The sequence below is a fragment of the Streptomyces corallincola genome, assembly GCF_019104725.1.
GTDB classification, from domain to species: domain Bacteria; phylum Actinomycetota; class Actinomycetes; order Streptomycetales; family Streptomycetaceae; genus Streptomyces; species Streptomyces corallincola.
Window position 1 is genome coordinate 114,057 of record NZ_JAHRXF010000009.1, and the last position, 50,002, is coordinate 164,058.

A 50,002-nucleotide genomic window follows, 5' to 3' on the forward strand; every position below is an offset into this window, starting at 1 on the left:
CGTAAATCCTGGACTGCCCGGTGGTCAAGGATGGTTGGAGCGGGCAAGGAAGTTGTCACGCAAGGGTCTTCACCGGGTTGGCGCACCGCCGACAGTCAGTCACGCTCCGTCACGCGTTGGTCCCGGCTGGGTCGCCGCACCGGCCCCGGCAGCACCTCGTACCCCTCCGGCGACTGCCGCACCAGCAGATCGGCATGGGGGCGCGAGGGATCGGCGGCGAAGTGCGCGCGCTCCGCCTCGACCCAGCCGTCCCAGAACTCCCGCTGGGCCGCGCCGTCCCGCTGTCTGCCCCGCGCCCACGCCTCCTCCTCGGGCAACTCCATCCACAGCAGCCGGGCCAGCACCGGCCGCAGCGCCCGCCGTCCGGCGCCGACGCCCTCCACCAGCACCACCGGTGCGGGCCGCAGCGGGCGCGGCGGACCGAACGCGCGGGCCGTCCAGTCGTAGCGGGGGCAGTGGGCGGTCTCCCCGCGGGAGAACGGGCCGAGGACGTCGGCCGCGAGCCGCCCGGTCCAGTCGAAGAGGTGGTCGTGGCTGGCGACGTCGTCCAGCCGCAGCACCGGCGCCCCGTCCAGCGCGGCGGCCAGCCGCACAGCGAACGTGGACTTCCCCGACCCGGCGTGCCCGTCGATCCCGACCAGCCGGACCGGCCCGAGGGAGGGCGGCAGCCCGCGCAGCAGCGCGGCGAGATCGTGCACGGCGGTTCCAGGAGGGTGGCGGGGGGACGTGTCCCCGCAGCCTACCGCTGTACCGCACCAGGCCGGTGTGCGCACGAGGCGTCGGCGCCGTACTCCCGCTGAACGGGCGGGACTTGACGAGGTGGCCGCACTCGACCCCGTCCGACCGGCGCCGGTCCGGCCGCACCCGGCCGGACCGTGCCCCCGCCCTGCCAGGAACGGGAGATTCCGGTCGGTGCGGCCCCCGGCGCCCGTGGCGTCGGCCCGGCGCCGGGGGCCGCCTCGGCCATCGCCTCCGTTTCCACCGGATCACGCCAGTGGAGCAGACCAATATTGGTGGGCGCGCCATGCGCCGAAGTGCTGGCAGGGGCATGCCGTCGGGCTCCATAGTTGGGGCGCACACGTCACCGGACCAGCAACGTCACCGGACCTTCGGGGGTAACCGCGCCCATGAGCAGAGCACAGCAGCCGTCCCGCCGTTCCGTCCTCGCCGCGACCGTGGCCGCCGCCGTCGCCTGCGGGACCGTACCCGCGGCGGCGGCGACCGCCGAGACCGGGAAGCCCGTGCCCCACGAACCCCGCCACCCCCGGCACCCCCGGCACCACGGGCCGTCCCGCCCGATCGAGTACCACGCCTGGACCGAGCACGCCGACTGGCGCTCCGGCACCGCGCAGGGCGTGCGTGCCGTGGACGGCGACCGCCCGGCGGTCGAGATCGCCACGCCCGCCGGACGCACCGACTACACCGACCCGCACACCGGCACCACCGCCACCTGGGAGTACGCCACCTGGACCTCCCCGGTGCACAAGCTCACCGTGCCCGCCACCGAGGTCATCGCCTCCTGGAACGCGCACACCCCGCCCGGCACCTGGCTCCAGACCGAGCTGACCGGCACCTACTCCGACGGCACCGCCGCCCCCTGGTACGTCATGGGCCGCTGGGCCGCCGGTGACGAGGACATCAGGCGCACCTCCGTGGACGGCCAGAGCGACGGCAAGAGCTCGATCTGGACGGACACCTTCGCCATCGACGACGCCGACAGCGGCCTGCGCCTCACGTCGTACCGGCTCCGCCTGACGCTGTACCGCAAGCCCGGCACCACGCTCACCCCGGCCGTGTGGCGGGTCGGCGCGATGGGCTCCGACATCCCCGACCGCTTCACCGTGCCCGCATCCACCCCGCACCCCGCCCGCGAACTGGCCGTCCCGCGCTTCTCGCAGGAGATCCACAAGGGCCAGTACCCGGAGTACGACAACGGCGGCGAGGCGTGGTGCAGCCCCACCTCCTCGACGATGATCATCGAGTACTGGGGCGGCCGTCTCACCCCCGCGCAACTCGCCTGGGTGGACCCCTCCTACGCCGACCCCCAGGTCTGCAACGCGGCCCGGTACACCTACGACGCCCAGTACGAGGGCTGTGGCAACTGGCCGTTCAACGCGGCCTACGCGGCGACCTTCGACGGCCTCCAGGGCGTCGTCACCCGGCTCGCCTCGCTGAACGACCTGGAGAGCCTGGTCGCGGCCGGTATCCCGGTCGTCACCTCCCAGTCGTTCCTGAAGACGGAGCTGACCGGCGCCGGGTACGGCACCTCCGGCCACCTGATGACCGTCATCGGCTTCACCCCGGCCGGTGACGTGATCGCCAACGACCCGGCGTCCCCCGACGACAACGCCGTCCGGCGCGTCTACCAGCGGCGCGAGTGGGAGAACATCTGGCTGCGGACCAAGCGCTACAACGCCACCGGCGCGGTCGCCTCCGGCACCGGCGGGGTCTGCTACCTGTACTTCCCGGCCCGTCCGACGGCCGCCCAGCGCAGGGCGCTCGAAGCGGTGGGCGTGCGCTGATCCGGTGCGGCCGGGGCGGTGCCTGTGAGCAACGTCTCGGCCGCGGAGGCCGTCGCGGATGGCATGGTGGAGGGATGGGTGGGGGATTCATCCCGTTACGTCCGACCTCTGTGAGACACACATGACCGCACAGCCCGCCACCGCCCCCCGCGCCCGCACCGGCGGCCCCCGCGACGACCGCCCCCAGTACCTGGAGCACGTGCTGGGCTGGGTGCTGGTCGCGGTGATCGCCATGCTGGTGACCCAACTGGGCCTGCTCTGACGGGGAGAGTCCGTCCCTCGGCGCGCTCTCGGCGGCACGGCGGTGCTCTGCCATACTGCGCATGTCCCGCCGACCTCCCAGACCAGGGTCGAAAAGTGAACATGCGTCAAGAGAGCGCCGCCGCACTCCCCACGCCGCGCGGCACCGAACGCTCGGCGGCGCGGCGCGCCGAACTGATCGCCATCGGGCGGAAGTTGTTCGCCGACACGTCCTACGACGCCTTGTCGATGGACGACATCGCCCGCCAGGCACACGTCGCCAAGGGCCTGATCTACTACTACTTCCAGTCCAAACGCGGCTATTACCTGGCGATCATCCAGGACTCCGTCGCGGGTCTGGTCTCCTTCGCCGCGAGCGGCCTCGAACTCCCCGCCGTGGACCGCCTGTACCGCACCATCGACGGCTACCTCCGCTACGCCGAGCACCACCACGCCGCCTACCGCGCCATCGTCAGCGGCGGGGTCGGCTTCGACGCCGAGGTGCACGCGATACGCGACGGAGTGCGCGAGGCCGTCGTCGCCACCATCGCCGAGGGCGCCTACGGAGGTGCCGAGATGTCCCCGCTCGCCCGTACCGGCCTGCTGGTCTGGGTGTGCGGCGTGGAGGGCGCCACCCTGGACTGGATATCCCGCCCCGAACTCTCCCGCGACGCCCTGTGCGAGCTGCTGGTCAAGAGCCTCGGCGGCACGCTCCGGGCCATCGGGGAACTGGACCCGGCCTTCCCGGCCCCGCCCCCGGCCCGCCGCGACACCTGACCTGCGGGGGAGTGGACGCCGCAGGGGCGGAGACCGCCGTGGCCCCCGCCCCCCTCGGTGCACATGAAGTGCCCTGCTCTCCAGGTCAGTTGACCGCGTGGATCAGCTCACCGTCGGGTGTGTCGCCGCTCAGCTCCCAGACGAAGGTGCCGCCGAGGCCCTGCGCGTCCTTGTACGCCATCTTGGTGCCGATGGTCGCGGGGGTGTCGTAACTCCACCAGTCGTTGCCGCACTTGGCGTAGGCGGTGCCGCCGACGGTGCCGGTGGCCGGGCACTTGGTCTTCAGCACCTTGTAGTCGTCGATGCCGGGTTCGACGGTGCCGGTGGCCGGTCCGGTCGCGGTGCCGCCGGGGGCGTCCTGCGTGACACCGGTCCAGCCGCGCCCGTAGAAGCCGATGCCGAGCAGCAGCTTCCCGGCCGGGATGCCGAGGCCCTTCAGCTTGGCGATGGTGGACGCCGAGTCGAAGCCCTGCTTCGGGATGCCCTCGTAGGCGTTCAGTGGCGAGTGCGGCGCCGTCGGCCCGGCCGCGTCCCAGGCGCCGAAGTAGTCGTACGTCATCGGGTTGTACCAGTCCACGTACTGTGCGGCGCCCGCGTAGTCGGCGGCCTCGATCTTGCCGCCGTCGGAGGCGTCGGCGGTGATCGCGGCGGTCACCAGCGACGAGCCGAACTTCGCGCGCAGCGCGGCCAGTACGTCACGGAAGGCGTCCCGGCCGCTGGCGTCGCAGGTGTTGCCGCAGGCGTTCGGGTACTCCCAGTCGATGTCGATGCCGTCGAACACCCCTGCCCAGCGCGGGTCGTTGACGAGGTCGTAGCAGGACTGGGCGAACGCGGCCGGGTCCTTGGCCGCCTCGCCGAACCCGTTGGACCAGGTCCAGCCGCCGAAGGACCACAGCACCTTCAGACCGGGGTGCTTCTTCTTCAGCTTGAGGATCTGGTTGAAGTTGCCGCGCAGCGGCTGGTCCCAGGTGTCCGCGACGCCGTCCACGGACTCGTCGGCGGTGTAGGCGCGGTCGGTCGCCGGATAGGCGTCGCCCATCGCGCACTTGCCGCCGGTCACGTTGCCGAACGCGTAGTTGATGTGGGTCAGCTTGTCCGCGGAGCCCGACGTGTCGATGTTCTTCACGTAGTACTTGCGGTCGTAGGTGCCCCATTCGGTGAAGTAGCCGACGACGCGGGAACCGGCCTGTGCCTGTGGGGAGGCGGGGGCGGTCCGGGCGTCGGCGGTGGCCGTGCCCGCGCCGGCCAGCAGTCCGGCGCCGAGGGCGACGGAACAGGCGGCGGCGACGAGCGCCCGCGTACGGGCGCGGGGACGGACGGGAAGACGCATCGGGTTGCTCCTCGTGGGGGGATTGGGGGGAGAACGCGCCGATTGGCATGAACGCGGTAAAGCGTTGGCAAGGACAGTAGGAGGACTAGACCATTACGTCAATGGTTCGGACCATCTCCGCCCCGCCCCCGGCACCCCGCGAACCGTCCTGAAGTAAGCGGTCGTTAACTGGTGACGTGGGGTTCCCGATCGGGCATACTCACGGCACAGCCGCTGGTCAACAGCGTCCGAGACCCGGAAGCGGGACCCGCGGCCCACCCCGGAACGAACAGGCGGAGCCGCCCCACCCGAGGCACGCCCGCCGTTGTGCCCGCACAGTGAGGAGACCGACGCCATGTCCGACCGCGACCGGCCGCCGGTGGAGCGTCAGCTGCCGTCCGAGGAGGCGGGCGACCTGCTCGCGCTCGTCCGTGACATCGCCGAGCGCGAGGTCGCGCCGAGGGCGGCCGAGGAGGAGGAGACCGGCCGCTTCCCGCGCGAGGTGTTCGACGTGCTCTCGCGGGCGGGCCTGCTGGGCCTGCCCTACGACTCCGAGTACGGCGGCGGCGACCAGCCCTACGAGGTCTATCTCCAGGTGCTGGAGGAGCTGGCCGCCGCCCGGCTCACCGTCGGCATCGGCCTGAGCGTGCACACGCTCGCCGCCTACGGGCTCGCCGCCTTCGGCAGCAAGCAGCAGCAGGTCGAGCACCTGCCCGCGATGCTCGGCGGCGGACTCCTCGGCGCCTACTGCCTCTCCGAGCCGTCCTCCGGCTCCGACGCCGCCTCGCTGCGCACCCGCGCGGTCCGCGACGGCGACGACTGGGTGATCACCGGCACCAAGTCCTGGATCACGCACGGCGGCATCGCGGACTTCTACACCGTGATGGCCCGCACCGGCGAGGACGGCCCGCGCGGGATCACCGCCTTCCTGGTGCCCGGTGACGCCGGGGGCCTGAGCGCGGCCACGCCCGAGAAGAAGATGGGCCTCAGGGGCAGCCCCACCGCGCAGATCCACCTCGACGGCGTCCGGGTCTCCGACGCCCGCCGCATCGGCGAGGAGGGCCAGGGCTTCACCATCGCGCTCTCCGCCCTCGACTCCGGCCGCCTCGGCATCGCGGCCTGCGCCATCGGGCTCGCCCAGGCGGCGCTGGACGAAGCCGTCGCCTACGCCACCGAGCGGCGCCAGTTCGGCCACGCCATCGCGGACTTCCAGGGCCTGCGCTTCATGATCGCGGACATGGCCACCCAGATCGAGGCGGGCCGCGCGCTCTACCTGGCCGCCGCCCGGCTGCGGGACGCGGGCCGCCCGTTCGCCCGGCAGGCCGCGATGGCCAAACTGCACTGCACCGACACGGCCATGAAGGTCACCACGGACGCCGTGCAGATCCTCGGCGGGTACGGCTACACCGCCGACTTCCCCACCGAGCGCTACATGCGGGAGGCCAAGGTGCTCCAGATCGTGGAGGGCACCAACCAGATCCAGCGGATGGTCATCGCCCGTCACGTGGCAGGAGCGGAGACTCGCTGAACTGCCCCCGGAGCACCTGCGGTGCCGCCAGCCTGGCCCACTCCGGGTCGTGGCGGCCCGGCAGGGTGCGGCCCCGGTCCGCCCACACACGCATCAGATCGCGGTAGATGGGCGGGTCCGCGGGCGGCGGAACCGATTCCGCGGGGCGGGGCACGAAGACACTGCGCTGACGCTCGGGGGCCGAGTGCAGGGGGGTCATGCCCTCCTGAACGCCCGGGGCCCCCTCCGGGTTACTCCCGGACCGAATCGTCCGTGCGTTCGCGCGCGCGAGCGGCCCGCACGGGGACACGGTGAATCCGCCGCCCGGTGCGGGCCGTTCGTCGTCAAGTGCGTCAGGCACGAGCCGTGCGTGCGACACGTGCCGGAAGAAGTGGTGTGCGGCGGGGCTCAGGCGGCCTGACGGCGCATCACGGGGACCCGCATCGGGCGCGAGCCCGGACCGCCGACGTGCGAGAACGGCTGCGTCCGCCAGTCGAGCCCCTGGGGGAGCGTCAGCAGCAGCGCGGTGTCCTGCTCCTGGGGGGTGAAGGACTCGTCCGCCGGACGGGCCTCGCTCGCGGCGCGGCCGGTACCGGCGCAGACCGTCAGTCCGAACGGGTTCCACGGGCTGGCGCAGAGCGCGTGCTCCGGCAGTTCCTCCTCGTCCGCGAGCAGCGCGATCGGCTGCGCGCAGTCCGGGCAGACCACCCGGTACATCTCGAAGGTGTCGTACGCGTCGAGGCCGTCGCCGTCGAAGGCGTCCGGATCGACGCCCTCCGGCTGCTCGGGCTCGGACTGCCGCCGCGCGGACGCGGAGCGAGCAGGGCGCTTGATGCTGTGCATGGGATTCTCCCCCTAAGGCTGGGCCGTGAGGCACTGCGGCCAGGGCCACAGCAAGCACTTCCCGTCCGCCCTCGGCGGTAACCCCGAGGGCATCACGGAGCGTGCGCCAATCGTGTGGTCTTCGTCACATCGGCCCAATGGGTGCCCGCCGCCGACCCCTTTGTCCCCTGTGCCGCCCGCGCCGCGCCCGTACAAGGCATGACCTGCGGCGCAGACCTGTTCCGGGAGATCGCCCGCCCTGTAGGTTCTGTCGGCATGGAGGAGCTGGACCGACAGATCGTGGATCTGCTCGTCAAGGACGGGCGGATGAGCTACACCGACCTGGGCAGGGCGACGGGCCTGTCCACGTCGGCCGTGCACCAGCGGGTGCGACGGCTCGAACAGCGGGGCGTCATCCGCGGTTACGCCGCCGTCGTGGACCCCGAGGCCGTGGGCCTGCCGCTCACCGCGTTCATCTCGGTCAAACCCTTCGATCCCAGCGCCCCCGACGACATCGCCGACCGGCTCGCCGGGGTCCCCGAGATCGAGGCGTGCCACAGCGTCGCGGGCGACGAGAACTACATCCTCAAGGTTCGCGTCGCCACCCCGCACGAGCTGGAGGAACTCCTCGCCCGGCTGCGCACCCTGGCCGGTGTCTCCACCCGCACCACCGTCGTCCTCTCCACCCCCTACGAGGCACGCCCCCCGAAGATCTGACCGGGCCGCCCCGGTGCCCCGTCTCTCCCCCGCGCGGGGGAGACTGTGGGGCATGAACGCACAGCCCGGCCCGAAGACCGTCCTCCTGCGCCGCGGCGAGGTCCACAGCCCCGCCGACCCCTTCGCCACCGCGATGGTGGTGGAGCGCGGGCAGGTCGCCTGGGTCGGCTCCGAGGGCGCCGCCGACGCCTTCGCCGACGGCGTGGACGAGGTGATCGACCTCGACGGCGCCCTCGTCACCCCCGCCTTCACCGACGCTCATGTGCACACCACCTCCACCGGGCTCGCCCTCACCGGCCTCGACCTCACCCGCGCGGCGGACCTCGACGACGCGCTCGCGCGGGTCCGCGAGTTCGCCGCCGCCCACCCCGGCGACCGGGTGCTGCTCGGGCACGGCTGGGACGCCGCCCGCTGGCCCGGCGGCCGACCGCCGACCCGTGCCGAACTGGACACGGCCACCGGGGGACGCCCGCTGTACCTGTCCCGCGTGGACGTCCACTCCGCCGTCGTCAGCACCGCCCTGCTGGACCTCCTGCCCGAGGTCCCCGACGGCGCCCGCGAGGACGCCCCGCTCACCCGGGACGCCCACCACGCGGCCCGCGCCGCCGCCTTCGCCGCCGTCACCCCGGCCCAGCGCGCCGAGGCCCAGCGGACCGCGCTCGCCCACGCCGCCTCCCTCGGCATCGGCACCGTGCACGAGTGCGGCGGCCCCCGGATCTCCTCCGAGGACGACTTCACCGGCCTGCTGGAGCTCGCCGCCACCCTCCCCGGCCCCCGCGTCGTCGGCTACTGGGCCGAGCAGGACCCCGACCGCGCCCGCGAACTGGGCGCCGTCGGCGCGGCCGGAGACCTCTTCGTGGACGGCGCCCTCGGCTCCCACACCGCCTGCCTGCACGCCCCGTACGCCGACGCCGCCCACACCGGCACCGCCTACCTGGACGCCGACGCGGTCGCCGCCCACGTCGTCGCCTGCACCGAGACGGGGCTCCAGGCCGGGTTCCACGCCATCGGCGACGCCGCCGTGACGACCGTGGTGGAGGGGGTGCGCGCCGCCGCCGAGAAGCTGGGCCTCGCCCGCGTCCGCGCCGCCCGGCACCGCGTCGAACACGCCGAGATGCTCACCCCCGACACCGTCGCCGCCTTCGCGGAACTCGGCCTCACCGCCTCCGTACAGCCCGCCTTCGACGCCCTGTGGGGCGGCGACGACGGCATGTACGCCCAGCGGCTCGGCACCGACCGTGCCCGCACCCTCAACCCGTACGCCGCGCTGCTGCGCGCCGGGGTGCCGCTCGCCTTCGGCTCCGACAGCCCGGTCACCCCGCTCGACCCCTGGGGCACCGTCCGCGCCGCCGCCTTCCACCGCACCCCGGAGCACCGCGTCTCCGTACGCGCCGCGTTCACCGCGCACACCCGCGGCGGCTGGCGTGCCGTCGGCCGCGACGACGCGGGCACCCTGGTGCCCGGCGCACCCGCCGACTACGCGGTCTGGCGGACCGACGAACTGATCGTGCAGGCCCCCGACGACCGGGTCGCCCGCTGGTCCACCGACCCGCGCTCCGGCACCCCCGGCCTGCCCGACCTGACCCCCGGCCGCGACCTCCCCGTCTGCCTGCGCACCGTGGTCGGCGGCCGGACCGTGTTCGTACGGCCGGGCGAGTGATCTGCCGGGGCGGTCCGACGGCCCCCCGGCCCCGATCCGGCGCCGCTTCACCTGCGTATCCTCGGGGCCGTCCGCCGTCCCGGCCGCTTCCGGGCAGTTCAGGGGGCTGTTGACAGTCGGCCGCCGGGGGCCGGTAGGTTCTCCCGCGTCCACCACCGGACGCCCGACCGGGGAGTGCTCGCGCACGCGTCGCGGCGCCGCTGGGTCAGGGGCGGAGTGCCGCACCGGCACCCCGTCGCCGGCAGCCAGCCCAGCGCCCGCGCCGACGGGGGAGCGCTCCGGCCGGTCGGCAGGGTGTGACCCGGATGGGGTCCGGACGCTCAGTAGACAACGGCTTCAGGTCGATCCGCAGCCAGCGGGTACCAGGTCGGCCCGAAGGGCGCCGGGCCCCCATCCGTCGCGGGACAGAGGTGCGCAAAGGCCGCCCTTGCCCCAGTCTTGTGGAACCGACACCCCCGTACGAACGAGCAGTCACGTCAGCGCAGGCCGGGGCCACTATGGTGGACGCCTGCGGACGACCATGAAGGGGCAGCAGTGAACGACGGCGACGGGACCCGCGCGACGGGGGCCCAGGACAGACGATTCGGGCCGCTCGGCACGACCCTGGTGATCATCCCGACCTACAACGAGGCCGAGAACATCAAGGGCATCGTCGGCCGGGTCCGCGAGTCCGTCCCCGAGGCGCACGTCCTGATCGCGGACGACAACAGCCCCGACGGCACCGGCAAGCTCGCCGACGAACTCGCCGCCGCCGACGACCACGTCCAGGTCCTGCACCGCAAGGGCAAGGAGGGGCTCGGCGCCGCCTACCTCGCCGGTTTCCGCTGGGGCATGGAGCACGGCTACGGCGTCCTGGTCGAGATGGACGCCGACGGCTCCCACCAGCCCGAGGAACTGCCCCGGCTGCTCACCGCGCTCAAGGGCGCCGATCTGGTGCTCGGCTCCCGCTGGGTGCCCGGCGGCCGGGTCGTCAACTGGCCCCGGTCCCGCGAGTTCATCTCGCGCGGCGGCAGCCTCTACTCCCGGATCGCCCTCGACCTGCCGCTGCGCGACATCACCGGCGGCTACCGCGCCTTCCGCCGCGAGACCCTGGAGGGCCTCGGCCTCGGTGAGGTCTCCTCGCAGGGCTACTGCTTCCAGGTCGATCTGGCCCGCCGCGCCGTCAAGGCCGGTTACCACGTGGTCGAGGTCCCCATCACCTTCGTGGAGCGCGAACTCGGCGACTCCAAGATGAGCCGGGACATCCTCGTCGAGGCGCTCTGGCGGGTCACCGCCTGGGGCGTCGGGGACCGCGTCTCCAAGGTCACCGGCCGGAACAGGTGACCGCCGCCCGCTGACCGTGCGCTTATCCCGCGCCGATCCGGGGCCAGGCACACTGGGAGCATGACGACTGGTGCTCCCACCTCCTCTTCGACCGTCCGGCCCCGCCGCTCGGCACTGCGCAGGTATCTGCCGCTGGGTGTCGTGGCCTGGCTGGTGCTGGAGGTCTGGCTGCTGATCCTCGTCGCCGGGGCGGTCGGCGGCTTCCTGGTTTTCCTGCTGCTGGTCGCGGGCTTCGTGGCCGGTTCCGTGGTCGTCAAGCGGGCCGGGCGCCGCGCCCTGACGAACCTCAACGAGGCGATCCAGCGCGGAGGTTCACCCTCGGCGGGCAGGAACGGCAGCGGCGGCAACGGTCTGGCCATGCTCGCCGGACTGCTCCTGATGATCCCCGGTCTGATCTCCGACGCGGCCGGGCTGCTGCTCCTGCTCCCGCCCGTGCAGCGGGCCGTGAGCCGGTTCGGCCAGAGCGCCTTCGAGCGCAGGTTGCGCGGTGCGGCCTCCGGCGGGCTCGGTGACGCCTTCCAGCAGGCCAGAATGCACCGCCCCGACGGCAAGGTGGTCCAGGGCGAGGTGATCAGCCGGGACCGGCCCGGCGGCCCGGACGACCCGCACCGCCCCCCGCTGAACCGCTGAGCACCGGTCCGCGTCACCGGACCGCCCCACGGGAGGTACGCCAAAACCGCGGGCGCCGTACGTGATGTCCACGTACGGCGCCCGCGGTTCTCGTGTGCCCGGCGCTAGGCGCTCTTGCGGCTGTCCCGAGGGTGAACGGCGATGTTCATCGCCCCCGAACGGAGTACCGCCAGACGCTCCTCAAGGACCTCTTCGAGTTCCTCGCGGGTGCGTCGTTCCATCAACATGTCCCAATGGGTACGCGCGGGCTTGGCCTTCTTCTCCTCAGGGCCGTCGCCGTCCACCAGGAGTGCCTGCGCGCCGCAGACCTTGCACTCCCACTCCGGCGGGATCTCCGCCTCGACCGAGAAGGGCATCTCGAAGCGATGGCCCTTCTCGCATGCGTACTCCACGGCCTGGCGCGGAGCCAGGTCGATACCGCGGTCGGTCTCGTAGCTGGTCACCACGAGGCGCGTACCGCGAAGAGCTCGCTCACTCATGAATCGTGCCTCCCGGGCTTGTCGCCCACAGGACAGGTGTCGCTGTCGTCGTCATCCGGTCAACGTCCGGTCGGCGGTAAAGATTCCCGTTCCGGACATCGTTCCGGGTCGTGCGTCGCCGTCGTAGCCGCGCTTTCTTGTACCCACCGGCGCCCGGTTTGTCACATCTGCTCAAGAGATGTCACCCAGGGGTTCGGCATCTTTGACGCGCAGTAACGGTACGCCTGGCAGGTCAAACGCGTACACTACCGCCCTTTCGTGTCGAGTGCTAAATCCGCTCCGGGACCGGATTGCCCGCGGCGCCGATCGCGCGGCGCACCGGCACCCGCGCCAGCAGTACGAACCCGATCACGAAGAACGCCACCAGCGAGACGATGGCCGAGCGGTAGCTTCCGCTCACCTGATAGGTGATCCCGAACAGCAGCGGGCCGAGCCAGCTCATCCCGCGGTCGCTCATCTCGTACGCGGAGAAGTACTCGGCCTCCTTGCCGGGCGGCACCAGATGGGAGAACAGCGAGCGGGACAGCGCCTGGCTGCCGCCGAGGACCGTGCCGATGCCGGCGGCCAGCACGAAGAACCAGACCGGGGCGTGCGCGGGCAGGAAATAACCGGCCGCCAGGGTGACCGTCCAGGCGACCAGCGAACCGAGGATCGTCCGCTTGGCGCCGTACACGCGGGCCAGCCGCCCCATCGTCAGGGCGCCCGCCACCGCCAGCACCTGCACCAGCAGCACCGCGCCGATCAGCGTGGACTGGCCGAGGCCCAGCTCCTGCGAGCCGTAGACCGACGCCTGGCTGATCACGGTCTGGATGCCGTCGTTGTAGACGAGGTACGCGAGCAGGAAGGCCAGGGTCAGCGGGTGGCGGCGCATGTCGCGGACGGTCGCGGCCAGTTGCCGGAAGCCGGGCACGGCGGCCCGTTCGGCGCTCGCCCGCCGGTCCCGCAGCCGGGCCAGCGGGATCAGGGCGAACGCGCCCCACCACAGCCCCGCCGACGCCAGGCAGAGCCGGATCGCGGCCGTCTCCGACAGACCGAAGGAGTCGTGGCCCATGTAGAGGGCCAGGTTCACCACCAGCATCAGCGACCCGGCGCCGTAGCCGAACGCCCAGCCGCGCGAGGAGACCCGGTCGCGTTCCTCGGGCGCCGCGATCTGCGGGAGGTAGGAGTTGTAGAGCATCATCCCGACCGCCTGCGCCGCGTTGGCGACGATCAGCAGCGCACCGCCGAGCAGATAGCGGTTCCCGTCCAGGAAGAACATGCCCGTCGTCGCCGCCGCGCCGGTGTACGCGGCAGCCGCCAGCAGCGGCTTCTTCCGCCCGGAGCGGTCCGCCGCCGAACCGACCAGCGGCATCAGCACCACGGCGAGGATGACCGACAGGGAGACCGAGTACGCGAAGAACGAGCCCGCTCGCACCGGTATCCCGAGCGGATGCACATACCCCTCGGCGTCGGCCGCGTGCTCCGCGACCGCGGTGAGGTACGGACCCAGGAACACGGTCAGCACGCTCGTCGAATAGACCGAGCACGCCCAGTCGTAGAAATACCAGCCGCGCTGTTCGCGCCGCAGTGCGACGGCCTCCCCGGCCGTCTCTTCCCGCACGGTGCCGATGCCCACCGGTGTGCTCGCTTCCCCGCCGAAGTGCCGTGCGCCGGGCCCGGCGCGGTCCTGCCCGGGGCTCACGCCCAGCTGCCGCGTTCTTCCATGACCTGGCGCAACGTGTCGATGTGATCGGTCATGATGCCATCGACTCCGAGGTCCAGGAGCCGGTGCATGCGTTGCGGTTCGTTCACGGTCCAGACGTGCACCTGGAGGCCCAGCGCGTGGGCCGCGCGGACGAAGCGGTGATCGACCACCGGCACCCCCGACTGCGACTCCGGCACCTGCGCGGCGACCGCCGAGCGGCGCACCGAGGCGGGCAGCCCCCATGAGCGCAGCCGCAGGCCCAGCACACCGCGGGTACCGAACGAGGTCGCCAGGCGCGGCCCGGCCAGCCGCTGCGCGCGCAGCACCCGCGCCTCCGAGAACGAGCCCAGGCACACCCGGTCCCAGGCGTCCGCCCGCGCCACCAGATCGAGGAACGGCCGCAGCGCGGGCTCCGACTTCACGTCCACGTTCCAGCGGACCCCGGGGAAGGTCTCCAGCAACTCGTCGAACAGCGGCACCGGTTCCCTGCCCCCGACCCGCGCCCGCGCGACCTCGCTCCACGGCAGGTCCGCGATCCGTCCGGCGCCGTCGGTGACCCGGTCCAGGGTCGCGTCGTGGAAGGCGGCCAGCCGCCCGTCGGCCGTCAGGTGCACATCGGTCTCGATGTACCGGTAGCCGGTCTCCACCGCGCGGCGGAACTGCGCCACGGTGTTCTCCAGGCCGTCCGCCGCCCCGCCCCGGTGGGCGAAGGGGATGGGGCCGGGGTGGTCGAGGTAGGGGTGGCGTATCGCGGTGGTCACGGACGCAGTATGGCCCCTCCGGGTTGACCGGCGGCAACGGCCGCGGGGCGCACCGGTGCCGGGCGCGCGGCGAACACGCGCAGGAAGAACTGGGCGAGCGGGCCGATGGCGAGCGCGTACAGCAGGGTGCCCGCGCCCACGTCGCCGCCGAGCGCGAAGCCGATGGTGACGACGGTGACCTCCACGGCGGTCCGGATCAGCCGGACCGAGCGCCCGGTACGGCGGTGCAGCCCGGTCATCAGCCCGTCGCGCGGTCCCGGACCGAAGTCGGCCGCGATGTACAGCCCCGTCGCCACGCCGTTCAGCACCACGCCCGCCACCAGCAGCGGCACCCGCACGGCGAGGGCGTGCTGCTCGGGCAGCACGCGCAGGGTCGCGTCCATCGCCGCGCCGACCACCAGCACGTTGGAGACCGTGCCGAGGCCCGGGCGCTGGCGCAGCGGTATCCACAGCAGCAGGACCAGCGCGCCGACCACGGTCAGCACGACGCCCATGCTCAGGCGCGTGTGCTCGGCCAGCCCCTGGTGCAGCACGTTCCACGGTTCCAGACCGAGCCCGGCCCGTACCAGCAGCGCGGAACTCGCGCCGTACAGGACCAGGCCGACGTAGAGGCGGGTCAGACGGCGGACCGGCGGTCGGTACATGGACATGTGCGTCCCCCCTGGGTGATGGCGGTGGCCCGACACATGACACCCTGGAACGGGTACGGACATCCCGCCCAGGGCCAATTCGGGGAAGGTGGACTGATCGTCATGGCGCAGTGGACCTCGGCGGTGGGGGCCGCACAGCTCGCCCGGCTGCTCACGTCCCAGCAGGACCGCCCGGCCGGGCCCGGCACCCGCCGCCCGCCCGCCTACCGCGCCCTCGCCGACGGCATCAGGCTGCTGGTGCTGGAGGGGCGCGTCCCGGTCGCCGCGCGGCTGCCCGCCGAGCGCGAACTCGCCCTCGCCGTCTCCGTCAGCCGTACCACCGTCGCCGCCGCCTACGAGGCGCTGCGCACCGAGGGCTTCCTCGAATCCCGGCGCGGCGCCGGGTCCTGGACGGCCGTCCCGGCCGGTAATCCGCTGCCCGCGCGCGGACTCGAACCGCTGCCGCCCGAGGCGCTCGGCTCCGTCATCGACCTCGGCTGCGCCTCGCTGCCCGCCCCCGAGCCCTGGCTCACCCACGCCGTGCGGGGCGCCCTGGAGGACCTGCCTCCCTACGCCCACACCCACGGCGACTACCCGGCCGGGCTGCCCGCGCTGCGCGCGATGATCGCGGAGCGGTACACCGCGCGGGGCATCCCGACCATGCCCGAGCAGATCATGGTGACCACCGGTGCGATGGGCGCCATCGACGCCATCTGCCATCTCTTCGCCGGGCGCGGCGAGCGGATCGCCGTCGAGTCCCCGTCCTACGCCAACATCCTCCAGCTGATGCGGGCGGCGGGCGCCCGGCTGGTGCCGGTGGCGATGGGGGAGGGACTGACCGGCTGGGACCTCGACCGCTGGCGTCAGGTGCTGCGGGAGGCCGCGCCCCGGCTGGCCTACGTCGTCGCGGACTTCCACAACCCCACCGGTGCGCTGGCCGACGAGGACCAGCGGCGACGGCTGGTGGACGGGGCGCGCTCCGCGGGGACCGTGCTGGTGGCCGACGAGACGATGAGCGAGCTGTGGCTGGAGGAGGAGGTCGGGCGGGCCATGCCGCGTCCGGTGTCCGCGTTCGACCCCGCCGGTTCGACCGTCATCACCGTCGGGTCGGCCAGCAAGGCGTTCTGGGCGGGGCTGCGGATCGGGTGGGTGCGGGCGGCTCCGGACATCATCCGCAGTCTGGTCGCGGCGCGGGCCTACGCGGATCTCGGTACGCCGGTGCTCGAACAGCTCGCCGTGAACTGGCTGTTCAGCACCGGGGGCTGGGAACGGGCCGTCGAGCTGCGCCGGGAGCAGGCCCGCCGCAACCGCGACGACCTCGTCGCCGCCGTCCGCCGTGAGCTGCCCGGCTGGGAGTTCGAGATCCCCTCCGGCGGGCTCACCCTCTGGGTCCGTGCCGGGGGTCTCTCCGGCTCCCGGCTCGCCGAGGCCGGTGAACGCACCGGCGTCCGCGTCCCCTCCGGTCCCCGCTTCGGCGTGGACGGCGCCTTCGAGGGGTACCTCCGCCTCCCCTTCACCGTCGGCGGCCCCGTCGCCGACGAGGCCGCCACCCGCCTCGCGGCCGCAGCCCGCCTCGTCTCCACCGGCGCGAACGGCCCCACGGAGTCCCCCCGGACGTTCGTGGCGTAGGGGAGTCTCCGCAGCGGCTGAACAGGGGGCAGCGCGGGGTGCGGATGAGGTTTGGGTCCAGCCCGATTTCTTAGGGGCGCGGGGAACTGCGCGACCAGGGACAGCGCGGGGTGCGGATGGGGTCTGGGCCAAGCCCGATTCCCTGGGGGCGCGGGGAACTGCGCGATCAGCAGAAGTGCGGGGCGCCGACGAAGCGAGGGCTCAGCCCGACTCCCCAGGGGCGCGGGGAACGGCGCGACCAGCGGCAGCGCGGGGTGCCGATGAAGCTGGGACGCAGCCCGACTCCTCAGGGGCGCGGGGAACTGCGCGACCGGCCACCCACCGGCCGCGCGTCAGTGTTCCGCGCCCACCCCGTCGGGGGTCTTCGTGAGGGACACCGTCGTGAGGGGGACCGTCTCCGCCGGGGGGATGGTCTCCAGGGAGGGAGTCTCCGTGCGGGGCGGGAGGAGATCGAGGACGGACTGCCGGTCGGCCTCGGAGGTGGCGTCGTCGTAGGGATCGGGGGTCGCGGGCACCTGGAGCCGGTGGACGGGCCCGGCGCCGAGCCGGGCGTACCCCCGGCCGGGCGGCACCTGGTCGAGCGGGGTGGTGTGCGGCGGAGCCCCCAGCACGGACTCGACCTGTGCCGCGGTGGCCGTACCGAGCACGACCCGCGCCCGCGTGTACTGCCGGACCCCCTCGCTCAGCCCCTCCGCGCTCTCGAACTGCTCGGCGACGACGACCGTGACGTTGGCCGCCCGCCCGTGCCGCAGCGGAAGCTGGAGGAGGGACTGCGGGTCGGCCGCGGCGAGCTGGGTGAGGGCGCCCGGCCGGTCGAGGAGAATCCACAGCGGGCGCCGGGTGTCCTCGGGCGGCGGATCACCGCCCTGCCGGGCCCGGTTGACGGCGACGAGCCGCCGCTCGGTCTCCTGCGCCGCCCACTCCAGGCTGGCCAGCGCCCCGGCGCCCCCGCACTCCACGGCGAGGACCCCGTCCCGGCCGGTGAGGCAGGCGTACTCGCCGGTGCCGCCGCCGTCCACGATCAGCACGTCCCCGTGCTGGAGGGCCTGGAGGGCGATGGAGCGCAGCAGCGTGGACGTGCCGCTGCCGGGGTGTCCCATCGCCAGCAGGTGCGGCTCGGTCGAGCGCAGGCCGGTGCGCCACACCACGGGCGGCACGTCGCGCTGCTCGGTGCCGTAGGAGAGGGGGAGGGTGCGCCGTACCTCGCCCGCGTCGGTGAAGCCGAGCACGGTCTCGCCGGGGGAGGTGACGAACCGCTGGGCGGCGATGTCGGTGGGCAGCGGGGCGAGGACGGCGACGGTGAGCCGGTTGCCCTCCTCGTCCCAGCCGAAGTGGTACTCGCGGCCCCGCCCGGCCTTGGCGGCGAGCAGGTGCTCGACGCGGGCGCGGGCACCGGGCTCGCCGTCGGGGAAGTACGCCGGGTAGCGGATCACGAGGTGACCGAGCCGCCCGCCGTCCTCGAACTCGTGGGACTCGAAGACCGTCGCCCAGTCCCCGCCGTGCGCGTAGAGCGGGGCGGGGTCCTCGGCGCCGGTGAAACAGGGCACCAGGGCCTCGTAGAGCGCCTGGAGCCGTTCGGTCTGCGCGGTGTCAGGGCCTTCGGGTGCCGGTGGGGTGCGGTCCCTGCCCTGCCACGCGGCTGCCGCCATCAGGGTGATGGCGGCGAGCAGCGGTCCGTACGGCACCAGTGCCACGACCAGGATCACGGAGGCCGCCAGGAACAGCAGCGGCCCGCGTCGGTCCTTGGGCGTCTCGGCCCACTTGCGCCGTCCGGCCGCGGCCAGCCGGCGCATGCCGCGCGAGAGGGTGATCAGCGGGTGGAGGACGTCGGTGGCGCCGTCGGCCGCCGTCCGGGCCAGCTCCCGGCTCCGGGCGAGCTGCGTCCGGGCGATCTGTGCGCTGTCCTTGCTCAGAATGCGGGGGAGAGGGCGCCGGGCCACTGCTGTCTCCTGTTGGTGCGTGCGGGCGGGAGAGGGAGCGTCAGAACTTGATGCCGCCGAGCAGGCTCGCGAGGCTCTCGCCGCCCGCCTTGATGCTGGGCGCGATGGCGGTGCTGGCCAGGTAGAAGCCGAACAGGGCGGAGACGCACGCGTGCGAGCCCTTGAGCCCGTCCTTGCGGAAGAAGAGGAAGACGACGATGCCGAGCAGGACGACGCCGGACATGGAGAGGATCATTGGGGATCTCCTGGTGTCGAGAGGGGACAGTCACCGTGAGTTCTTCCAGGATCACAGGATGTATCTATACGACAAAAGGTGCAAAAGAGTGAAGGAAGGCTGATTTCACCCGGTCGGCGGAGCCTTCGGAGGGCCTCGGGGCACGGCGTGTGCGCCCGGCGGGACCAGCAGTGATCCTCACCTCGGCCGGTTCGGTCCGCGCGAGGCGCGAGCCAGTACCCTTGCGATTCACCTGAACGGTTGCAAGAGAGGCGGACCGGCGATGACCGAAGCCCCCGACCCCGAGGTCGTGGAGCTGGCGACCAGGATCTTCGACCTGGCCCGGCAGGGCCGGACGGAGGAACTGGTCGCGTACGTGGACGCCGGTGTCCCGGCCGACCTCACCAACGACCGCGGCGACTCCCTCGTGATGCTCGCCGCCTACCACGGCCACGCCGCCGCCGTCCGCGCCCTCCTCGCGCGCGGCGCCGCCGCCGACCGGGTCAACGACCGGGGCCAGACCCCGCTCGCCGGAGCCGTGTTCAAGGGCGAGACCGCCGTCATCGAGGCCCTCCTCGCCGGGGGCGCCGACCCCGCCCAGGGCACCCCCTCGGCGGTGGACACGGCCCGTATGTTCGGCAAGGCCGACCTGCTGGAGCTGTTCGGCGCGCGCTGACGCGCGCCGGTCACCACCGGACACGACGAGCACGACGGGGGAGGCGGTAAGAGGCCGCCGGAAATACGGTCGCGGCAGCTCACACGCCGGGGTCATCATGACGACGTGATTCACGGACACGATGGCCGGGCAGGAGATGCCGCACCGCGCGGGCCGTGAACAGGCCCGTCCGGGCCACCAACGAGAGGCGATGAGAGATGGTCAGCAGCAAGCACAGCAAGCAGGAGACGGCGGGCTCTCCGGCGTTGTGGCACGTGGCCAGGTAGTGCGTGGTCCCCGGTTGCACCGACGCTTGATGTGAGGCTGTTTCCCATGTTCGATCCGGTCATAGCGCCCAGCGGAACCCTCCTGGGCCTGCTCCAGCGCGGCCGAGGCGACGGCACGCTGCACGCGCTCACCGCGCCCCGCGCCGAAGCCCTCGCCGCCCTCAACACGTGCGTGCTGAGCGACCCCCGCCACGACTGGCAGGTGGAGAACCGCTCCCTCTACTACGCCCGGCTCTATCTGGACCTCGGCGGCGCCCTGGACACCCTGGAGGCGCACCTCTTCGACGCCGACGACGTCCTCGACACCGACGAGTCCCGCACCGGGCTCGCCCTGGCCGTCCTCGGGCACCTCGCCTCCTACGGCCGCGACGACGCCCTCGCGCTGCTGCGCCGGTACGCCGCCCACGGCTCCAACTGGTCCTGGGCGCTGGACGAACTGGCCCTGCGCGACGACGACGCGGGCCTGCGCGCCCTCGCCGCACCCGTGCTCGCCCGCTTCCCCGCCGACCCCGACGGGGACGCCGCCCTCGCCGCCACCGTGCGGGACGCCTTCGAACCCCGGCCCTGGCGGCTGTGGGCCGAGGACCCGCGCGAGCAGGTCGGCGCCCGGGTGCGGGCCGCCCAGGAGACCGGCAGCTTCGACCGCTGGCAGCGGCAGATACGCCCCGCCGGACCACGCCCCGGCTGGAGCGTGGACGCCGTCTTCGAGTGGGCCCAGCAGGGCGTGGAGCGCGGCGCCGCCCTGCACGTCCCGGCCGCCCGCTGCCTGGCCGCCGTCGCCGGTCCCGGAGACCGCCCCGAGATCCTGCGGGCCGCCCGGCACGGCACCGACGGCGCCCGCTGCACCGCCCTCAGGTTCCTCTCCGACGGCGACGATCCCGAGGTTCTCGACCTGGTGGAGGCGGCCGTCGCCGACGGCACCGGACTCGTCGTGGACGCCGCCCTCGACGCCTTCGAACGCATGCGGTCCGAGGCCGCGGTCGCCCGCGCCCGCCGCTGGGCGGGCCGCCCCGACGCCCTCGGCGCCGCCGCCGGACGGGTGCTCGCGCTGCGCGGCGGCCCGCAGGACAGCGCCCTGGTGCTCGGCGCGCTCCGCGAGGCCGTACGCGGCGAAGGGCCGGACGCGCCCACGCTGTGGACCCTGGTGGACGGCACCGGACGCCTCGGCATCGCCTGCGCCGCCCCCGTGCTGCGCCACGTCTACCGGGAGACGGCCTCGTCCCATCTGCGCGGCCGGGCCGCCCGCGCACTGGCCGCCACCGACCCCTCCTTCCCCACCGGATTCGCCGTCGAATGCCTCTGGGACTGCGAGGAGACCACCCGCGAACTCGCCGCCCGGCACGCCGAGACCGGCGACAACCGCGTCGTGGAACGCCTCCGCAGACTCGCCGCCGACCCGGCCGAGGAGGACGAGGTGCAGACCGCCGTCCGCAGCCGCTTCGACCCCGACACCAGCACCCTCTGAGACGCCGTACGGGGCCGGAGGCGACGCACGCCCCGGCCCCGTACGACCGACCGCGGTTGAACGCGGCGGGGCGGGAGCCGCGTGCGTCCGGGCGTGCGGGGCAAAGCTCACGGGACGTTCCGCGGCCGTAAAGACGGGCGTCGCCCCGGCCACGTCCGGCACGGCGAGAACACCCGTATGCGTGTCGTCATCGTGACCGAGTCCTTTCCCCCCGATGTGAACGGCGTAGCCCACTGCGCGCTCCAGACCGCCCGGCACCTCGTGGACCGCGGCCACCACCCGCTCGTCGTGGCACCGGCCACCGCGCCCGGCACCCCCGCCGGACCCGCCGAGGCACCCTGCCCCGTCGTCCGCGTCCCCTCCCTGCCGCTCCCCGGCTACCCGCAGGTCCGCGTCGCCCTGCCCAGCAAGCGGCTCGTCGCCGCGCTCACCGAGCACCGCGCCGACGTCGTCCACCTGGCCGGCCCCTTCGTCCTCGGCGTGCGGGGCATGGCCGCCGCCGCCCGGCTCGGCATCCCCGCCGTCGCCGTCTACCAGACCGACCTCGCCGGATACGCCCGCACCTACCTGGGCGCGGGCGAGGCCGCCGCCTGGCGCCGCATCCGCTCCGTGCACGCCGCCGCCGACCGCACCCTGGCCCCCTCCGCCGCCGCCCGGCGCGACCTGGAGGAACACGGCGTGCCCCGCGTGGCGCTCTGGCCGCGCGGCGTGGACACCGCCCGCTTCCACCCCGGCCACCGCGACGAGGCACTGCGCCGCGAACTCGCCCCGGACGGCGAGCTGATCGTCGGCTACGTCGGACGGCTCGCCCCCGAGAAACAGGTCGAACTCCTCGCCGCCACCTGCGCCCTGGACGGTGTCAAGGTCGTGGTCGTCGGCGACGGGCCCAGCCGCGACCAGCTCACCGGCGCGCTGCCCGGCGCGATCCTCCTCGGCCGCCGCACCGGCCACGACCTGGCCCGGATCTTCGCCTCGCTGGACGTGTTCGCGCACACCGGCCCGTTCGAGACGTTCTGCCAGACCGTGCAGGAGGCGATGGCCAGCGGCGTCCCGGTGGTGGCGCCCGCCGTCGGCGGCCCCCTCGACCTCGTGGACCACGGCCGCACCGGACTGCTCGTCCCGCCCCGCGACCCGCACGCCGTACGGGACGCCGTCCGCGCCCTGGCCGCGGACCCCGCGCTGCGCGCCGCGTACGGCACCGCCGGGCGCGCCGCCGTCGAGGGCCGCACCTGGGCCGCCGTGGGGGACCGCCTGGTCGAGCACTACGAGGACGTACTCGCCGCCCGCCGCACGGCGGTGGCCGCGTGAGCACCCCGCTGCGCATCGTGCGCCTCGCCAACTTCGTCACCCCGTCCTCCGGCGGGCTGCGCACCGCCCTGCACGAACTCGGCAAGGGATACGCCGCCGCCGGACACCACCCGGTGCTGGTCGTCCCCGGCGACCGCTTCACCGACCGGGACACCGCACAGGGCCGGGTGATCACCCTGCCCGGACCGGTGCTCCCCGGCACCGGCGGCTACCGCGTCCTCACCGACCGGCGCCGCCTGGCCGCACTCCTCACCGACCTCGCCCCCGACCGCCTGGAGGTGTCCGACCGCACCACCCTGCGCTGGACCGGCCGCTGGGCCCGGCGCGCCCGGGTGCCCGCCGTGATGGTCTCCCACGAGAGCGCCGACGGCGTCCTGCGCACCTGGGGCCTCTCCGGGCCGCTGGCCCGGCGCGCCGCCGACACCCTCAACACCCGCACCGCGCACGTCTACGCGCGGGTGGTGTGCACCACCGAGTTCGCCGAGCGCGAGTTCGTCCGCATCGGCGCCCGCAACGTCGTACGCGCCCCCCTCGGCGTCGATCCGGCCGCCCGCCACCCAGGTCTGCGCTCCGCCGACACCCGCGCCCGGTACGCCTCCGCCGGGCGAACCCTGCTGGTGATGTGCTCCCGGCTGTCGGTGGAGAAGCGGCCCGGAACGGCGCTGGACACGCTGGAGGAACTGCTGCGGCGTGGGCGGCGGGCGGTGCTCGTGGTCGCCGGGGACGGCCCGCTGCGGGCCCGCCTGGAGCAGCGGGCGCGCGAGCGGAGCCTCCCGGTGACCTTCCTCGGGCACCTCACGGACCCGGCCGCGCTCGGCGCGCTCCAGGCGTCCGCCGACGTCTGCCTCGCCCCCGGACCGGCCGAGACGTTCGGCCTCGCCGCGCTGGAGGCGCTCGCCTGCGGCACCCCGGTGGTGGCGAGCGCGTCCTCGGCGCTGCCCGAGGTGATCGGCCCGGCGGGCGTCGCCGCCCCCGACCGGGCGGCGGCGTTCGCGGACGCGGTGGAACTCCTGCTGTCCCGCCCCGAGACCGCCCGCCGCGACGCGGCACGCGCGCGGGCCGAGCGCTTCGGCTGGGACACGGCCGTGGACGCCTTCCTCGCCGCCCACGACACCACCGCCGTCACCGGCACACCGGGCGTGCGGGGCCCGGCACGCGAGGGCGCCGTGTGAGACGCCGGTGGACGGGCGGTGCCAGGACCGGTTCGCGTCGGGCGGCATGGCTCGGCGGCCGGTGGGTCAGCGGCGGCGGACAACCCGGAAACGCACCGGAGTTCCCGGACGCGCCTGGGCCGCCGCCGCCAGATCGGCGGCACGGACCACCGCGATCACCGGGTATCCGCCGGTCGTCGGATGGTCGGCGAGGAACACGACCGGGTGGCCGTCGGGCGGGACCTGGACCGCGCCCGACACCATTCCCTCGCTGGGGAGTTCACCCGCACGGGCCCGGCCCAGCACGGGGCCCTCGGTGCGCAGCCCGATCCGGTTGGCCGCCGGGGACACCCGGTAGGTCCTGGTGGTCAACTCCCGTACGGCGTCCGGGGTGAACCAGTCGTCGCGCGGGCCGAGGACCACATGGAACACGAGTTCGCGGGGCGGCGCGGGCCAGGGTACGGCGTCCACGCGGGCGGGCGGTCCCACGGGTCTGCCGAGCGGCAGTACCGTGCCGTCCGCCAGCGGCGCGGGACCGAGCCCCGAGAGCAGGTCGGTGGCCCGGCTGCCGAGCACCGGCTCGACCGCGACGCCGCCGGACACCGCGACGTAGGACCGCACCCCGGCGACGGCCGTGCCCACCTCCAGCAGCGCCCCGGCGGGCACCGTCACCGGCACGCCCCAGGGCGCGGGGCGACCGGCGACCCGTACCGGGCACGGCGCGCCTCCGACGGCCACGGTCACTGCCGAACGCGGGCGCAGGGCACAGCCGTTGACGGTGGTCTCCAGCACGGCCGCGTCCACCGGGTTGCCGACGAGCCGGTTGAGCAGCCGTGCCGCACCGGGGTCCAGGGCACCGGAGCGCGGCACGCCGAGGTGGGCGTACCCGGCCCGCCCGCCGTCCTGCACGGTGGTCAGCGCACCGGCGCGCACGACGTGGAGGGCACGGTCGGCCACCGGACTCCCCACGGGCGCGGACGGGGAGCGCCCGTGGCTCCGCCGGGCGGCGTTCACGGCTCCCCGACCGGCACGAACCGTACGCGGGTGCCCGGTGCCAGCAGGGCCGCCGGATCGCGGGTGTGGTCCCACAGGACCGCCCGCGCCGAGCCGATCAGCTGCCACCCGCCGGGGGACGGACGGGGGTACACCCCGGTGTACGGGCCCGCGAGCGCGACGGCCCCCGCCGGGACGGCGGTGCGCGGGGTCGCCCGGCGCGGTACGTCGTAGGCGGCGGGCAGACCGGTGAGATAGCCGAAACCGGGGGTGAAACCGCAGAACGCCACGGTGTACTCGGCCGCCGAATGGATGCGGGCGACCTCCGCCACGGGCACCCCCCAGTGCGCCGCCACGTCCGCCAGGTCCGGGCCGTCGTAGCGCACCGGGAGTTCCACCGGCGCGGCGGCGGGCGGGGGCGCGGGCGGTGCGGTGAGCAGGGCGAGGCGCGCCGCCCAGGCCGCCGGATCGGGCAGGCCGTCCAGCAGCACGGTACGGGCCGCCGGAACGATCTCGCGGGCCGGGAGCGTGCCCGCCGCACGGCGCCGCAACAGCTCCGCGTGGAGCGCCCGCACCTGCTCGCCCGACCCGGTCTCCAGCAGCAGCGCGTCGTCCCCGACGGGCAACGCGACGACCCCGTAGACGAGTTCACCGCTCATACGAAGGACTCCGTCCGTACGCCCGCCGAGGTCAGCGCCTCCCGCACCCGGCGTGCCAGGTCCACCGCGCCGGGGGTGTCCCCGTGCAGGCACAGCGACCTGGCCCGCACCCGGACCCGCGCCCCGGACAGCGCCACGACCGTGCCGAACCGGGCCAGGCACACCGAGCGCTCCACGACGGCGTCCGGATCGGACAGCACCGCGCCCGCCGTACCGCGCGGCACCAGCGCACCCGTGTCGTCGTACGCCCGGTCCGCGAACGCCTCGGGCACGGCGGGCAGTCCGGCCCGCGCGGCGAACTCCAGCACCCGCGAACCGGGCAGCCCCAGCACGGGCAGCGCCGAACCGGCCAGCCGGACGCCCTCGACCACGGCGGCGGCCTGCTCCTCGTCGCGCACCACCCGGTTGTACAGCGCGCCGTGCGGCTTCACATACCCCACGCGCGCGCCCGCGGCCCGCGCGAACACCTCCAACGCGCCGATCTGGTAGGCCACTTCGGCGGCCAGCTCGGCGGACGGCACGTCCATCGCGCGGCGCCCGAAACCGGCGAGGTCCCGGTAGGAGACCTGGGCGCCGATCACCACCCTGCGCTCGGCGGCCAGTTCGCACACCCGGCGCATGGTCGCCGGATCGCCCGCGTGGAAACCGCAGGCCACATTGGCGCTGGTGACGACCGACAACAGTCCTTCGTCGTCGGTGAGCCGCCAGCGGCCGAAACCTTCGCCGAGATCCGCGTTCAGATCGATCGCGGTCAGGGCGGCCGGGGAATCGTCGGAGGTCTTCATGGGCGTCGGTGATCCTGCTTCCGTCGGGACCGGCGGGAGGGATGTCCCTCTCGCCGGTGCGGGGGGAGTGCCGCTTTCTCGGGCTCCGCATGCCCTTCTCGGGGGCCGGGGCCCCTCCGTCCACTGTCACGCGGTGGCCGGAGTCCCGCGCGCCGGTACGAGCGTCTGCCCCGGCCTGCGGGGATGCCACCGGGTCGGGGCGCCACCGCGTCACCGGAGTCCGGCCGGGCCGCCCCGGTGCGGTCGTGGTCATGGGGCACCTCGCAGATCCGGGTGAGTGTGCGGGTGGCGAGCAAGTGCCGTGCGGGGCGCCGGAGTTGTCCAGTAACAGAACCGTAGAGGATCGTTCAACGATCCTTCAATACCTCTGTTGTCCCGTCCGGTGCCCTGCGGTTGAATTCCGGGCATGGCAGAGCAGTTGACGGCACTCACCGACGACCGCGCGCTCCTCGGGCGCACCAGCACCGCCGAACGCGTCGCCGACATCCTCAGGAGCCGGGTCGCGGACGGTTACTTCCCGCCGGGCACCCGGCTCTCCGAGGACGCCATCGGCGGGGCGCTCGGGGTGTCCCGGAACACGCTCCGCGAGGCGTTCCGGCTGCTCACCCATGAGCGGCTGCTCGTGCACGAGTTGAACCGGGGTGTCTTCGTCCGGGTCCTGACCGTCGAGGACGTGGAGGACATCTACCGCACCCGGAGCCTGGTCGAGTGCGCGGTGATCCGGGGGCTCGGCGCGGCGCCGTACGCCCTCCAGGGGCTCGCGGCGGCCGTCGCGGACGGCGAGAGGGCCACCGCGGGGAACGACTGGAAATCACTGGCCACGGCCAATATCCACTTCCACGCGGAACTCGTCGCGCTGGCGGGCAGCGAGCGCACCGACGAGGTGATGCGCAGCGTCTTCGCCGAACTGCGGCTCGCCTTCCACGTGGTGGACGACCCGCGCCGCCTCCACGAGCCGTACCTCGCCCGCAACCGCCAGATCCTCGACGCCCTGCGCACGGGCGACCGGACGGGCGCCGAGGCACTGCTGGAGCGGTACCTCTCCGACTCGCGGGAACGGATCGTCGAGGTGTACCGGCGAAGGGTGAGGGAGGACGGCGCCGGGGGTCTGTGAGGGGGCGGGCGAGGCTCCAGAGGGAGGGGGGAGGCGGCGGCTCCGGGCGGTGTCCGCCGGTTCCCGCGCGCCCGTGACGGCCGAGGGTTCCACCGACGCCGCTCGCGCGGTCCCCGCCGTCCCCGCGCGCCCGTGACGGTCGTCGCCTCTGCGTCGTTTGGGTGGTTGTCAGACCGAGGACCTACTCTGTGCACCGTGACTTCGCCCGCATCGACGTACAGCGTTCCGCCGCAGCTCAGCGCCGGGCCGCGCCCCGCGCCGGGCCCGGCCGCCGACGAGGGCCTGGCCCGTCGGCTGCGCGCCCTGGCCTGCACGGCGCCGCTGCACGACCTCGACGCCCGCAAGGCCAACCTGGCCGGTGAGTACTCGGTGTACGGCATGGCCGAGGTCGCCCTCGCCGCCATCGACCTCGTCACGCTCAACATGGACTTCGACACCGGCGCGGACCACGACCAGATAGTGGCCAGACTCGTCCCCCGGATCGCCGCCCAGGCCCCGCGCCGCCCCGCCGCCGAGCACGAGCGGGTGGCCCGCTGGGTGCTGGAGAACCTGATCAACGTCGGCAGCGTGGACCGCGGCTTCCGCGCGGTCTACGGCACCTTCGCCGCCGACGGCACGTACGTCCGCCGGGACTACGACTTCAAGCTGATCGAAGAGGTCCCCGGCCCCGGCGGCACCGTCTATCTGCGCACCACCGACGAGGCGGTCAACGTCCTGGTCGGCGCCCTCGACACCGACGTCACCAGCGCCCAGATCGCCGCCGAGGTCAAACTGGAGGTGCTGATCAGCCGGGGCCGCCTCGCGGACGCCCAGCTCGCCGCCGAGCAGGCCCGGTACCGCACGGTGCAGTACTCCGAGACCCTGCGCCGGGCCCTGGACGCCACCCGGCGCAATGTCCGCGCGGTGGACTGGCTGAGCGCCGTGCCCGACATGATCGCCGAGGCCCTGGACCACGTCGCCGACCGGTACCGGCACGAGAACGCCATCCTCACCAACATCCGCAAGGCCCGCGACGAGACCGAGGAGCCCGAGCACAAGCGGCGCGCCGCCGAACTCGTGGACATCGTCAAGGACTGCATCCGCCGCCACACCCAGCTCCAGTCCCGGCTGCTGGAGGCGGGCCCGCTGTTCCGCGCCGAACAGGACCGGCAGGCGTTCGCCACCCCCGTCGCCACCTCCGGCATCGACCTGTACGGCCATCTCGTCGCACCGGTGCTGCCGCTGCCGCTCGACCGGGCCGTGCGGGTGACCGACGCCTTCTTCTCGCGCGGCACCGGCCCGCGCACCCCGGTCTCCGTGCGGGTCGCCGACCTCGTGGACATCCTGCTGACCCCGCCCGTCGAGCGCGAGCACCTCGGCGCCGAGATGCCCGAGCCCGACCTCATCGCCACCCCCGACGACAGCCGCTTCAGCGAGGAACAGCTCGCCGCCGCCACCCGACTGCTCGACCTGCCGCCCGACGCCCCGCGCCGCCTCTCGGGGCTGCTCGCGGAGGCCCGGCGCATCGGTGACTCCGACAACGGCTCCGACGACTGCCCCGGTGGCGGCTCAGAACTCGCCTACCTCGTCGCCCTGCTGGCCGTCCACGCGGCCAGCCCGCCCGTCGGCACCGCCTACCGGCAGGGCGAACGCTCGCTGCTGTTCGCCGTGGACGACGGCACCCGGCTCGACGACCCCGAGTTCGGCGGCGCCGACCTCATCGTCGGCACCGCGCTGCTCGACTCGGCGGGCATGGCGGCCGACCGGACGGACGCGGCATGAGGCGGCCTCCTGCGGTGGAGCACGGCGGGGCGGGCGGGTCCGGCGGGCTCGCGGCGCGGTTGCCGGGGGACGGGGCGCCGGGTGCGGGTGCGGGTGCGGGTGCGGGTGCGGGTGCGAGGGCGGGTTCCGGTTCCGGTGGCCGCGTGGTCTCCGGTACGTCCGCCCGTGTCGCCGTCGCGTCCGTGGTCCGGGGAGTTGTGACCCCCCGGGTGGTCGCCGCTGCCGTCTGCGGGGGCGTACGCCGCCGACACCACCCCCGTCCCCGTGACGCCGTATGGCCCCCGCACGGCCCGTACGGCACCGGGCGCGCGGTCCGGCATCCCGCAGCGGCCCGAGCCGTGTCCGGTCACCCTCCCCATGTCGCCCACCGTGCGGCGCACCACCCCCGTTCCACCAGCAAGGAGCCGAAGCCGTGAGCGAGCACGTCGAGTGGAGCGAGGCGGAGACCCCCGCCGCTCCGGCGACCGCCGCCGTCACCCCCGCCGACGCCGCCGACGCGGCGCGGCTCGTCGCGTGCGGGCTCCAGCCCAAACTCCAGCCCGCACGCGACCAGGAGTACACCGAGCTGCTGCGTCGGTACCGCGAGGACCCGGCGTTCGCCCGGCTCGCGGACGCCGTGGCCACCGGGCTCGGCCTCGTGGTGCTGGAGGTGTCCGCGCGTGCGGGCATGGCCGTCACCGCCGCCGAGGACTCGGTGTTCGCCGTCCGGATGGGCGACTACGCCCGCCGCACCACCGCCGACTCCGGGGACCGGTTCCTGCACGGCCTGGCGCACCTCGCCGTCGCCGCGCTCGCCTTCCCGCGCCCCGAGGACCTGGCCGACGACGCGTACATCGGCAGGGTCACCGTCAACGGCGTGGACGCCTTCGTCCGGCAGGCGTGCCGCCGCCTGGAGGAGCGCGCCGAGGAACAGGGCGAGAACACCGACCCGGCGACCGACGCCCCCGGCCTGGAGGCCGCCTGGCGGATCTGGGCCCGGCGCAGCGCCACCGGCGCCACCAAGGACGCCCGCCGCCCCGCCGCCTCCACCACCGGCATCGTCGCCAAGGCGATGGGGTTCCTCACCGACTCCGGGTTCCTCCAGCGCACCGGCGACGACCACGGCGGTACGTTCCGCACCACCGCCCGCTACCAGCTCCAGGTGCGTGACCTGGCCGGGACCGCCGCCCTCGCGGAACTCCTGGACCTCGGGGTCGTCCCGGTCACCGACGGCAGCGCCAGCCTGCTGCCCGCCGACGACACCGACGACCTCGATCTGGTGGCCGACGCGGGACTCCCGTTCCACTCCTGAGCCCCCGGCCCCCCTCGCCTTCCGACCCGTACCGCCCGTAGCCGCCCCCCCCACCGCACGAAGACTGCCGAGAGTCCGCCATGTACGAGCTGTCCCGCGTCCGCCTCTACTCCATCGGACCCGCCGGCGCGCGGTACGCCGACACCGTGCTCGACCTGCGGGGCGTCGGCCGCCCCGTGCCCGAACCGGCGCCCGCCCAGGCGGAGTTCTTCGAGGAGGAGCCCAGCGGCCCGCCGCGCAGGCCCGCGCCCGCCGGGGTGCTGTTCCTGGAGAACGGCGGCGGCAAGTCCGTCCTGCTCAAGCTGATCTTCTCGGTCATGCTGCCCGGCCACCGCAACACCCTCGGCGGCGCCAGCTCCGGCGTGCTGCGCAAGTTCCTGCTCGCCGACGACTGCGGACACGTCGCGCTGGAGTGGCAGCACGTGCAGACCGGCGAGTGCGTGGTCGTCGGCAAGGCCAGCGAATGGCGCGGACGCCAAGTCTCCAACGACCCGCGCAAGTTCGCGGAAGCCTGGTACTCCTTCCGGCCCGGTCCCGGACTCGGACTGGACAACCTGCCGGTCGCGGAGGCCACATCCGTACGGCCGCCCGTCGAGGGAGCCTCCGGCGCACGGGGCCGCCGCCGCACCATGAAGGGCTTCCGGGACGCGCTCACCGAGGCGGGCAAGGCGTACCCGCACCTGGAGGTGCACTGGGAGGAGACCCACGAACGCTGGACCGAGCACCTCGGGGAACTCGGCCTCGACCCCGAACTCTTCCGCTACCAGCGGGAGATGAACGCCGACGAGGGCGAGGCCGCCGGACTGTTCGCGGTGAAGAAGGACTCCGACTTCACCGACCTGCTGCTGCGTGCCGTCACCGACACCCGCGACACCGACGGCCTCGCGGACCTCGTCGGCGGCTTCGGCAACAAGCTCGGCCGCCGTGCCGAACTCATCGCCGAACGCGACTTCACCGCCGGTTCCGTGGACCTCCTCGGCCGGATCGTGGACGCCGCCGAGGCCCGCTCCCGCGCCCGCGACATCCACGCGGGCGCCGAGCGCCGCACCCGCACCCTGGCCCGCCGCCTCTCCGCCCGCGCGGTACGGGAGCGGGTCCGCGCAGCCGACCTCGCCCAGCGCGTCACCGCCGCCGCCTACGCCGTCACCCACACCGAGGGCGCCCGTGGGCGCAGCGCGCTGGTAACCGCCGAACTCGCCTACCGGCACGCCTCGTTGGCGCTCGCCGCCGCCGAGAAGGCCGCCACCGCGCAGAAGCGCGAGCTGGCGGACGCCCGTACCCTGCACGCCGCCTGGCAGGCCGCCGAGGCCGTACTGCGGCACCGCGCCGCCGCCGACCGCGTCGCCCGCGTCTCCACCGCCATCCAGGAGGCCGAGCGGGACGCGGCCCCCGCCCTCGCCGCCCGCGCCAAGGCCGCCGTCGATCTCGTACGGGCCCTGCACACGGCCGCGCAGAGCGCCGAGGCCCTCGCCAACGAGGAGGAGGAGCGCTCGGCGGCCATCCAGGAGACGGGCGACGCCGCCTACCGCGACTCCACCACCGCCGCCACCGAGGCGCAGCGCGCCCGCAGCGAGGCCGGGCACCTGCGCCAGCGGCTGACCGAGGTCGAGCAGGAGACCGCCGAGGCGGTCCGCGCGGGCTGGCTGGACGACACCGCCCCGGACGCCGACCCGGCCCGCGCCGCGCTCGCCGCCAGCGACGCCGAGAAGGCCGCCGTCGCCCTCTGGGACACCGCCCGCGAAGCCGCCCGACGGGCCACCGAGCACGCCCGGGAGGCGGCGGGCGCCGAGTCCCGCGCCGAACTCACCGCCGCCCGCGCCGCCGACGCGGCGACCGCCGCGACCCGCGCCCACGAGGCCGAACGACGGCTCGCCCAGGCACTGGCGGCGGAGGAACGGCTGACGGAACTGCTCGGCCTGCCCGGTGCCCCGGCTGCCGTACGGGCCGGGGTGCCGGGGCCGCGTAGCGGGGGCGACGGCGGAGGCAGGGAGACACCGGGGGCGGGGGAGCAGCGGGTCGGAGTCGCGGGGGGTGTCGGGGCCTCCGGCGTTTCCGGGGCTTCTGGCGCCGCTGGTTCCGGTGTGGATCTCGGTGCCGGTCCCGGCGGGGAGGGTTCCGGCGGGACCAGCGGGGTGCCGGGTGCGTCCGGCGTCTCCGGCGACTCCGGTGGCGACGGCTCCGGGTACGGCTTCGGCTCCGCTGCCCACCCCGCCGGTTTCGGTGTCCCCGGCGAGCCCGGTGTTCCCGGTGACTCCGCCGCCTCCGGTGTCCTCGGCGCCGAGGAACTGGACCGGTTCGCGGACGAGTTGCGCGCGCTGCTGGACGACGCCGTCTCCGGTGCCGAGCGCACCCTGTTCGACCTGCGTACGGCCGCTGCCGACGACGCCCGCATCCTGGGCGCCCTCGGCGACGGGGGCCTGCTGCCGCCCGGCCCCGATGTGCTGGCCACCGTCGAGTTCCTGGGCGAGCAGGGCATCCCCGCGCTGCCCGGCTGGCGTTACCTGGCCCAGGCCGTTGACCCCGCCGACCACGCCCGGGTCCTCGCCGCCCGCCCCGAGCTGGTGGACGGCGTCGTCATCACCGACCCGGACACCCACTCCCGCGCCCGCGCCGCCCTGGCCGAGGCCGCGCTGCTGCCCCGCTCCACCGTCGCCGTCGGCACCGCCGCCGCGCTGCTCGCACCCGCCCCGGCCGCCACCGACAGCGCCGACGACGTGTTCCTCGTACCGCCGAACCCGGCCATGCACGACGAATTCGCCGCCGACGAGGAACGTCAGGCGCTGCGCGCCCGCGCCACCGCCCGCGACGAGGAGATCCGCTCCCGCGCCGCCCGGCTCGGCAAGGACCGCGAACTCGCCGCCCGGCTCGCCTCCTGGCGCACCGGCTGCCCCGCCGGACGCCTCACCGAACTCGCGGAGGCCGCCGACACCGCGCGAGCCTTCGCCGCCGAGACCGAGGCCGAACTCACCGAGGCCCGCACCGTGCGCGCGGAGGCCGACGAGAACGCCGCCGAGGCCACCGGCGTACGCGACGAGCGCCAGGAGGCCGCACAGAAGGCCCGCCGCGCCGCCGACGTGCTCGCCGGACTCGCCCACCGGCTGCGCGAACGCGCCGGATGGCAGGCCCGGCTCCGCGAACTCGCGGACGAGGCCGCCGAGTCCGAGGCCCGCGCCCAGACCTGCCTCGACCGCGCCCGCGCCGCCGACGAGGACCGGCGTGCCGCCCAGCGCGCCGCCGACGACGCCCGCCGCACCACCCGCGTACTGCGCGCCGAGCGCGCCGAGATCGCCGGTGCCCCCGACGACGTACCCCAGGCGGACGGCGCCGCCCCCGAGGCGTCCCTGCCCGCGCTCCGCGAGGCATACCGCGCCGCCTCCCAGGTCTACGAGAAGGTCGGTGTCGGCGCCGACCTGCGCGCCGAGCAGGCCCGCGCGGAGAGCGACGAGAGCGCGTCCCTCGCGGAACTGGACCGGCTCAGCAACAAGGTCCGCACCCGTGCCGCCCAGCTCCTCCAGTCGCCCGACGGTTCCGACGGGCCGTCCCGGCAGGCCGCCGCCACCCGTGCCGAGGAACTCGTCCAGCTGCTGGAGACCCGCGTGTCCACGGCGAGCGAACAGCTCGGCCGACTGCGCGGCGAGGCCGAACGGCACGCCCCCGAGGACGGCGAGGCGCACACCGAACTCGCCGGGGAACTTCAGCCGCGCGACGCCGAGCACGCCCAGGCCCTGCTGCGCACCGCCGGTGCCGAACTCGCCGCCCGCACCGGCGCGCTGGCCGAGGCCCGTGACGCGCACGCCGAACTCCTCACCGCGCACCGCGCCGCCGAGGACGCCGCCGGAGGCTTCGACGAGATCGCCGCGATGCTCCGCGACCTGCTGCGCGAACACACCGCCGACGACGACCAGGACGAACCCGAGCCCTATCCCGGCAGCCCCGAGGAGGCCCGGCAGTCCGCCGCCGAGGCCCGCCGCTCGCTGCGCGGATGCGCCGCCGACCTGTCCGCCGCCGAGGCAGCCGTGCGCGAGGCGGGCGACATCCTCGTCCGGCACGCCAACGCCACCCGCTACGAGCAGGTCCGCACCCCGGCCCGCCAGCAGATCCGCGAACTGCCCGCCGCTGCGCTGCCCGAGCACGCCCGCAAGTGGGCGGACGCCTTCGCACCCCGGCTGCGCGTCCTCACCGACGAACTCGCCCAGCTGGAACGCAACCGGGACTCCATCGTGGACCGGCTGCGCGGCCTGGTGGAATCGGCGCTGGCCACCCTGCGCTCGGCACAGCGGCTGTCCCGGCTGCCCGAGGGGCTCGGGGAGTGGTCGGGGCAGGAGTTCCTGCGCATCCGCTTCGAGGAACCCGACCAGGCCACGCTGACCGAACGGCTCGGGGAGGTCATCGACGAGGCGACCCGTGCCGCCGTCCGTAAGAACTCCGACCTGCGCCGCGACGGCATGTCCCTGCTGCTGCGCGGAGTCGCCGCCGCACTCCAGCCCAAGGGCATCGCCGTGGAGATCCTCAAGCCGGACGCCGTGCTGCGCGCGGAACGCGTCCCGGTCGGGCAGATGGGCGACGTGTTCTCCGGGGGCCAGCTCCTCACCGCCGCCATCGCCCTCTACTGCACGATGGCCGCCCTGCGCTCCAACGACCGGGGCCGCGACAAGCACCGCCACGCGGGCACCCTGTTCCTGGACAACCCCATCGGCCGCGCCAACGCGACCTACCTCCTTGAACTCCAGCGGGCCGTCTCCGACGCGCTCGGTGTCCAGCTCCTCTACACCACGGGCCTCTTCGACACGACCGCACTGGCCGAGTTCCCGCTGGTGATCCGGCTGCGCAACGACGCCGACCTGCGCGCGGGGCTGAAGTACATCAGCGTCGAGGAACACCTCCGCCCCGGCCTGCCCCAGCCACCACAGACGGGCGAGGCGGTGCACAGCGAGATCACGGCGACCCGGATGTTCAAGAAGTCGTAGAGCGGGCCGGGGGACACCTCACGCGCCAGGGGAAGCCCCCCTCACCCGTGAAGGGTGCCCTCCCCACCCACCGGAGAAGGCGCCCTCACCCGTTCAGGGATGCGACAGCCGCCCCGCGCCGCCCCGGCGCCGTATCCGCTCCTGGTCGCGCAGGGCCACACGCTCCTGGCGGTGGCGGGCCCGGCGTTCGCGGCGGCGGGCGCGGGCCGTGCTGCTGGGCTCGGAGACCACGCCGTACCGCTGGCTCCAGACCTGGCGGGTCACCCACACGTCCGCCACCGACCACGTCGCCACCACGGTCGCGGCCACGCTGCTGATCACCATCGGGAAGGCGAACCAGGACCCGGCCAGCGTGCACAGGAAGGCGGTCATGGCCAGGATCAGCGTCACCGAGATGATCAGCACCGCCCGGACCGCCGAGACACGCACCGGGTCCGGCATCCGATACCGGCGCGCGGGCTCCTCGACCCACAACGGCGGATATTCCGGGCCCCGGTCGGCCGAAGGCGCCCCCGCCCGCACCGCCGTACCCGCCCGCGCTCCGCGTTCCGCCGCCCCACCAGGCGCACCGTACTGCTCCGCCGTGCTCGTCACCGTGTCACTCCCCACCGCCGGAAGCCCCGATCGCCCGGGACCCGAAGACCCCGCTCCCCACTGGCTGCCCGGCTTGCGCTCTTCTACGCCGCCGGAACGCGAACCACGGCCGCACCGGCCGAATCCGCACCCTTCTCCATGAACTATGACGAACGCCGTGCCCGGAAGATTCCCGGCCCGTGAAAATTTCCCGCCGACCCCCTGTCCGTACTGTGCCGAACGTGCCGTCCGCCGCTCATGCGCCACGGGTGCCATCTCCCGTCATGACCGGACAACTCGTCATCTCTCGCCGGGCAAGCGGAAGTTCGCTCTCCGGACATGTCTTCGAGTTGGCCCGGTGCGGTAGTAGGCTCGCGCCGTTTGCTGACGGACATGTGAATCCCCGACGGGCGGGGTTCGAGCTGGGGGAGGCCATGCGCTTTCGCGGAAAGTCGATCCGCCGGAAGATCGTGGCGCTGCTCCTCGTGCCGCTGCTCTCCCTGACCGCCGTCTGGGGTTTCGCCACGGCGCTCACCGGGCGCGAGGTCACCCGGCTGTTCCATGTGACCGACACCGTCCAGGACTTCGGGTTCCCGGTCGAGGACACCGTCCGGGTGCTCCAGCAGGAGCGCCGCCAGACCCTCGTCTACCTCGCCGACCCGCGCGCCGCCGACGCCGGACCGGCCCTGCGCCGTACCCGGGGCGCCACCGACAGAGCCGTCGCCGGGGTCCGCGACAACGCCCGCGACCACCACAAGCGGGACCGCCTCGGCCCCAACGACGCCCAGCGCCTCACCGCCGTGCTCGACGCGCTCGACGGCCTGGACTCGCTGCGCCGCAGCGTCGAGGAGCGCACCGTCACCCGCGCACAGGCCCTCGACCTCTACGACCGGCTGGTCGATCCCTGCTTCACCCTGCTCGCCGGACTCGACGGCGTGGACGACGTCGAGATGGAGAAGCAGTCCCGCGCCCTGGTCAACGTCACCCGCGCCCGCGAACTCCTCTCCCGCGAGGACGCGCTGCTCGGCTCCGCCCTCGTCGTCGGCCGGATCAGCCGCACCGAGTCGCAGGACGTCTCCGACCTCGTCGCCCAGCGCACCCTGCTCTACAACATCAGCCTCCCGCTGCTGCCCGCCGCCGAACGCGAGCGCTACGAGCAGTTCTGGAAGAACGCCACCACCGCCCCGCTCCGGGTCGCCGAGCAGAGCGCCATCGGCACCGACACCGGCACCCCGCGCGGCCTCACCGCCAAGGGCTGGGACGGCGTCGCGGGCAGCGTCCTCGACGAACTCGGCACCCTGGACGACCAGGCGGGTGACCGCCTCCAGGAACGCACCCGGCCCGTCGCCATGAGCGTCATCCGGCAGGCCGCCTTCGCCGGTGCCCTCGGCCTCGTCGCCCTGCTGATCTCCCTGGTGCTGTCCGTGCGCGTCGGCCGCTCCCTCATCCGCGACCTGCGCCAGCTCCGCCTGGAGGCGCACGAGGCGTCCGGCGTCCGGCTGCCCAGCGTGATGCGGCGCCTCTCCGCCGGGGAACAGGTGGACGTGGAGACCGAGGTGCCCCGGCTGGAGTACGACCAGAACGAGATGGGCGAGGTCGGCCAGGCCCTCAACACCCTCCAGCGGGCCGCCGTCGAGGCCGCCGTCAAGCAGTCCGAACTCCGCTCCGGGGTCTCCGACGTGTTCGTCAACCTCGCCCGCCGCAGCCAGGTCCTGCTGCACAAGCAGCTCACCCTGCTCGACACGATGGAACGCCGTACCGAGGACACCGACGAACTCGCGGACCTCTTCCGCCTCGACCACCTCACCACCCGCATGCGCCGCCACGCCGAGGGCCTCGTCATCCTCTCCGGCGCCGCGCCCTCCCGGCAGTGGCGGCGCCCGGTGCAGCTCATGGACATCGTCCGGGCCGCCGTCGCGGAGGTCGAGGACTACGAGCGGGTCGAGGTACGGCGCCTGCCCCGCGTCGCCGTCACCGGCCCCGCCGTCGCCGACCTCACCCACCTGGTGGCCGAACTCCTGGAGAACGCCACCGTGTTCTCCCCGCCGCACACCGCCGTGCAGGTGGTCGGCGCGCGCGTCGCCAACGGTTTCACCCTGGAGATCAACGACCGGGGCCTCGGCATGACCGCCGAAGCACTCCTCGACGCCAACCTGCGCCTCGCGGAGACCCCCGAGTTCGAACTGTCGGACACCGACCGGCTCGGCCTCTTCGTGGTCAGCCGCCTCGCCCAGCGCCAGAACGTCCGCGTCTCCCTCCAGCCCTCCCCGTACGGCGGCACCACGGCCGTCGTCTTCATGCCGGACGCACTGCTCACCGACGACGTGCCCGACACCAACGGCGTCGGCTTCCGCCTCGACCGCGCCCGCGCCGCCCGCAAGGACGAGCGCGCCCCGCATCTGGCCACCGCCCGCGCCCGCACGGCGCAGCTCCCCGGCCCTCCGGCCGCCCTGCTGGACGGCCCGGTCGAGCTGGAGGCGCCGGTCGATCTGGACGTGGTCTCCGGCTTCCCCGGCGCGGTCACCGACGAGGACGGCGAGCGCGGCGGACTGTTCCGCTCCCGCCGCCCGGCGGGCCGCGCCGACGAACGGCCGCCGTCCCGCCCCGGCGAGCCCCACACCCCGTCCCCGCACGGCCCCGACTCCGCTCCCACCGGGCTGCCCCGGCGCCAGACACCCAAGCTGGTCAGCTCGCACGGCCGTACCGTGGACCCCCGCCGCCCCCGCGACACCGACCCGGAGCAGCGCCCGGAGCCCGGCGGACCCCGCCGCCCCGGTACGCCGCCCGTCCCCGCCGCACCCGACGCGTCCGCCCCGGAGCTGCCCCGCCGCACGCGCACGGACCGCACGCCCACGGAGCGCACACCCACGGCCCCGGACCGAGCGGCCCCGGACCGAGCCGCCCCGGACCGAGCGGCCCCGGACCGGCCGGGTACCGACAGCACCCCCGGCACCGACCCCCTGCCCCGCCGCGTCCGCCAGGCCAACCTGGCACCGCAGCTCCGGCAGGAGGCGGAACCCCGTACGCGCAGCGCCGCCGCACCGGCCGGTGAGCGGGACGCGGACGAGGTCCGCAGCCGGATGGCCTCGCTGCAGCGCGGCTGGCAGCGCGGCCGGCGGGAGAACTCCGCCGACGACGAGACCCGCAACGGCACAGCACAAGGAACGAGCAAGGGGGACGGTCGATGACCGCACCGAGGGCCACCGGCCACAGCGAGAACGACAAGGCACAGCTCAACTGGCTCCTGGACGATCTGGTGGACCGCGTCGCCAGCATCCGCAAGGCCCTCGTCCTGTCCGGCGACGGACTGGCCACCGGCGTGTCCAAGGACCTGACCCGCGAGGACGGCGAACACCTGGCCGCCGTCGCGTCCGGCTTCCACAGCCTCGCCAAGGGCGTCGGCCGTCACTTCGACGCCGGGAGCGTCCGGCAGACCGTGGTCGAGCTGGACGAGGCGTTCCTCTTCGTCACCGCGGCCGGTGACGGCAGCTGCCTCGCGGTCCTCTCCGACGCGGACTCCGACGTCGGCCAGGTCGCGTACGAGATGACGCTGCTGGTCAAGCGGGTCGGCGTGCATCTGGGAACCCCGACGCGCTCCGACGTGCCCGCGGGCGGGTAGTGGGATGACATGAGCGGAGACGGCCAGCCAAGGAAGCACTGGTTCGACGACGAGGCAGGACCGGTCGTCCGTCCGTACGCGATGACGCGTGGCCGCACCACCAGTGCGGCCCAGCACCGCCTCGACCTGATCGCGGTGGTGGTCACCGAGCCCGACGCGGGCGACCCGGACGCCGACCCGACGCTCGTCCCCGAGCACACCGAGATCGTCGGCCTGTGCCGCACGGCACCCCAGTCCGTCGCGGAGCTGGCCGCCGAACTCGACCTCCCGATCGGGGTCGTCCGCGTCCTCATCGGGGACCTCGTGCACGCCGGACTCGTGCACGTCAGCCGACCGGTGCCCCCGGCCGAACTGCCCGACGAGAGCATCCTCCGCGATGTGATCAACGGCCTCCGGGCACTCTGAGCGGCGCGGAACCCGGCCGCCCGCGCGGTCAAGGCCACACCGGGTACAACTCCCCCTGCGGAACACGAAGATGAGGAACGATGATCAACGGGCGCTCTGAGCGGGGCACGCCCCCGGTCGAACCCGTCACCCTCAAGATCCTGGTGGCCGGTGGGTTCGGCGCGGGCAAGACGACCCTCGTCGGCGCGGTCAGCGAGATCAGACCGCTGCGCACCGAGGAGTCGCTGACCGAGGCGGGCCGCCCGGTGGACGACCTCGGCGGCGTACCGGACAAGCGCACCACCACCGTGGCGATGGACTTCGGGCGGATCACCCTCCGCGAGGACCTCGTGCTGTACCTGTTCGGGACGCCCGGCCAGGAACGCTTCTGGTTCATGTGGGACGAGCTGTCCGAGGGCGCGCTCGGCGCGGTGGTCCTCGCCGACACCCGGCGCCTGGCGGACTGCTTCGCCGCCGTCGATTACTTCGAGCGGCGCGGCATCCCCTTCATCGTCGGCGTCAACTGCTTCGAAGGCACGGCCCGTTACGCCACCGACAACGTCCGGCAGGCCCTCGACCTGGACGCCGACGTGCCGGTACTGCTGTGCGACGCCCGCGACCGCGAGTCGGTCAAGGAGATCCTCGTCGGCGTGGTCCGGCACGCGATGGAGCAGGCCGCGACCCGCCGTCGCGCCGTCACCACCTGACCCCCCGCCCACCTGCCGGAACCCTTCACGGCTCCGCCCGGGAACGCCCCGCGCGCATCCGATACAGTCCGCGCGTGTCCGAAACTCAAGCCTCATCCGCCAACTCGGCCCGGGACTCGCACTGTTCGACCTGCGGTGCGTCCTACGGAACGGACGTCTCCGGCTGGCCGCGCACCTGCCCGGCCTGCGGCGCCGTCGCCTACCGCAACCCGCTGCCCGTCGCGGTCGCGCTCCAGCCGGTCTACGACGCCCAGGGCACCGCCCTCGTCGTGATCACCCGCACCATCGCCCCCGCGCGCGGCGGCGTCGCCCTGCCCGGCGGGTTCGTCGATCACCGCGAGGACTGGCGGCAGGCCGTCGTCCGCGAACTCCGCGAGGAGACCGGCATCGAGGCCGCCGCCCACGACGTCCGCCTCCTGGACGCCATGAGCTCCCCCGACGGACACCTCCTCCTCTTCGGCTACCTCCCCGAACGCCCCGCCGAACACCTCCCCCCGTCCATCCCCACCGACGAGACCACCGGCTGGCAGCTCCTCCGCCGCCCGGAAGACCTCGCCTTCCCCCTCCACACGGCAGCGGTACGCGCCTGGTTCGAAGGGCGTTACCACTAGGACCAGGCCAACCGGCCGAGCCCCGGCGGCTGTTCGGCTCGGCCCCGACAGCCGCCGCTCACGTCCTCACCCCAACCCCCGCACCCGCACCGGCAGATCCACCTGACCGCCCTCGCGGGACACCACCACCCGCGCGCCCGTGCGGCGGGCGGTGTAGCGCTCGATCTCCGGCTCGGCGGTGCCGTCGCCGGGGTCCCGGACCAGCAGGCCCGACCCGGTGCGGCCGGGTACCGGTGCCCAGACCTCCAGCTCCGTCCCGCCGTCCGCCCCGCGTACCGGGAGCACCGAGCCCGCGCGGGCCAGCACCGGGATGCGGGAGACCGGCGCGTCCAGGGGGACATGTGCCGGACCCTCGTACATCTGTTCAGTGACGGTGTCGTACCAGTGCCCCCGAGGCAGCCGGACCGACCGGGTGACGGCGCCCGCTTCCAGCACCGGTGCCACCAGCAGGGCGTCGCCGAGCAGGAACGCGTCCCCGCACTCCCGAAGCGCCCGGTCCTCCGGCGCACCCCACCAGAGCGGGCGGACCCAGGGCGCCCCGGTGCGCCGGGCCAGGTGCGCCAGGGTCGTGAAGTACGGCAGCAGCCGACTCCGGCCCGCCAGCGCGGCCCGCGTGTGCTCCAGCACCCCGGCGCCGTACTCCCACGGCTCCCGCCCGTCGCCGTACGTACGGAACAGCGGGAGATACGCCCCGAGCTGGAGGCCCCGCAGATACAGCTCCGGCGACGACGCGTCCCCGTACCCGCCGATGTCCGTCCCCGAGTACGGCACCCCGCACAGCCCGAGGCCCACGACCCGCGCCAGGGCCGCCCGCAACCCCGGCCAGCCGGGCACGGCCGGTGCCGACCAGACACCGCCGTACCGCTGGAGGCCCGCCCAGCCGGACCCGGAGACGACGAACGGCCGCTCGCCGGGCGCCGCGGCGCGCAGCCCCTCCCAGGCCGCCCGCGCCATGCACAGGGCGTAGAGGTTGTGCGCCGCGCGATGGTCGCCGCCGGACCCGTCCAGGTCGTGCCGGGCCGACCGGGGCAGCGTCCGCTCCCCGAACGCGCCGAACGACACCGGCTCGTCCAGCTCGTGCCGGACCCCCGCGAAACCCTGCGCCAGCCGCTCCCCGTACAGCTCGCCCCACCACCCCCGCACCCCGGCGGAGGTCAGGTCGGGAAACACCGACTCCCCGGCCGGGCCCTCCCCGCGCACCACCCGCCCGGCCGCGTCCCGCACGAACGCGTCCCGCGCCGCACCCCCGTCGAACACCGCGTCCCCCGGCAGCTCGGGCACCGCCGGAACCACGGGCGCCACCAGCCGCACACCCTGCCGACGCAGCTCCTCCGCCAGCACCGGCAGCTTCGGGAACCGCTCCCGGTCCACCGAGAACACCCGGCGCCCCGCCTGGAGCCCGCCGCCCAGATGCACGGCGTCCAGCGGAAGATCCCGCTCCACGTACCCGGCGACCGTCGCCCGCGCCGCGTCCTCCGTACCGAGTCCCGCCCCCGCGTGCTGGTGTCCCAGCGCCCAGCCGGGCGGCAGCGCGGGCGCCCCGGTCAGGGACGCCCAGGTCAGCAGGGTCCGCGCCGGTGTGCCCACCATCACCCAGCCGCGCAGCGGACCCCCGTCCATCCGTACCTCGCAGCGCCCCGCCCGGTCGTGCCCGGAGCCCGCGCCCTCCTCGCCCTCCCACAACGTCACCGTGCCGTCCCAGGAGGTGTCGTGGAACACCAGATGCGCCGCCGCGTCGGCCACCACGAACTGCACCGGCATGGTCAGCGCGGCGGCCCCCGGCGTCGTGTCCAGACCGTCGTTCCACAGCCGGTACACCCCGTCCCGCAGCCGCGGCCCCGCCGCCCGCGCGCCCAGCCCGAAGAACCGCGCGTCCGCCGCCACCTCCGACCGCTGCATCCAGCGCGCCCGGCCGCCCCCGACCGGCTCCCACCAGCGCGGCGGCAGATCCCGGCGCAGCAGCACCCCGCCGGGCGTCCGTATCTCCAGCGCGCCGTGCCGGGAGACGGCCACCGTCACCCGCTCCGCCACCACCCGCCAGCCGCCGTCCTTGTCCGGCTCCAGCACGGCACGCGGGTCCGGCTCGGGACAGCCCCCGGCCAGCGCGTACGACGGCAGCTGCGCGGCCCCGTCCCAGCCCCAGAACACCGCACCGTTGACGGCCACCGATATCCGCAGCTCCGAGCGCGCGAACCGCACCACACCACCACCCGGACCCGGCTCCGCCCCGCTCACCGCACCCGGCACCCGCGCCCGCTCCGCACCGCGCGGCGGCAGCGCGGCGGCGTCGAGCCGCCGCCTGTGCCACGCCGTCCTCACCGACCGCCAACCCCGCGCCGTCCCACCCGGACCGACCCCACTCACCGAACGCATCAGGCCACGACCGTCCATGCTGCTCACCCTGCCACTGACCGCCCCACCAGGACGTCTCGTTCAACTTCCGTTCACCCATGCCGGGACCACATCTCCGTGACACGGATTATGTGCGGCGCACCCTGGCACTGAAGTCGATCACATGGCATCGTCCCTGTCAGCCGCGTCGCGCGCACCACCCCAGCCCGTGCGCGGACGACGCACACCAAGCGCACAGCACGGGAGCCGCCCCCATGTCCACCGCGAACCCCCAGCCGCTCTGGCGGCCCGCCCCCGAGCGGATCGCCGAGGCCCGCGTCACCGCCTTCCAGGCATGGGCCGCCACCCACCACGGCGCCCCCGCGGACGGCGGCTACCCCGCCCTGCACCAGTGGTCCGTGGACCACCTGGACACCTTCTGGGCAGCCCTCACCGAGTGGTTCGACGTACGGTTCGCCACCCCGCCCGAGCGCGTCCTCGGCGACCGCGCCATGCCCGGCGCCCAGTGGTTCCCCGGCGCCACCCTCAACTACGCCGAGCGCGCCCTGCGGGCCGCCGCCGACCGCGCCGACGAACCCGCCCTGCTCTGCGTGGACGAGACCGGGGAACCCCGCCCGGTCGGCTGGCGCGAGCTGCGCCGCCGGGTCGGCTCCCTCGCCGCCGAACTGCGCGCCCTCGGCGTCCGCCCCGGCGACCGGGTCAGCGGCTACCTGCCGAACATCCCCGAGGCCGTCGTCGCCCTGCTCGCCACCGCCGCCGTCGGCGGCGTGTGGACCTCCTGCGCGCCCGACTTCGGCGCCCGCAGCGTCCTGGACCGCTTCCAGCAGGTCGAACCGGTCGTCCTGTTCACCGTGGACGGCTACCGCTACGGCGGCAAGGAGCACGACCGCCGCGACACCGTCGCCGAACTCCGCCGCGAACTGCCCACCGTGCGCGCCGTCGTGCACATCCCGCTGCTCGGCACCGACGCCCCCGAGGGCGCCCTCGACTGGGCCGCGCTGACCGCCGCCGACACCGAGCCCGTCTTCGAACAGGTGCCCTTCGACCACCCGCTCTGGGTGCTGTACTCCTCCGGCACCACCGGCCTGCCAAAGGCCATCGTCCAGTCCCAGGGCGGCATCCTCGTCGAACACCTCAAGCAGCTCGGCCTGCACTGCGACCTCGGCCCCGATGACCGCTTCTTCTGGTACACCTCCACCGGCTGGATGATGTGGAACTTCCTCGTCTCCGGCCTGCTCACGGGGACGACGATCGTCCTCTACGACGGCAGCCCCGGCTTCCCCGGCACCGGCGCCCAGTGGCGGATCGCCGAACGCACCGGCGCCACCCTCTTCGGCACCTCCGCCGCCTACGTCATGGCCTGCCGCAAGGCGGGTGTCCACCCGGCCCGCGACCACGACCTCTCCCGCGTGAAGTGCGTCGCCACCACCGGCTCCCCGCTGCCCCCGGACGGCTTCCGCTGGCTGCACGACGAGGTCCGCGCCGACCTGTGGATCGCCTCCGTCAGCGGCGGCACCGACGTCTGCTCCTGCTTCGCCGGAGCCGTCCCCACCCTCCCCGTGTACACCGGCGAACTCCAGGCCCCCGGCCTCGGCACCGACCTCCAGGCATGGGACCCCAGCGGCAGGCCCGTCACGGACGAGGTGGGCGAACTGGTCGTCACCAACCCCATGCCGTCCATGCCGATCCGCTTCTGGAACGACCCCGACGGCAGCCGCTACCACGACAGCTACTTCGACACCTACCCCGGCGTCTGGCGGCACGGCGACTGGATCACCCTCACCTCACGCGGCACCGTGATCATCCACGGCCGCTCCGACTCCACCCTCAACCGGCAGGGCGTCCGCATGGGCTCCGCCGACATCTACGAGGTCGTCGAACGGCTCCCCGAGATCAAGGAGTCCCTGGTCGTCGGCGTCGAACAACCCGACGGCGGCTACTGGATGCCCCTCTTCGTCCAGCTCACCCCCGGCACCACCCTGGACGACGCCCTCCTGGCCCACATCAAGCAGGCCATCCGCACCCAGCTCTCCCCACGCCACGTGCCCGACGAGGTCATCGAAGTCCCCGCCGTCCCCCACACCCTCACCGGCAAGCGCATCGAGGTCCCCGTCAAACGCCTCCTCCAGGGCACCCCGCTGGAGAAGGCCGTCAACCCCGGCTCCATCGACAACCTCTCCCTCCTCGCCTTCTACGAACAACTGGGGCGCGAACGCCGCTGACACCGGGGGCAGGGCTGTCCCCGTGACGGGCGGGGGCAGCCCTGTCGCGGGAGACACCGGGCGGGGAGTCGTCCGTGGGACTCCCGGCTGGGAGCGGGCGTTCGGAAGGGGATCAGCCGGGTCCGACCGCTCACCCCCCGTACGTGGCCTCCGAATCGCCCAGCACCGCCGCGAAGTCCGAGGCCAGCCGCACCGCCGCGGAGGGCTCCAGCTCCGACACCGAGATCCTCACCCCCGGCGCCGACTCCAGCCGGAACCGTGCCCCGGCCGCGATCCACCAGCCGTACGACCGCAGCCCGTTGACCACCGCCGACTCGTCCCGCACCGGCACCCACAGATTCATTCGCCTCGCCCAGGCCGCCCAGCGCTCCCTCGGCCCACTCGCCGTCACCGCCGCCCTCGCCACCGGCCCCCTCGGCTGGACCGCCTTCGGCACCGCCATTGCCCTGACCTGCGGAATCCAGCACCGGCTCGTCCGCGACCGAATCCACCGGACCCCATTGTCAGTGGCTTCGGTTACGGTGAGTGAGCATTGATCGACCGCGCACACATGGGGGAAAACATGGCGCACACCGACCAGCGGACCCTGCGACGCTTCCTGCGCCGCGAGATCGCCGGCACCATCGGCCTGCTCACCGACGACCACGACTTCCAGGCCATGCGGCGCTACCGCGCCTTCGACCTCGACGACCACACCGCCTACCTACGGCAGATCGAGGCCCTGCTCATGAGCCGCGCCGCGCTCGGCAGCCACACCACCGTCGCCCTCTTCGACCCCGAGGAGTACGCCGAGTTCTGTACCGCCGCCGGTCTCGACCCCGAGACCCGGTCCAGCCGCACCCGCTTCACCGCCGAACTCGCCGCCACCGGCGCGACCCTCCCCTACGACGGCCGCCCCCTGAGCACCCTGCTCCCCGCCCTCGTGGACGAAGCCGTCCGCCAGGCCACCTGGGAATACGCGGGCACCCTGCTCGCCCGCCTCGGACCCTGCCCCACCTGCGGCGAGGACATCGGCCGCGCCGCCCACACCCGGGCCGCCCTGCTCCTCACCCACATCCTCGACACCGCACCGCCCGGCGCCCGCCACCTCGTCTGCACCGTCTCCGGACCGCCCGAGACCCTCATCGCGGACCTGCACGCCGACGAGAACACCACCGACCCCCGCCAACTCGACGAGACCGAACTCCTCGAATTCACCAGCGTCCTCGCCGTCGGCCTCGCCACCCACAGCCCCGGCGGACTCGTCATGCGGATCACCGCACCACCCGCACCCGACCGCGTCCACGGCTGGCGCCTGCGCACCGGCCACCTCGAACCCCTCACCGCCGCCGAGGTGTTCGACGCCTACTGCACCGACGTCGAGACCGGCGAACCCATCGCCCCGGAACCCGGAGTGGACTACTGCGCCCCACCCGACCTCGACGGCGAACGCGGCCCCACCCACGGCCACCACTGACCACGCCCCCACGGCGAAGGGCGCCCCGCACCCGGCGGGACGCCCTCCGCACCGGCGGACCCCCAAGGCCCGCCCCCACCTACTCGCCCGACAGCACCGCCTGAGCGGCGGCCCGCGCCTCCTCCGCACTGTCCGCCGCCCGAGCGGCCGACGCGGCCCGCTCGCACTGCGCCAGCGTGTGCTTCGCCAGCGTCGCCCGCACATAAGGGATCGACGCCGCACCCATCGACAAGGAGGTGACCCCCAGACCCGTCAGCACACACGCCAGCAACGGGTCCGACGCGGCCTCACCGCACACCCCGCAACTCTTGCCCTCGGCCCCCGCCGCCTCGGCCGCCAGCGCCACCAGATCCAGCAGCGCGGGCTGCCACGGATCCTGATACCGCGACACCGCGCCCACCTGCCGGTCCGCGGCGAACGTGTACTGCGCCAGATCATTCGTGCCCAGCGAAAGGAACTCGACCTCCTGGAGGATCGACCGCGCCCTGAGCGCCGCCGACGGAATCTCCACCATCGCACCGAACTTCGCCCGCAGCCCCGCCTCCCGGCACGCCTCCGCGAACGCCCGCGCGTCCGCGCGGTCCGCCACCATCGGCGCCATGACCTCCAGATACACCGGCAGCCCGTCCGCCGCGGCGGCCAGCGCCGACAACTGCGCCCGCAGCACGTCGGGATGGTCCAGCAGCGACCGCAGGCCCCGGACACCGAGCGCGGGGTTGGGCTCGTCGGAGGGGGTCAGGAACCCCAACGGCTTGTCCGCACCCGCGTCCAGCACGCGCACGACCACGCGCCCCTCGGGAAAGGCCTCCAGCACCTCGCGGTACACGGCCGTCTGCTTCTCCTCGGACGGGGCCCGCGAGCCGTCCTCCAGAAAGAGGAACTCGGTACGGAACAGCCCGACCCCCTCCGCCCCCGCCTCCACGGCGGCAGGCACATCACCCGGACCGCCCACATTCGCCAGCAGCGGCACCTTGTGCCCGTCGGCCGTCGCACCCGGCCCCGTCGAAGCGGCCAGCGCCGCCCGCCGCTCGGCCGCGGCCGACTCCAGCCGCTCCCTGCTCTCCTCACTCGGCTCCACGAACACCTCCCCGGTGCTCCCGTCCACCGCCACGACCGTGCCCTCACCCAACTCGCCCGCACCCGGCAGCGCCACGACCGCCGGAACCCCCAGCGCCCGCGCCAGGATCGCGCTGTGACTGGTCGGGCCGCCCTCCTCGGTCACGAACCCGAGCACCAGCGACGGATCGAGCAACGCGGTGTCGGCGGGCGCCAGATCCCGCGCCACCAGCACGAAGGGACGCTCACTGTCCGGCACCCCCGGCATCGGTACGCCCAGCAGCCGCGCCACGATCCGGTTGCGCACGTCGTCCAAATCGGCCACCCGCCCGGCCAGATACTCCCCGGCCCCGGCCAGCAGCTCCCGGTACGAGGCGAACGCGTCGTACACCGCGCGCTCCGCCGTGCTCCCGACCGCGATGCGCCGCTCCACGTCGGCCATCAGCTCGGGGTCCTGCGCCATCATGGCCTGCGCCTCCAGCACGGCCTGCGCCTCACCCCCCGCCAGATTGCCGCGCGCCATCAGATCGGCCGCCACCGCCTCCACGGCCTGCCGCGCCCGTCCCTGCTCCCGCCCCGCGTCCTCCGCCGGGATCTGCTTGGCCGGTGGTTCGAGCACCGCCGTCCCCATGTGCCGTACCTCGCCGATCGCCACCCCGTGGCTCACGCCGACGCCCCGCAGCGTTGTCTCCATCGTGTCCTTCTCCAGGTGCGCGGCTGCCGCAGCCGCTCTGTACGTACCGTCCACCGTCGCGCGGGACGGCGCTGTGCCGAGTTCCGGCGGAAGAGAGAGGTCAGCTCCAGGAGAAGAGAAGGTCCCCGGTCTTCACGTCCCCGCTCTCCCGCAGCTCGTCCAGCGCCTCGGCCGATGCGTCCAGCGCGACCACGGGGCACACCGGCGACTTACCGGCCGCCTCCACCGCAGCGGGGTCCCACCGGACGACACCCTGACCGCGGGTCACGGTGTCCCCCTTGTTCACCAGCAGCGCGAACCCCTCGCCGTTGAGCTGAACGGTGTCGATCCCGAGGTGGGTGAGGACACCGTGACCCTCGGCACCGACCACCACGAAGGCGTGCGGATGGAGGGAGACGACGACGCCGTCCAGCGGGGCAACGGCCTCGGACGGCTCGCGCACCGGGTCGATGGCGGTGCCGGGCCCGACCATCGCGCCGGAGAAGACCGGGTCCGGCACGTCGGCCAGTCCGATGGCGCGTCCGGAGAGAGGGGACGTCACGGTGGTCATGGGAAGCCTCCCGGAGATGGTGCTGCGAACGGACCGTCAGTACGTGTTCCGGCACTGAGCAGCAGGGTATGCCTGCTGAAGCGTCGGTTCCGCTTGGAAGTTACCAGGTAGTGGTCTAGACCACCAAGCACCGGGATTTGCCCCTCGTTCCGTGTCGCCTGTACAGTCGTACTCCTGCTCAGGACGGAGCGCCGCGAAAGCGGGGCCGGTCGAGCGGAAATCAAACTCGCAGGATCATCCAATTCTCTGGATTCCTTCCGCATGCTCGCGGAACGGTGGTCGGAGGGCCGGAAAAACCCTGATAGAGTTTGAAACACCGAAGGGAAGCCCGGAGGAAAGCCCGAGAGGGTGAGTACAAAGGAAGCGACCGTTCCTTGAGAACTCAACAGCGTGCCAAAAGTCAACGCCAGATATGTTGATACCCCGTCTCCGGCCATCATGGTCGGGACGTGGTTCCTTTGAAGTAAACACAGCGAGGACGCTGTGAGCCGGGGGGATT

At 74.1% G+C, this 50,002-nt stretch carries 41 protein-coding genes; 24 read left to right on the forward strand and 17 right to left on the reverse strand.

Translation table 11 applies throughout. The annotated features are described in order from the left end of the window. Positions 1 to 95 precede the first annotated feature (95 nt). A complete protein-coding gene (locus tag KUM39_RS09255) occupies positions 96 to 698 on the reverse strand; it encodes a uridine kinase family protein (protein ID WP_217784966.1) in 603 nt (200 codons plus the stop codon). Positions 699 to 1,127: 429 nt separating this feature from the next. Between KUM39_RS09255 and KUM39_RS09260 the strand changes: the two genes are divergently transcribed. The 3 genes from KUM39_RS09260 (at position 1,128) to KUM39_RS09270 (ending at position 3,539) form a co-directional block, all read left to right on the forward strand. Continuing rightward, positions 1,128 to 2,522, forward strand: coding sequence for a C39 family peptidase (locus KUM39_RS09260; RefSeq protein ID WP_217784967.1), 1,395 nt, complete (start codon positions 1,128 to 1,130; stop codon positions 2,520 to 2,522). Between the two features lie 121 nt (positions 2,523 to 2,643). Beyond that, positions 2,644 to 2,784, forward strand: coding sequence for an SCO1431 family membrane protein (locus tag KUM39_RS09265; protein WP_217784968.1), 141 nt, complete (start codon positions 2,644 to 2,646; stop codon positions 2,782 to 2,784). A 101-nt stretch (positions 2,785 to 2,885) separates the two neighbouring features. Beyond that, the gene (locus KUM39_RS09270) at positions 2,886 to 3,539 is read left to right on the forward strand and encodes a TetR/AcrR family transcriptional regulator (protein WP_217785006.1); all 654 of its coding nucleotides are present in this window, start codon (positions 2,886 to 2,888) and stop codon (positions 3,537 to 3,539) included. Positions 3,540 to 3,624: 85 nt separating this feature from the next. Here KUM39_RS09270 and KUM39_RS09275 read toward each other — a convergent pair whose 3' ends face one another. Beyond that, positions 3,625 to 4,869 (reverse strand): glycoside hydrolase family 18 protein, encoded by a 1,245-nt coding sequence (locus tag KUM39_RS09275; protein WP_217784969.1) that lies wholly within the window; start codon positions 4,867 to 4,869, stop codon positions 3,625 to 3,627. Between the two features lie 334 nt (positions 4,870 to 5,203). Here KUM39_RS09275 and KUM39_RS09280 point away from each other — a divergent pair, with 334 nt between their 5' ends. After that, the gene (locus KUM39_RS09280; RefSeq protein ID WP_217784970.1) at positions 5,204 to 6,376 is read left to right on the forward strand and encodes an acyl-CoA dehydrogenase family protein; all 1,173 of its coding nucleotides are present in this window, start codon (positions 5,204 to 5,206) and stop codon (positions 6,374 to 6,376) included. Positions 6,377 to 6,763: 387 nt separating this feature from the next. Here the strand turns inward: KUM39_RS09280 and KUM39_RS09285 are convergent, their stop codons facing one another. Further along, positions 6,764 to 7,198 carry a hypothetical protein gene (locus KUM39_RS09285; RefSeq protein ID WP_217784971.1) on the reverse strand — a complete coding sequence of 145 codons (435 nt, stop codon included), beginning with the start codon at positions 7,196 to 7,198 and terminating at the stop codon, positions 6,764 to 6,766. Positions 7,199 to 7,453: 255 nt separating this feature from the next. On the opposite strand from KUM39_RS09285, the gene KUM39_RS09290 reads away from it, so the two are divergent. The 4 genes from KUM39_RS09290 (at position 7,454) to fxsA (ending at position 11,507) form a co-directional block, all read left to right on the forward strand. Further along, entirely contained in the window at positions 7,454 to 7,894 is a 441-nt protein-coding gene (locus KUM39_RS09290) for an Lrp/AsnC family transcriptional regulator (protein ID WP_217784972.1), read from the forward strand. A 52-nt stretch (positions 7,895 to 7,946) separates the two neighbouring features. Next, positions 7,947 to 9,554: an amidohydrolase gene (locus KUM39_RS09295; RefSeq protein ID WP_217784973.1), complete on the forward strand. Its 1,608-nt coding sequence runs from the start codon at positions 7,947 to 7,949 to the stop codon at positions 9,552 to 9,554. 534 nt (positions 9,555 to 10,088) lie between these two features. Beyond that, positions 10,089 to 10,877 (forward strand): polyprenol monophosphomannose synthase, encoded by a 789-nt coding sequence (locus tag KUM39_RS09300; RefSeq protein ID WP_217784974.1) that lies wholly within the window; start codon positions 10,089 to 10,091, stop codon positions 10,875 to 10,877. A gap of 60 nt (positions 10,878 to 10,937) precedes the next feature. Next, positions 10,938 to 11,507 carry an FxsA family membrane protein gene (gene fxsA, locus KUM39_RS09305; protein WP_217784975.1) on the forward strand — a complete coding sequence of 190 codons (570 nt, stop codon included), beginning with the start codon at positions 10,938 to 10,940 and terminating at the stop codon, positions 11,505 to 11,507. A gap of 104 nt (positions 11,508 to 11,611) precedes the next feature. On the opposite strand, the gene KUM39_RS09310 is transcribed toward fxsA, so the two are convergent. The 4 genes from KUM39_RS09310 to yczE form a co-directional block, all read right to left on the reverse strand. Beyond that, entirely contained in the window at positions 11,612 to 11,986 is a 375-nt protein-coding gene (locus KUM39_RS09310) for an RNA polymerase-binding protein RbpA (protein WP_003977404.1), read from the reverse strand. A gap of 268 nt (positions 11,987 to 12,254) precedes the next feature. After that, positions 12,255 to 13,601: an MFS transporter gene (locus KUM39_RS09315; protein WP_217785007.1), complete on the reverse strand. Its 1,347-nt coding sequence runs from the start codon at positions 13,599 to 13,601 to the stop codon at positions 12,255 to 12,257. Between the two features lie 62 nt (positions 13,602 to 13,663). Then, entirely contained in the window at positions 13,664 to 14,431 is a 768-nt protein-coding gene (locus tag KUM39_RS09320; RefSeq protein ID WP_217784976.1) for a glycerophosphodiester phosphodiesterase family protein, read from the reverse strand. After that, complete coding sequence (gene yczE / locus KUM39_RS09325) at positions 14,428 to 15,081, reverse strand: membrane protein YczE (RefSeq protein WP_217784977.1); 654 nt, start codon at positions 15,079 to 15,081, stop codon at positions 14,428 to 14,430. Before yczE ends, KUM39_RS09320 begins: the two co-directional genes overlap by 4 nt. A gap of 102 nt (positions 15,082 to 15,183) precedes the next feature. On the opposite strand from yczE, the gene KUM39_RS09330 reads away from it, so the two are divergent. Then, positions 15,184 to 16,689: an SCO1417 family PLP biosynthesis transcription factor gene (locus tag KUM39_RS09330; RefSeq protein ID WP_217784978.1), complete on the forward strand. Its 1,506-nt coding sequence runs from the start codon at positions 15,184 to 15,186 to the stop codon at positions 16,687 to 16,689. Positions 16,690 to 17,021: 332 nt separating this feature from the next. On the opposite strand, the gene KUM39_RS09335 is transcribed toward KUM39_RS09330, so the two are convergent. Beyond that, positions 17,022 to 18,629 (reverse strand): P-loop NTPase family protein, encoded by a 1,608-nt coding sequence (locus KUM39_RS09335; protein ID WP_308288091.1) that lies wholly within the window; start codon positions 18,627 to 18,629, stop codon positions 17,022 to 17,024. A 40-nt stretch (positions 18,630 to 18,669) separates the two neighbouring features. Continuing rightward, positions 18,670 to 18,864, reverse strand: a complete 195-nt coding sequence (locus tag KUM39_RS09340; RefSeq protein ID WP_217784979.1) for a hypothetical protein — start codon at positions 18,862 to 18,864, stop codon at positions 18,670 to 18,672. Between the two features lie 262 nt (positions 18,865 to 19,126). On the opposite strand from KUM39_RS09340, the gene KUM39_RS09345 reads away from it, so the two are divergent. From KUM39_RS09345 to KUM39_RS09360, 4 genes are all read left to right on the forward strand, one after another. Continuing rightward, positions 19,127 to 19,519: an ankyrin repeat domain-containing protein gene (locus KUM39_RS09345; protein ID WP_217784980.1), complete on the forward strand. Its 393-nt coding sequence runs from the start codon at positions 19,127 to 19,129 to the stop codon at positions 19,517 to 19,519. A 312-nt stretch (positions 19,520 to 19,831) separates the two neighbouring features. Then, the gene (locus KUM39_RS09350) at positions 19,832 to 21,250 is read left to right on the forward strand and encodes a HEAT repeat domain-containing protein (RefSeq protein WP_217784981.1); all 1,419 of its coding nucleotides are present in this window, start codon (positions 19,832 to 19,834) and stop codon (positions 21,248 to 21,250) included. A gap of 177 nt (positions 21,251 to 21,427) precedes the next feature. Next, positions 21,428 to 22,558 carry a glycosyltransferase family 4 protein gene (locus KUM39_RS09355; RefSeq protein WP_217784982.1) on the forward strand — a complete coding sequence of 377 codons (1,131 nt, stop codon included), beginning with the start codon at positions 21,428 to 21,430 and terminating at the stop codon, positions 22,556 to 22,558. Then, positions 22,555 to 23,730: a glycosyltransferase gene (locus KUM39_RS09360; protein ID WP_217784983.1), complete on the forward strand. Its 1,176-nt coding sequence runs from the start codon at positions 22,555 to 22,557 to the stop codon at positions 23,728 to 23,730. The genes KUM39_RS09355 and KUM39_RS09360 overlap by 4 nt, the downstream gene beginning before the upstream one ends. 66 nt (positions 23,731 to 23,796) lie before the next feature. On the opposite strand, the gene KUM39_RS09365 is transcribed toward KUM39_RS09360, so the two are convergent. Genes KUM39_RS09365 through KUM39_RS09375 form a run of 3 tightly spaced genes read right to left on the reverse strand, consistent with a single transcriptional unit; the run spans position 23,797 to position 26,116 of the window. After that, positions 23,797 to 24,666 (reverse strand): 5-oxoprolinase subunit C family protein, encoded by an 870-nt coding sequence (locus KUM39_RS09365; protein WP_217784984.1) that lies wholly within the window; start codon positions 24,664 to 24,666, stop codon positions 23,797 to 23,799. 53 nt (positions 24,667 to 24,719) lie between these two features. Continuing rightward, a complete protein-coding gene (locus KUM39_RS09370; RefSeq protein WP_217784985.1) occupies positions 24,720 to 25,361 on the reverse strand; it encodes a 5-oxoprolinase subunit B family protein in 642 nt (213 codons plus the stop codon). Beyond that, positions 25,358 to 26,116 carry a LamB/YcsF family protein gene (locus tag KUM39_RS09375; RefSeq protein WP_217785008.1) on the reverse strand — a complete coding sequence of 253 codons (759 nt, stop codon included), beginning with the start codon at positions 26,114 to 26,116 and terminating at the stop codon, positions 25,358 to 25,360. The genes KUM39_RS09370 and KUM39_RS09375 overlap by 4 nt, the downstream gene beginning before the upstream one ends. A 436-nt stretch (positions 26,117 to 26,552) precedes the next feature. Between KUM39_RS09375 and KUM39_RS09380 the strand changes: the two genes are divergently transcribed. The 4 genes from KUM39_RS09380 to KUM39_RS09395 all read left to right on the forward strand — a co-directional run bounded on the left by KUM39_RS09380 (position 26,553) and on the right by KUM39_RS09395 (position 35,279). After that, positions 26,553 to 27,260: a GntR family transcriptional regulator gene (locus KUM39_RS09380; protein ID WP_217784986.1), complete on the forward strand. Its 708-nt coding sequence runs from the start codon at positions 26,553 to 26,555 to the stop codon at positions 27,258 to 27,260. Between the two features lie 195 nt (positions 27,261 to 27,455). After that, positions 27,456 to 29,021: a hypothetical protein gene (locus tag KUM39_RS09385; RefSeq protein WP_217784987.1), complete on the forward strand. Its 1,566-nt coding sequence runs from the start codon at positions 27,456 to 27,458 to the stop codon at positions 29,019 to 29,021. A gap of 412 nt (positions 29,022 to 29,433) precedes the next feature. Further along, entirely contained in the window at positions 29,434 to 30,312 is an 879-nt protein-coding gene (locus tag KUM39_RS09390) for a hypothetical protein (RefSeq protein WP_217784988.1), read from the forward strand. 80 nt (positions 30,313 to 30,392) lie between these two features. Continuing rightward, a complete protein-coding gene (locus tag KUM39_RS09395) occupies positions 30,393 to 35,279 on the forward strand; it encodes a hypothetical protein (protein ID WP_217784989.1) in 4,887 nt (1,628 codons plus the stop codon). Between the two features lie 93 nt (positions 35,280 to 35,372). On the opposite strand, the gene KUM39_RS09400 is transcribed toward KUM39_RS09395, so the two are convergent. After that, the gene (locus tag KUM39_RS09400; protein WP_372455731.1) at positions 35,373 to 35,873 is read right to left on the reverse strand and encodes a hypothetical protein; all 501 of its coding nucleotides are present in this window, start codon (positions 35,871 to 35,873) and stop codon (positions 35,373 to 35,375) included. A gap of 413 nt (positions 35,874 to 36,286) precedes the next feature. Between KUM39_RS09400 and KUM39_RS09405 the strand changes: the two genes are divergently transcribed. From KUM39_RS09405 to KUM39_RS09425, 5 genes are all read left to right on the forward strand, one after another. Beyond that, positions 36,287 to 39,040, forward strand: coding sequence for a nitrate- and nitrite sensing domain-containing protein (locus tag KUM39_RS09405; protein WP_217784991.1), 2,754 nt, complete (start codon positions 36,287 to 36,289; stop codon positions 39,038 to 39,040). Then, on the forward strand, positions 39,037 to 39,471 hold the full coding sequence (locus KUM39_RS09410; protein ID WP_217784992.1) for a roadblock/LC7 domain-containing protein: 435 nt from the start codon (positions 39,037 to 39,039) through the stop codon (positions 39,469 to 39,471). Before KUM39_RS09405 ends, KUM39_RS09410 begins: the two co-directional genes overlap by 4 nt. Before the next feature lie 9 nt (positions 39,472 to 39,480). Beyond that, the gene (locus KUM39_RS09415; protein ID WP_217784993.1) at positions 39,481 to 39,876 is read left to right on the forward strand and encodes a DUF742 domain-containing protein; all 396 of its coding nucleotides are present in this window, start codon (positions 39,481 to 39,483) and stop codon (positions 39,874 to 39,876) included. A gap of 80 nt (positions 39,877 to 39,956) precedes the next feature. After that, on the forward strand, positions 39,957 to 40,562 hold the full coding sequence (locus KUM39_RS09420) for a GTP-binding protein (protein WP_217784994.1): 606 nt from the start codon (positions 39,957 to 39,959) through the stop codon (positions 40,560 to 40,562). 74 nt (positions 40,563 to 40,636) lie between these two features. Beyond that, positions 40,637 to 41,173 (forward strand): NUDIX domain-containing protein, encoded by a 537-nt coding sequence (locus KUM39_RS09425; RefSeq protein WP_217784995.1) that lies wholly within the window; start codon positions 40,637 to 40,639, stop codon positions 41,171 to 41,173. A gap of 66 nt (positions 41,174 to 41,239) precedes the next feature. Here the strand turns inward: KUM39_RS09425 and KUM39_RS09430 are convergent, their stop codons facing one another. Further along, positions 41,240 to 43,564, reverse strand: coding sequence for a glycoside hydrolase family 31 protein (locus tag KUM39_RS09430; RefSeq protein WP_217784996.1), 2,325 nt, complete (start codon positions 43,562 to 43,564; stop codon positions 41,240 to 41,242). A gap of 215 nt (positions 43,565 to 43,779) precedes the next feature. On the opposite strand from KUM39_RS09430, the gene KUM39_RS09435 reads away from it, so the two are divergent. After that, positions 43,780 to 45,747, forward strand: a complete 1,968-nt coding sequence (locus KUM39_RS09435; protein ID WP_217784997.1) for an acetoacetate--CoA ligase — start codon at positions 43,780 to 43,782, stop codon at positions 45,745 to 45,747. 130 nt (positions 45,748 to 45,877) lie between these two features. Here the strand turns inward: KUM39_RS09435 and KUM39_RS09440 are convergent, their stop codons facing one another. Next, positions 45,878 to 46,090, reverse strand: a complete 213-nt coding sequence (locus tag KUM39_RS09440) for a hypothetical protein (protein WP_246619871.1) — start codon at positions 46,088 to 46,090, stop codon at positions 45,878 to 45,880. Between the two features lie 219 nt (positions 46,091 to 46,309). Here KUM39_RS09440 and KUM39_RS09445 point away from each other — a divergent pair, with 219 nt between their 5' ends. Continuing rightward, entirely contained in the window at positions 46,310 to 47,203 is an 894-nt protein-coding gene (locus tag KUM39_RS09445; RefSeq protein ID WP_217784998.1) for a DUF8829 domain-containing protein, read from the forward strand. 79 nt (positions 47,204 to 47,282) lie between these two features. Here KUM39_RS09445 and ptsP read toward each other — a convergent pair whose 3' ends face one another. Both ptsP and KUM39_RS09455 read right to left on the reverse strand, forming a co-directional pair. Next, positions 47,283 to 48,953 (reverse strand): phosphoenolpyruvate--protein phosphotransferase, encoded by a 1,671-nt coding sequence (ptsP, locus tag KUM39_RS09450; protein ID WP_217784999.1) that lies wholly within the window; start codon positions 48,951 to 48,953, stop codon positions 47,283 to 47,285. Between the two features lie 100 nt (positions 48,954 to 49,053). Next, a complete protein-coding gene (locus KUM39_RS09455; protein ID WP_217785000.1) occupies positions 49,054 to 49,503 on the reverse strand; it encodes a PTS sugar transporter subunit IIA in 450 nt (149 codons plus the stop codon). Between the last annotated feature and the right edge of the window lie 499 nt (positions 49,504 to 50,002).

Bases quoted from the DNA above. Each gene is read 5' to 3' on its own strand.
- KUM39_RS09260 (WP_217784967.1), top strand. From the start codon at position 1,128: ATGAGCAGAGCACAGCAGCCGTCCCGCCGTTCCGTCCTCGCCGCGACC.
- KUM39_RS09265 (WP_217784968.1), top strand. From the start codon at position 2,644: ATGACCGCACAGCCCGCCACCGCCCCCCGCGCCCGCACCGGCGGCCCC.
- KUM39_RS09270 (WP_217785006.1), top strand. From the start codon at position 2,886: ATGCGTCAAGAGAGCGCCGCCGCACTCCCCACGCCGCGCGGCACCGAA.
- KUM39_RS09275 (WP_217784969.1), bottom strand. From the start codon at position 4,869: ATGCGTCTTCCCGTCCGTCCCCGCGCCCGTACGCGGGCGCTCGTCGCC.
- KUM39_RS09280 (WP_217784970.1), top strand. From the start codon at position 5,204: ATGTCCGACCGCGACCGGCCGCCGGTGGAGCGTCAGCTGCCGTCCGAG.
- KUM39_RS09285 (WP_217784971.1), bottom strand. From the start codon at position 7,198: ATGCACAGCATCAAGCGCCCTGCTCGCTCCGCGTCCGCGCGGCGGCAG.
- KUM39_RS09290 (WP_217784972.1), top strand. From the start codon at position 7,454: ATGGAGGAGCTGGACCGACAGATCGTGGATCTGCTCGTCAAGGACGGG.
- KUM39_RS09295 (WP_217784973.1), top strand. From the start codon at position 7,947: ATGAACGCACAGCCCGGCCCGAAGACCGTCCTCCTGCGCCGCGGCGAG.
- fxsA (WP_217784975.1), top strand. From the start codon at position 10,938: ATGACGACTGGTGCTCCCACCTCCTCTTCGACCGTCCGGCCCCGCCGC.
- KUM39_RS09310 (WP_003977404.1), bottom strand. From the start codon at position 11,986: ATGAGTGAGCGAGCTCTTCGCGGTACGCGCCTCGTGGTGACCAGCTAC.
- yczE (WP_217784977.1), bottom strand. From the start codon at position 15,081: ATGTCCATGTACCGACCGCCGGTCCGCCGTCTGACCCGCCTCTACGTC.
- KUM39_RS09330 (WP_217784978.1), top strand. From the start codon at position 15,184: ATGGCGCAGTGGACCTCGGCGGTGGGGGCCGCACAGCTCGCCCGGCTG.
- KUM39_RS09340 (WP_217784979.1), bottom strand. From the start codon at position 18,864: ATGATCCTCTCCATGTCCGGCGTCGTCCTGCTCGGCATCGTCGTCTTC.
- KUM39_RS09345 (WP_217784980.1), top strand. From the start codon at position 19,127: ATGACCGAAGCCCCCGACCCCGAGGTCGTGGAGCTGGCGACCAGGATC.
- KUM39_RS09350 (WP_217784981.1), top strand. From the start codon at position 19,832: ATGTTCGATCCGGTCATAGCGCCCAGCGGAACCCTCCTGGGCCTGCTC.
- KUM39_RS09355 (WP_217784982.1), top strand. From the start codon at position 21,428: ATGCGTGTCGTCATCGTGACCGAGTCCTTTCCCCCCGATGTGAACGGC.
- KUM39_RS09370 (WP_217784985.1), bottom strand. From the start codon at position 25,361: ATGAGCGGTGAACTCGTCTACGGGGTCGTCGCGTTGCCCGTCGGGGAC.
- KUM39_RS09380 (WP_217784986.1), top strand. From the start codon at position 26,553: ATGGCAGAGCAGTTGACGGCACTCACCGACGACCGCGCGCTCCTCGGG.
- KUM39_RS09395 (WP_217784989.1), top strand. From the start codon at position 30,393: ATGTACGAGCTGTCCCGCGTCCGCCTCTACTCCATCGGACCCGCCGGC.
- KUM39_RS09405 (WP_217784991.1), top strand. From the start codon at position 36,287: ATGCGCTTTCGCGGAAAGTCGATCCGCCGGAAGATCGTGGCGCTGCTC.
- KUM39_RS09410 (WP_217784992.1), top strand. From the start codon at position 39,037: ATGACCGCACCGAGGGCCACCGGCCACAGCGAGAACGACAAGGCACAG.
- KUM39_RS09415 (WP_217784993.1), top strand. From the start codon at position 39,481: ATGAGCGGAGACGGCCAGCCAAGGAAGCACTGGTTCGACGACGAGGCA.
- KUM39_RS09420 (WP_217784994.1), top strand. From the start codon at position 39,957: ATGATCAACGGGCGCTCTGAGCGGGGCACGCCCCCGGTCGAACCCGTC.
- KUM39_RS09430 (WP_217784996.1), bottom strand. From the start codon at position 43,564: ATGGACGGTCGTGGCCTGATGCGTTCGGTGAGTGGGGTCGGTCCGGGT.
- KUM39_RS09435 (WP_217784997.1), top strand. From the start codon at position 43,780: ATGTCCACCGCGAACCCCCAGCCGCTCTGGCGGCCCGCCCCCGAGCGG.
- KUM39_RS09440 (WP_246619871.1), bottom strand. From the start codon at position 46,090: ATGAATCTGTGGGTGCCGGTGCGGGACGAGTCGGCGGTGGTCAACGGG.
- KUM39_RS09445 (WP_217784998.1), top strand. From the start codon at position 46,310: ATGGCGCACACCGACCAGCGGACCCTGCGACGCTTCCTGCGCCGCGAG.
- ptsP (WP_217784999.1), bottom strand. From the start codon at position 48,953: ATGGAGACAACGCTGCGGGGCGTCGGCGTGAGCCACGGGGTGGCGATC.
- KUM39_RS09455 (WP_217785000.1), bottom strand. From the start codon at position 49,503: ATGACCACCGTGACGTCCCCTCTCTCCGGACGCGCCATCGGACTGGCC.